The organism is Bacillus sp. 17RED48, assembly GCF_019837545.1.
Taxonomy (GTDB): Bacteria; Bacillota; Bacilli; order Bacillales; family Bacillaceae_G; genus Bacillus_A; species Bacillus_A wiedmannii.
Window position 1 is genome coordinate 288,358 of sequence record NZ_JADAXG010000006.1, and the last position, 57,361, is coordinate 345,718.

Here is a 57,361-nt window from a genome sequence, read left to right on the forward strand (position 1 = left end):
ATCTACAGGTAAAAATATTCATACGACGCGTGAGTGGATTATTCGTAACGCGCCTGTACCAGTTGGGACTGTACCGATCTATCAAGCGCTTGAAAAGGTAAACGGAATTGCAGAAGATTTAACGTGGGAAGTGTATCGTGATACGTTAATTGAGCAAGCTGAGCAAGGTGTTGATTACTTTACGATTCACGCGGGCGTATTACTTCGTTACATTCCGATTACTGCAAAGCGTACGACAGGTATCGTTTCACGTGGTGGTTCAATTATGGCACAGTGGTGTTTATTCCATCATAAAGAAAACTTCTTATACACTCATTTTGAAGAGATATGTGAAATTATGAAGCAGTACGACGTTTCGTTCTCTCTTGGAGATGGATTACGTCCAGGTTCGATTGCAGATGCAAATGACGAAGCACAGTTTTCTGAGCTTGAAACACTTGGTGAATTAACGAAGATTGCTTGGAAACATGATGTGCAAGTGATGATTGAAGGACCTGGGCATGTACCGATGCATTTAATTAAAGAGAATATGGAGAAAGAGCTTGATATTTGTCAGGGCGCGCCGTTCTATACACTTGGGCCGTTAACGACAGATATTGCACCAGGTTATGACCATATTACATCGGCAATTGGAGCGGCGATGATTGGCTGGTTTGGAACGGCGATGCTTTGTTATGTAACGCCGAAAGAACATTTAGGTTTACCGAATAAAGATGATGTTCGCACGGGGGTTATTACGTACAAAATCGCTGCACATGCAGCTGATCTTGCGAAAGGGCACAAAACGGCTCATCAGCGTGATGATGCACTTTCAAAAGCTCGATTTGAATTCCGTTGGCGCGATCAATTTAATTTATCTTTAGACCCTGAACGTGCGATGGAATATCACGATGAAACATTGCCAGCAGAAGGCGCGAAAACGGCTCATTTCTGTTCAATGTGTGGACCGAAGTTTTGTAGTATGAGAATTTCACATGATATTCGTGAATATGCAAAAGACAATGATTTAGAAACGACAGAAGCAATTGAAAAAGGGATGAAAGAGAAAGCGAAAGAATTTAAAGACACTGGTAGTCATTTATACCAATAATACGTTACACCTCTTTACTTGATTGATCACACTGTAGTACCTAACTTAAATATAGAAGAAGCCCCCTTTGCTAAGACGGTAGCAAAGGGGGCTTCTGTTGTTTATCCCGCTTTAATGGGCAGTAAGACCCCCAACTCAAAATTCAGCGAAAGCAAAGAAGTTAGGTGGGGGATCAACTGCCCATAAAAGTCCGATTGGTTCAACTAATAATCAGTGGGGGATGAAGAAAACCCCCACTGATTAAAGTTTCACTTTATAAGGCGAAGAAAAGGTGTACCCAGTAGTATAAGAGGAATAATGTGACGACTGTTGTGAGAGGAATAACGATAAGGGATACACTTAAATAGTCTTTCCATTTTACTTTAATTTTGTTTTGTTTCAGGATATACATCCAAATGAGGGAAGCTAACGTACCGATTGGTAATAATAGTGAACCGATGTCACTACCAATAATGTTTGCCAGGTAGATAGTTTTTAATGTGACTGGGTCTAGTCCCATTTCTGTTAATGTGATTGTACCAATCATAAGTGCAGGATGGTTATTGAAGACGTTAGAGAGGAGAGAAACGAGTCCTCCCATTGCAAAGCTAGCATAGAGTAGATGTTGACTTACAACTGGTTCAAGCCAATTTACAAGCACCGTTGTTAACCCTGCGTTGTGAAGCCCGTAAATAATTACATACATAGAGAATGCGAAAATTAAAATGTGCCACGGTGTCTTTTTTAAAATGTCGACAGGGTTTGTTCGTAAGTAGTACCATCTCCAGATGAGAAGAACGAGTGAACCGAGTACGGCAACAATTTCGATTGGGATGGATAAGAAGGATGCAACGAAAAGTAGACAGCGCATAAGGAAGACGAAACCTAATACTTTTAGCATGAATTTTGTCCGTTTTTGTTTCGTATCAACAGAATTTTTTCCTTTTAACGGATGGAAGTTTTTCGTGAAGAACATTTCTTCGATATCATATGAAGAAACAGGTAATTTCTCTGGTAGTTTTTTCTTTAAAACTGTGTACATAAGCCATGACATAAATAATAATCCTAATGTTGCAGGTACAAACATCATAGCAGTATGCATATAAAGAGTCATATTCACAATATTTAATGCGATTAAGTTTACGATATTACTTACACCAATGGGGGCACTAGAGGCAGTGGCGATTAAAGCACCACTTAATAAATAAGGGATTTGTTGATGAGGTTTTAATTTAAGGTTTCTCAGTAGTAAAATTAGGATTGGAGTTGTAATTAAAATACTACCGTCGTTATTAAATAAAAGAGTCATAAGAAAACATAATAATTGAATATACCAGTATAAACGGCGACCGGAGCCTTTTGCTAAGTTTGCAAGTTTTGCTGCGGACCAGTGGAAGAAGCCGAAGCTTTCTAATATAACCGCCATAACGATGGTCGCTAATATTGTTATGGAGGCACCGCCAATTTTACTGATAATGTCCATGACGTCTGGCTTTGATACAAGTCCAGTAATCAGGATAATGCCAGCACCAATTGCTGCTGGCCACGCCTCATTTAAGCCACGAGGCCGCCAAAAGACAACAATCATTGTTAAGAAGAATACAATAATAGTAATCCATATTTCAATGCTCATATTTTGCCTACCTTTCTATTTTCCCTTGAACAAATGTAGCTTGTCTCAAGTTTGTATTGATAGTATATTCAGCAAAAAATAAGAAGAACTAGACATATAATGGAATAAAGCCAATATGTGTTTTTCAAGCTAAAGGACAAGTGTCACGAATAGTGAAATAACTATTGTGAGAGGAGTCTATAAATTGTTGGGGGCAGTAAGATAGTAAATGAAATTTTCATCAGTGATTTTTGAAATATATCAACTTATCGACAAAACATGAAAAAAGGAGTCCATCCCAAAATGCCTTTTGGAACAGACTCCCCCGAATATATTATTTTTCCTTCAAAAAAGTTCGATCCTTCAAGAATAAATTCCAGAAGAAAATAAATCCTGGTAGTAAAATTGCGATTCCAATTGCGTATAGGATAAGCAATGCATAGAATGTTTCTGGCGTTGTAAAACTTGTAAATACAGTTACATCAGGATAAATAATATAAGGTAAATGCGCGACACCGTAAGCGTAACTTGCAAATGCATATTGAGCGACGACTGCTAAAACGGCAATGCGAGGGTATCCTAGTGTGCTATACTTCTTGTTTGTCCACCAAAGAGAAGAGTATCCGATAACGAATAAAACGATAGAAACTGTAAACCATGGGAATTGCTTTATGAGTCCTTGCATAAGCCAGTGTGTTTCCGGATCCATTACAACGAGGGCGATAATTGCCGTAACGAGTGTTGCAGGACCGAGGATGATGGCGTTTCTTCTATAAACTCTATACGAATCTTCTGAACCTTGCTCTCTCGCAAAATCTGCGAGAAAGAGAGAGGAGAGAAATAGTTCCGAAGTTAGCCCAAAGAGCATATAGCAGTAGATAACTGGGCTAGAAAGAAGTTTTCCATACAGGAGTACTTCTTTTCCTTCAGTCATTGTAATATAAGCCCCCTCTGTAACGGGTAACACGGTAATTAATAAGGCTGGAATTAAGAGCCCAGTAATACCTGAAATAACCCGAAGGAGGAATTGATACTTTGGCAGAGAGTAAGCAAATACCATGAATGTACTGCGAATTGCAATGAGTATTAAAATTAACATAACTGGCACGAACATCACTGTCGCAAGGGTGAAAGCAGCTTTCGGAAAGAAACCGAGAAAAGCGACAACGACAAAGACGAGAAATGTATTTGTTACTTCCCAAGTGGGTGATAAGTATCGATTGGCAAGCTTGGCAGCAAGCGTTGGATGTTTTGCGTATACCATGCCCCAAAAACCTGCTCCAAAATCAATGGACCCTAATATACTATATACGAAAATAAGAGCCCATAAGATGATGATTGCAATACTTTCCTCATGCACGAGAATCGCCTCCTTCGTGATGTAAATCATTTGTAAGCGGATGTTTCTTAAAGAATGTCCGTAGTACAAAAACTGTTAAAATGCCGAGTCCAATATATAAAATGATGAATAGAATAAATAAAGGACCGACAAAATCAGCGCGTGTAGAAGCGTCGACTGTCCGTTGCATACCATAAATGGTCCACGGTTGACGACCACTACAGCTGAAAATCCATCCGAATTCAATACCGAGCATCATAATTGGTCCACATGCGGCAGCTCCCCAAAGAAGCCACTTCGGTAATTCTGCACCTTTTTTTCGGTAAACAAAGTACCAATATAAGAGGGCGATTGCTGCAACTGCAAAAGTAAAGGCAGCAGTGCCGACCATTAAGTTGAATAGTGTATGTGTGTAAAATGGTGGCCATGTTTCTTGTGGGAATTCCTTTAGTCCTTTTACGACGGTGCTAGGGTCGAGTCCCACTAATAGGCTAAGCATGTTCGGAATTTCTAGTGCATAGTTTAGTTCAAGTGTGTTAGGATCTACAACTCCGCCAATTGATAACGGTGCATGTGATGTCGTTTCAAATAAAGCTTCAGCAGATGCAAGTTTTTCAGGGGAATGCTTATGTAAGGCAATCGCCGATTCGTGTCCCGAAAGCCACATCGTAGCACCTGTAATAAATGTCACGACGAGTCCTAACAGTAGTCCTTTTTTATGATACGCTACTTCACGTTCACTTAAATTCTTCTTTAATAATTTAAATCCAGCGATAGAGGCAATGACGGCAGCTCCAGTTGCGTAGGCTGTAATCACAACATGGAATGCGCTTGTGCCAAAACTCGGATTAAAGAAAGCTTTCCATGGATCAACGTTAAAAACTGATCCATCTGGTCCCATTGAAAAGCCTGCGGGTGTATTCATCCATGTATTTGCTGATGTAATAAGCACGGCAGATGCCGTGGCACCAATCATGACGAAGAATAGCGAGATTAATCTCATGAATGGAGGTAGTTTGTCAGCTGCATATACATAAATAGACATGAACAAAGCCTCTAAAAAGAAGGCGAAAATCTCAATTTGAAAGGGAACAGAAATAACCTGTCCAACAATTTTGGCAAAACCAGGCCAAAGAAGTGAGATTTGCACACCAACAATTGTTCCAGTTGGAATTGCTACACCGAGAAGGATGGCAAAAGCCTTCGTCCATCTTTTCGCCATAATGGCGTAATCGGAATCTTTCTTCCAGTGATAGAGTATTTCACTTATAAAAATCATTAATGAAAGTCCGACACCAAGTGTTGCAAAGATAATGTGGAATGCTAATGAAGAACCAAAAAATGCTCTTGCTAATGTTACCGTATCCATATGTAAACTCCTCTTCTTTTTGCCATTATTTTCTGATTGAATTGGAAGATTTATTCAAAAAAACTACCAAAAATATATATGTATTTAAAAAGTGGATATGGTAATATAATGTTTGAATATTCCAAATAGAAAGAAGTTAATTTTTAATAATATTTTGTTTGTTTTTTAGTAAGGAATATTTTATAATCTTTTATGCGAACATAAGTTCTGTTTTTAGAGGTGAAGAAGTTTATGTGAAATGGAGAGGATGTTTTATGTATCCTGAAGTCATTAAAAAGATGGCATTTTCAAAAGAGCATAGAGATTTATTATTGAAGCTGTATAATAAAGAGATTACGCGTCGTGAATATGATCGACTTGTGGCATCGCTATATAGACCTTCTAAAGAGGCTTGTGAGGGATAGAGGCACGGGAGACAATCTAATAGATTGTCTTTTTTAATTTTACGTATGTTCTGGTAAAATTAAGGCTAGCCTTATTAGGGAGGTGAAAAGATTGCGGAAACGTTTATATATAGGGATTGGAGTTATTCTCTTAATCGCTTTAGGTGGCATTGTATTTTGGTCAGCTATACAAGGAAACCGTACAGAACATTTTATTTTAAGACATATGGTGAATGAAAATGGGACGCTTGCCACATATCGTTTAGCGGATACAAAGGCAGGTACGGGTGAAGCGAAAGGCCGTGAAGCTTTATCGGAATCAGCAGGACTATGGCTACAATATACATTGGATAAAGACGATCAAGCGTTATTCGATGAACAAGTTAAGGTTATTCAAAATAGCTTTGTACATAAGGATCATATTGTTATATGGAAAATCTCTGAAAAGGGAGAAATGCAGTCAGCTACAAATGCACTTATAGATGATCTTCGTATTATAGAACAATTATATCGTGCTTATGATATGTACAAGGAAGAGCGTTATAAAAATTTGGCAGATCAATTGAGTGACGCTGTAATTCGTTATAATAGGAAAGATAATTATTACGTTGATTATTATGATGCAGATGCAGGTAAACAAAATAATTTTGCAACTACATCATACATAAATCCACACGCATTCTCGTATATGAAAAAGTACGGCAAAGTTTCTGCTCAGCAATATCAGGAAGTCGTTCAATTTTTAGCGGATTATCCAAGGCATGGCTGGGCATTCCCAAAAGAGTATAAAGAAGATGGTACATTTACGTACGATAAAGAAGTAAATCTTATTGACCAATCATACGTTGCATATCATCGAAGTTTAGGTGGCCTTTCATCAGATGCTTATTTGGAATTTATCAAGAAGAAGTTCCAGAAGGATGGAAAGCTATACGGTCGTTACAATTTAGAAACGGGAAAACAAACTGTGAATTATGAATCGCCAGCCGCATACGGACTAACGATCTTGTACGTACTACAAACAGGTGATACAAAGTTTGCAAAGGAATTATATGATCATATGGCCACATTCCGAAATGACAATATATTTAGTAGATATTACGGTGGATATGTAACAGGTGAAAATAATAATACGCATATTTTCGATAACGTATTGCCGCTTTTAGCGGAAATGGAATTGGAGAAGAGTAAGAAATAAAAGGTGTCACCCTTTGGGGGTGGCACCTTTTATTTTTTACTAAGTCAATATAATTTTACGTTCTAATATTGGAGAAGTAGTCAATTACGAATTTACGGAATTGTTGAGCGGTTTTTGATAAGTAGCGTTTCTTCGACCAACTTAATCCGATAGTTCTCTCGCAATGCGGTTCAATAATACGTAACTTATTTAATGCTAAAGTAGAGTTTTTTAATAAAGTTAAACTTGGGACAAAGGCGATGCCGAGACCTTGCTTAATAAGGTCGCTAATCACGGTCGGTTCATCTACTTCAAAAGCAATATGTGGAGTGAAGCCAGCTTCTTTACAAAATTCATCCGTTAAGTGCCGAAATCCGTAACCAGTGTTCATACTAATAAATGGTTCGTCTTTTACTTCATGCAGATGGATACTTTCGCGTCCTGATAAACGATGACCTGAAGGGACAACTAAGAAAATTTCTTCTGTAATAAGTGGTTCCCACATAATTTCCTCGGCTTCAATTGGCACAGAAGAAATGCAAAAGTCAATTTCTATATTATCTAGTTGTCGCTTCATAGAAGGAGTAGATGCGAGAAATTGTTGGAATCGAACGTTAGGATGTTCTAGTAAAAAAGAACCGAGTAGTTCTGGTAATATTCTCGGAATAGAAACGGCCAGTGTAATAGAGCATTGTTGTAATTCAGCTAAATCTTTAATTTCTCGTTCGCCTTCACTTAATTCATGAAAAATGCGCTCTACTCGTTTTAAAAATACTTTCCCAAAAGAGTTTAATGTAATCTGTCGACCTTGGCGATCAAATAGCGGGACGCCTAAGTCCTTTTCTAATCTAGCGATTGTTTTGCTAAGTGAAGGTTGTGCGATATGCAGTTCTTCAGCGGCTTTTGTCATATGTTCTAATCGTGCGACTGTCTGAAAGTATTTTAATTGAAGAAGTTCCATTTTGACTCTCCTTTCTATAGACCAAAAGGAATTAATTGATAATTAAAGATGTATTATACAGTATGAAAATGGGCGTGTATAGTAAATCTGTTAAACCATTCTAATGGTGTTAAATTAGGAGAAGGAGTATGTTTCATGAAGGGAATTCAACTTATATTTAAAGATTGGAAAGCGATGTGGCATCATAAACATGGACGTATCGCTTTAATTTTTTTATTAATCGTTCCTTTAATTTATTCAGGATTCTTTTTAGCTGGATATTGGGATCCATACGGACGATTAGATAAATTACCTGTTGCAATTGTAAATTTAGATAAAGGTGCTGCGATGGATGAAAAAACAATTCATGCAGGAGACGATTTTGTCAAAAATTTAAAAGAGAATAAGGAACTAGCTTTTCATTTCGTGTCAGAAAAAAATGCTGATGAAGGGTTAAAAGAAGATAAGTATTATATGGTCGTTACGATTCCAGAGGATTTCTCTAAGAAGGTAAGTACACTTATGGATGAGAAACCAGAGCCAGCGCAGCTTCAGTACAAAGTAAATCCGGGTAAAAACTTTGTAGCAGCTCAAATTGGAACGACAGCTGTTGAAAATATGAAAACAAAAATTTCAAATAGTATTACGAAATCTTATACAGAAGGTGTCTTTTCAAAGTTTCAAGATTTGGCACAAGGATTGAGTGATGCAAGTAATGGTGCTGAGAAGCTGCATGAAGGAACGACAGATGCAAAAAATGGGGCGAATCAGCTTGCAGATGGTATTCATCGTTTAAGTGACGGGGCATCAAAAGTGAAAGAGGGAAGTGAAAAACTTGCTTCTAGCCAATCTGCCTTAAGTGGCGGCGCAAATGAGCTGAGTGAAGGGGCAACCTCACTTCATAGTGGTATGGCGTTATTAGCTCAAGGTGAAAAAACTTTACAATCAGGGGTTAGTGAATTAAGTGCTGGTACAAATGAATGGGTGAACGGAAGTGAGAAACTTGCTGAAGGGCAAGTGAAAGCGGACAATGCAGCAAATAGTGTAAAACAACAATTAGAAGAGTACGTGAAAAGTCATCCGGAAGTGCAGCAAGATCCTGCTTTTCAAAAGATGATTGCTACTTCTAACGGATTAGCTAAAGCAGTAAACACTTTAAATAATAGCCAACAACAATTGACACAAGGAGCGAAGAAGCTCGCTGAAGGTCAGAATAAGATTGAAGAAGGTATGAATACATTCGGAGTTAAGTTAAGCGAAGCTACTGCTGGAACGAAAAAGATAGCAGATGGTGCAGCAAATGTAGCAGATGGATTTACGAAGTGGGGAAATGGATTTACATCCCTGCAAGAAGGTGTAAATCATCTTGCAAGTGGCGGAACAGAGCTGAATCACGGGGCTGATCAGTTAACGAACGGACTTGTTAAACTTGACGATGGTGCGAAAGAACTTTCTACAAAATTAGGAGAGGGCGCAGAGAAGATAGCGGATGTTCGCAATGATGATGCCCGTAATACGATGTTCTCAGAGCCGGTTCAGTTAGTGAAGTCGACAGTTTCTGATGTGCCTAACTACGGTTCAGGCATTGCACCATACTTTTTATCACTGGCATTTTATGTTGGTGGAATTATGGCATCGAATATTTTACCTCTTGGCCGTAGACAAAATATGAAGGTAAGCGGAACAGTACATTTTATTAATAAACTAGGATTGGTATATTTAATTGGACTTATTCAAGCATTACTTGTGGATGTGGCTGTGCTAGGAGTTATGAAATTAGAAGTTGCAAGTGTGCCACTCTTTGTTTTATCAAGTATCGTTATTTCCTTTACGTTCATGACATTTATTCTTATGTTAGTAACGGTATTTGGTCTCGTTGGAAAGTTCTTAGCAGTAACACTTCTCGTCCTGCAATTAGCGACGAGCGGAGGGACTTTCCCAGGAGAATTAAATATAGCTGTTCTTAGCAAAATTGGACAGTTTCTCCCAATGTCCCATTCTCTTAGAGGATTACAAGATGTTATCTCTTTAGGAGATTGGTCACAATTACAAATGCAAATTTTAATATTGTTATGCTATCTCGTTGTTGCTGGCGGAATTGCTTGGATCACGAGTCATATACAACATAGGGAAACGAATGCAGAACAAGTTTCTTAAAATGAAAGAAGCTATCCGTTTTTTTAGGATAGCTCCTTTTTTATTTACGTTCCATTACCGCAAAGTAATTATTTTCATTATCAGCAAAGTTGAATGCTCTACCTGTAGGTAAATCTACAACTTGTCCAACTATAACGTTTTTCTCAGAAAGATCTTTATACAGTTGATCTAAGTTATTAGAGAAGAACATAAGTGAAGGCGTATGTAAGTTTAATTCAGGTTGCATCTTCGCAATTAACGCTTTATCGTGAAGGACGATGCTTGTGCCTGCTTCCTTCGTTGGTGCAATTTCAATCCAGCGAAACCCTTGTCCGTTATTTTCTTCTGCAATCATTTGGAATCCTACTGTCTCAGTCCAAAATTGTACTGCTTCATTTTGATTATTTACATATAACATAATTTGTCCAATTTGATTAATCATAGGTGTGTGTCCTACTTTCTTTTCTTGTATGGAATTCTATTATATCAAAGATATGGTTTGAATACTTTTTCTTGATTTTTCCGAAGTACAATCTTAGCCCATTTCATATTTGTCGTAGGGGAAGGCCCTGTAATCCATGTGTGAAATGGTAGTGTACTGCAAATGACCATTGCTGAAATCGAGATTGTGGCCGTTATTGTAAATAATAATAGGCTATATAATATTGTGTTTTCTTGCAGTGTAAATAAAGAAAGAAATTTTGTACATAGTTGTAAGAAGAAAAAGTGAGCTAAATAAGCACCATATGTGTAATTCCCGATAAATCGTAAAGCTTTATACAAGAAACCGCGTCGCTGTACGATTGTAATAGACAGAACGTAAAGTATGATAATTTCGCATACAATATATAAAAACATAGACGGTTTTAAATAAGTCGAAACGGTTAAATGAATAGAGTTTGCTCCGTAAAAACTAAATAACTCATAATTGATGAATAGAAATAAGACGAAAAATAACATTGTTATAAGCGGGATATGTTTCATGACAAATAAACGCCAAGTTTTTAGTGCGACAGCAGCGATTCCTCCCATGACGAAATAGAATGAGTAGAAGAAGAAGGAACGATCTGTATAATGTAAAATGGTTGAGCTAGTCAATTTCTCTCCATTAAAAATGTAGTGAGAAGAATACCACATTAAGAGGAAATATAGAGAAGCAAAGATGGTCATATATTTATATATGTCTTTTTTATTTTCTGTTCGTTTTTGAAACCAATAAAATAGTGTGCACAGCAAAGGGAACAATAAATGAATTTGGAACATCATAATCACGTACCAAAGATGGGGCGCGGCTGTTCCGAGTAATAAACTTTTTATTCCGCTTTGTAGTGTAATCATATCGTTTGTTGTTAATAAGTAAAGAATAGACCAGAAGAAATAAGGAATGAGTAAATGTGCGGCTTTTTCATAAATATATTCTGTATAGGCTAGTTGCTTTGTATATTGCCGAATTAAGTGAAAGCCAACGATAAATATGAATGCAGGTGCTGAAAATTTTGCAAGGTTGAATAGCATGCCCATAATGAGGGATTGCTCAAGTAAGACATTTCCTTGATGCATTGTGTATAATAAGGAACTTTGCAAAACGACAGCAAGGAATGCAATGCTTTGCAAAATTTTAAATTCTGGTGCGCTTTGAGTCATTATGTCCATCTCCTTTTCCATACATGATTATAGTACGGAGAATGGATAATAGGTGTGGAATATTTGTGAAGATTATAACAAATTTGTGGCGGAATGGATTATTTCGATATATTTATCACAACAAAAAAGAGGATGCTCGTTTGGAGCATCCTCTTTCCATTTTATTAAGCAAATTTATTTTTGATCCAGTTTTTACCTTCTACAAGGCGAGCTGTCATTACGGCACAAGCGTTATCTGCTGTTACGTTTAACATCGTTGCAGGAGGATCAATGATTGTACTAATTGCTGCGATAATTGGCAATGCTTCTGGCGGGAAGCCGTATAGAGAAACGATTAACATTTCACCAATCATACCACCACCTGGAATGGCGCCCATTACTGTTCCTACTAATAGAGAAACAACAAGTGCAATTGCTAATGTTTTCGGTCCTTCGAATTCCATGTTGAAAATACCGAATAAGAAAGCAATTTTTAATACGCCACCTAAAACAGATCCGTCTTTATGAAGTGTAGATCCAAGAAGGACAACTGTTTCACGAACGTCAGAAGAGATACCCATTTTCTTCGTTGCTTCTAAGTTCGCTGGAATACTTGCGGCACTACTACAAGTTGCAAGAGATGTAACTGTAGGAGAGACCATGTTCTTCCAAAATAATTGTACACCTTGTTTGCGACCCGCAAGGTATGCATAGAACGTGAAGAATACAAAGAAGTAAATGAGAGACGCTGGATAGTATACCATTGCTGCTCGGAAATAAGTTCCAAGAAGTTGTGGTCCGAATTCACCAACTAATGCCGCGAAGTAAGCAGCAAGTCCGATTGGAGCGTAGTACATAATGAAAGATACAACTTTCATTGAAATTTCTGCACCAGCTTGTAAGAATGTAGCGAATGGTTTTCCTTTTTCACCAACTGCTGAAGTTGCAACCCCCATTAAAATAGAGAAGAAAATAAGAGCTAACATATTTTCACGAGATAGTAACTTCGAGAAATCAGATACTGTTATAATACCAACAATTTGATCCGCAACACTAACAGCTTTTTCAGCTTTATCGGGCTGCGTTAGTTCTAATACAACACCTTGTGCTGGCGGAAATACTTTCACGACAATAATCATAAAAATAGCAGCTAAAATACTTGTAAATAAGAAAGTTCCAGCCATACTAGACATAATTTTACCGAAACGTTTTAATCCATCCATATTAGCAATAGATGACGCGATGCTAAAGAACACTAAAGGTACAACAATCGTAAACATTAAGTTTAAGAAAATGTCACCAAGCGGCTTTAAAGCAACGGCATCGGCACCCATGAAATAACCAATGAAACCACCAATTAGGATAGAAGATAATAAAATAAGCGGAAAGCGATATGCCTTCATAAATATATCCTCCTATCAATTAAAAAAATCATACTGAATTATTATAGCGAGTTAGAGCCCTCTTTACTAGGAAAATACCGATAGGTGGAATAGCGTGAAAAACGAGAAATTTTTGTTTTTGAGCTCGGCATACAGCAGGAAATCTAGACATATATATTTGTAACCTAGTGGTGGCAAAGGATGCACCGTAACTTAGGTTTGGAAAAAGGGGGGAGGGAAAAGGGATGAATATTTTACTTTGCTGTGCAGCGGGAATGTCTTCCAGTTTGATTGTTACTAAAATGGAGAAAGCAGCAGAGGCAAAAGGGATAGAGGTAAAGATTTGGGCAGTATCAGGTTCTGAAGTAAATAGTCACATAGATGAAGCTGACGTACTTTTACTTGGACCACAAGTACGTTATTTATTACCGAAAATGAAAGAGTTATGTAAGGAGAAGGGAGTACCTGTTGATGTCATTCAATCTGTCCATTACGGGCTTTGTAATGGAGAAGCTATCTTACAAGCAGCTTTGTCAATGAAACCATGAGGAGAGTGGGATAGATGATACGGTTTTTAGAGAAATATGTAATGCCAGTAGCGGGAAAGGTTGCAGAACAGAGGCATTTGCTAGCAATTCGTGATGGACTTGTATTGACGATGCCTTTCTTAATTATAGGATCATTTTTCCTCATCATTAGTGCTTTACCAATACCAGGTTATAATGATTTTATGGCAGGTTTGTTTGGGGAGAATTGGCAGAGGGCTTTGGGGTATCCAGTTAGTGCAACTTTTAATATAATGGCTTTAATAGCTGTTTTTGGAATCGCTTACAGACTTGGAGAATATTATAAAGTGGACGCTTTAGCATCCGGGGCATTGTCGCTTGTGACGTTTTTACTTGCGACGCCATTTCAAGTTGCATATATTATACCAAGTACAAAAGAGAGTGTACTTGTAGAAGGTGCTATCCCAGCTGCGTTAATGGGAAGCCAAGGGTTATTTGTAGCAATGATTATTGCACTTATATCTACTGAACTTTATCGGTTTATTGTACAAAAAAAGATAATTATAAAGATGCCAGAGACAGTTCCGCCAGCTGTGACACGTTCATTTGCCGCGCTTGTTCCAGGATTTATTGTTGTAACGGTTATTTGGATTTTACGCTTAATTATAGAAAATACTTCTTTTGGCAGTATCCATAATATTGTGGGGCAAATTTTACAGGAACCACTTAGTGTACTTGGTGCTAGTCTTTGGGGCGCAATAATAGCTGTTATTCTCGTTCATGTTCTTTGGTCATGTGGAATTCATGGAGCTACTATTGTTGGTGGTGTAATGAGTCCGGTTTGGTTGTCGTTAATGGATCAAAACCGAGTTGCTTACCAAGCAGGGCAAGATATACCAAATACGATTACTGCACAGTTTTTTGATTTATGGATTTATATGGGCGGATCTGGTGCGACACTTGCTTTAGTTATTGGAATGTTATTGTTTGCACGAAGTCAGCAATTAAAAAGTTTAGGTAGATTGTCAATTGCACCTGGTATATTTAACATTAATGAGATGGTAACTTTTGGTATGCCGATTGTCATGAACCCAATTTTACTAATTCCATTTATATTGGTTCCAGTTGTGTTAACAATTGTTTCTTACTTTGCAATGGAATGGGGATTAGTTGCTCGTCCGAGCGGGGCTGCTGTTCCTTGGACGACACCGATTCTGTTTAGCGGATATTTAGGATCGGGTGGGAAAATTTCAGGTGTTGTGTTACAACTTGTTAATTTTGCGCTTGCATTCTTCATTTATTTACCGTTCTTAAAAATATGGGATAAACAAAAAGTAGCGGAAGAAAAGGGGGAGTAAAGAAGTAAAATGGATACGATAGAGACGAAAGCTTTTCATTTAATTTTGCATGGGGGAAATGCGAGAAGTTGTTCAATGGAAGCAATTGATTGCGCAAAGCGTGGGGAATTTACAGAAGCAGAAGCTAAATTACAAGAAGCGTTAGATGAATTAAAAGAGGCACACCGTGTACAAACGGATCTCATACAGAAAGAAGCTGGTGGTGAAAAGACCGAAGTTACCCTTCTGATGGTGCACGCGCAAGATCATTTAATGAATGCAATTACGGTGAAGGAATTAGCGAGTGAATTTGTAGAATTATATAGGAAGATGTCGATGTCTGAATGAACCTTGCGTATGCAAGGTTTTTTTATGTTGTATTAAGAGACAGTTATGACGAAACAAAAACCACTTACGCAGGATTATATTTATTATTTCCAGGTTTATGTAAAAATGAATAGGAACATTTTTGCCTACAGCCATTTGGATTGGATGGGTTTCAAATCGTTTCGGTCCGATTCTTGTTTGTATAGGAAGTTTTATTGTTATTTACTTCATTATATGGTTTATGATGATGTTATACTGGAAGCGAAAAATCGAGAGATTAAACCATCAATTAAGGTGAAAAAATATGTATGTTTCTGTACCATCAGTGGAATGGTCGTTCCACTGATGGTATTTACAATCCTCCTTTTTCACAAATGAGTAAGAGTGATAATTAATCGGTTGTAACAATCTCTCCTATACCACGAATTAGTTTTTTTATATTCATCTCATTTGGTTTTAATATACTTACGATATAATCAATCGCTATTTGCGGTTCAACGGTCGTACCACACGTATAACAGTCAACGGCTGCAAAGTTTTTTTCTGGATAAGTGTGAATAGAAAGGTGGCTTTCTGATAGTAAAACTAAGACAGTAACACCGTACGGTTCGAATTCTTTTGCACTTACGTTTAAAACATGGGCACCTGAGTGATCAGCAGCGGTAACTAAATGATATTCTAAAAAGTGAACATCATCTAATAGGGAAAAGTCCACTCCCCATAAATCTACTATTATATGCTTACCGAAAGTAGAGTATTCCATAAGATAGCACTCCTCACTATAATATCGTTAAAACTCCATTTCTTTTTTATAACACTGATGTAGGATAAGGTTTGATTCTGAATTTAAAAGGGCAAGGTTACGCTGTTCGAGATGTTCTTCTTTAAATTGAAATAAGGGAGAAAGAAGAGAAGGTAATGTTTGAGGAGTTGGTACAACATATAATTGCTCAATTTGATCAAGTACATATTCAGAATTAGCCGCAATATGAAATCCCCAGTCAGTTCCAAAAGAAGGAACGATTGTATGATAACTTTTCACAGTTAATCCAGCATGTTCAATTGTGTTACCGATACTCCAATATACAAGGGGTGCATCAGCAGGTGAATTAGATTGACAGACGAACGCGCCATCTTCTGTTAAAAACGTAGCGATACGAGCAAAAAGTTCACTTGTATATAAAGTACTTAACAACTCTGTCGCTGGGTCTGGAAAATCAATAATGATTACATCGTATAAAGAGGAAGGAGAATTCAGAAATTTCTTTGCATCGCATACGTGTGCATTCACACGATTATCAAAAAATGCGCTTTTGTTCAAAGAAACTAATTCAGGAACATTACGAGCCATATCAATCATCGATCCATCTAAGTCAACAAGGTCTACATGTAGCACAGTTTCATACTTCAAAACTTCTCGTAAGGCAAGGCCATCGCCACCACCTAATATGAGAACACGTTTTGGATCAATTACTTTTGACATAATCGGATGCACAAGGGCTTCATGATAAATTTGTTCGTCAACGGAACTGAATTGTAGTTGTTTGTCTAAATATAAACGGACATCGCTTACTTGTAACAAAGTAATATTTTGATAATTACTTTGTTCTGCAAATAAACTCGTATGCTCGCCATTTTGTATCTGTTGTAGAGAAATTGCATCCCATACATCTAAGTTGTGTGAACTTGTTTCTATTATAGGTTCCAATTGTTCTTGTTTGTCCTGTTTATCTTGTTTATTTTGCTTGTCCTGCTTGTCTTGTTTATTTTGCTTGTCCTGTTTGTCCTGTTTATTTTGCTTGTCCTGTTTGTCCTGCTTGTCTTGTTTATTTTGCTTGTCCTGTTTGTCTTGTTTGTTTTGCTTGTCTTGTTTGTCCTGTTTGTTTTGCTTGTCCTGTTTGTTTTGCTTATCCTGCTTATTTTCTATTTCCTGTTGTTCTAGTTCAAATTTGTCAGAGTCTAATTCAGAACGCTTGTCTTTTTTATAGCTTGTTATTCTATAAATCTTTATTTTGTTCTGTTTTCTATGTTTTGGCATAGGAATCCCCTTTCGAATTTTGTTATTTTATTCTATTCTATGTAATTTAGTAGAGGTGGCTTGGACAATAGATAGAAGAATGTGTTTAAGAGAGGTTTATTTTTTCAATAGATTTTCACGCTAAAAAAATTTTAGTGTTTTTTTGTTTTGAATACAACTAGACAACTAAACACTAATCTATTTTCATACAGTTATGTGTTAAAAGCGTGTTGTTTTATAACACACTGTGTGTTTTTTTGGTGACACACTAATTGAAAGCGTTAACACACAAAGAAAACAGTCGGAAAAGTGCTGATTTTAGTGGTTTTAAAAAGTTGGCACGCTAATTGCATTAATAAATAGCGTAAAGAAAAATAAATAAACATAAATTTTTTATACTACACAAGGGGGATTTTTAAATGAATATTTTATTATGTTGCTCAGCAGGGATGTCTACAAGTTTACTAGTTACAAAAATGGAAGCGGCTGCAAAAGCTCGCGGTCTAGAAGGAAAGATTTGGGCTGTATCTGGGGATGCAGTAAAAACAAATATCGATCAAGCAGATGTATTATTACTAGGACCACAAGTTCGTTACATGCTTTCTTCAATGAAAACGCTTGCTGATGAGAGAAACGTTGGAATCGACGTTATTAATCCAATGCACTACGGCATGATGAATGGAGAAGCAGTTTTAGATCACGCATTAACACTTAAAAAATAATTAGGGGGGAAGCGAAATGCAAAAGTTTATTGCATTCATGGAGAAATATATTGTTCCTGTAGCTGGTAAAATCGGATCGCAACGTCACTTAGCTGCGATCCGTGATGGATTTATTGCAGTTATGCCACTTATTTTAGTTGGTGCACTGGCATCACTAATTAATGGTTTTCCGTCTGAAGCTTTCCAAGAGTTCATGAAAGATTTGTTTGGTGAAACGTGGAAACAAGTTGGCGGTGGAATGTGGACTGGTTCTTTCGCAATTTTAGCACTAATCATAGCATTTACAACAAGTTATAACTTAGCAAAATCTTACGGCGTTGATGGTTTGTCAGCAGGTATTATTTCATTTGGTGCGTTAATTATTCTTACGCCAACAACACCGAAAGAAGGCGGATTGAACTTAGCTTGGACAGGGGCACAAGGGCTATTCGTAGCAATTATCGTGGCACTCCTTGTTACTGAAGTATTCCGTTTCTTTGTACAAAGAAACATTACTTTTAAAATGCCTGATGGAGTACCGCCAGCAGTTTTAAGATCTTTCGCAGCTATAGTTCCAGCATTTGTTATCTTAACAGTAGTTGCAGGTATTCAATTAGCAGTGAAATTAGCTGGTACAAGTGTTCATGAATTTATCTTTAATACGATTCAATCACCACTGCAAAGTTTAGCAGGGACATTACCAAGTGCAATTATCATTGTACTCCTTGTTCATCTTCTTTGGTTCTTCGGTTTACATGGGCCAAATATCGTTGGTGGTATTATTGAGCCATTATACTTACCGGCATTAGAGAAAAATATGAAGTTATTCCAAGGTGGTACATCTGCATTTGATGTTCCAAACATTATTACAAAACCATTCTTTGATACTTTCGTATATCTTGGTGGTTCTGGTGCAACATTAGCGTTCTTAGTGGTCGTATTAATTGTAGCAAAAAGTGCACAATTACGCGGTGTATCTCGCTTATCAATTGGACCAGGTGCATTCAATATTAACGAACCAGTAATCTTTGGTACACCAATTATTTTAAATCCAATTTTATTCTTACCGTTTATCCTAACACCAATTGTATTAGTAATTACTTCTTATACAGCAATATCTATTGGTTGGGTACCAAAAACAGTTGTGATGATTCCATGGGCAACACCACCAATTATTAGTGGTTATCTTGTAACAGGTGGACATCTTTCAGGTGCAATTCTACAGTTATTCAACTTTGTAATTGCGATGGTAATCTACTATCCATTCGTTGTATTATCTGACCGTTCTGTTGTTCGTACTGAAAAAGCAGCAGCACAAGGAAATAACAACTCTGTACCTATGTAACATAGTAATTGTTCTCACGGGTAACATTATCTGTGAGAACAATCACCTTTATATCATGTTCAGAAAGATGAGACCCATCTACAAGAACACCAAACTATCATTCATAAAATAATAATTTAATAGAAATGTTCAAACTGAAGGGGTATTTCAATCGGTTGAACCATAATAGAGAGGGCGGTAATTATGATGACTACAGCAGAACAAATTCCATTCCAATTAATTTTAAATAGTGGTAATGCACGAAGCTTTGCGATGGAGGCACTTCAATTTGCCAAACAGGGGAAAATGGCAGAGGCTGATGAAGCGATGGTAAAGGCGAAAGAAGCGATTAATGAAGCGCATCATTTCCAAACAGAGCTCATACAATCAGAAGCAAGAGGAGAAAAAACAGAGATTAGTGTTCTTTTAATTCATGCACAGGATCATTTAATGAATGCGATTACAGTAAAAGAATTAGCAGCTGAATTTATTGACCTTTATAAAAAGTTAGAAGCGAAAGGGGAATAAAGCATGACTGGAATTAAAATTGCTACAATCGGCGGTGGATCTAGTTATACACCAGAGTTAATTGAAGGATTTATTAAGCGTTATGATGAGCTTCCTGTTCGTGAAATTTGGTTAGTAGATATTGAGGCAGGAAAAGAAAAGTTAGAAATCGTTGGTAACTTAGCGAAACGTATGGTGAAAAAATCTGGTTTACCAATCGAGGTACATTTAACACTTGATCGCCGTGAAGCATTAAAAGATGCTGACTTCGTAACAACGCAGCTTCGCGTAGGTTTATTAGAAGCTCGTGCAAAAGATGAAGCAATCCCATTAAAATATGATGTAATCGGTCAGGAAACGAATGGTCCTGGTGGTTTATTCAAAGCACTGAGAACGATTCCTGTTATTTTAGATATTTGTAAGGATATGGAGGAGCTTTGTCCGAATGCATGGTTAATTAACTTCGCGAACCCAGCTGGTATGGTAACGGAAGCTGTGCTTCGTTATACAAATATTCAAAGAGTAGTTGGTCTATGTAACGTTCCAATCGGAATCCGTATGGGTCTTGCAAGATTACTTGAAGTAGATGCAAGTCGTGTCCACGTTGATTTCGCAGGTTTAAATCATATGGTATACGGACTAGATGTATATTTAGATGGCGTAAGTGTAATGGATCGTGTGTTAGAGCTTGTAACAGATCCAGAAAAGCAAATTACGATGGAAAATATTGCAGCGCTTAACTGGGAGCCAGACTTTATTCGCGGCCTTCGTGCAATTCCATGCCCATACCACCGTTATTACTACAAAACACGTGAAATGTTAGAAGAAGAGAAAGAAGCTTCTGTTGAAAAAGGTACACGTGCAGAAGTAGTAAAACAATTAGAAGATGATTTATTCGAGTTATATAAAGACCCGAACTTAGATATTAAACCACCACAATTAGAAAAACGTGGCGGCGCTTATTATAGTGACGCAGCATGTAGCTTAATTACGTCAATTTACAATAATAAAGGTGATATTCAGCCTGTTAATACACGAAACAACGGAACAATTGCAAGCTTACCACATGATTCGGCTGTTGAAGTGAACTGTATTATTACGAAAGAAGGTCCAAAACCAATTGCAGTTGGAGATCTTCCCGTACCAGTTCGCGGTTTAGTACAACAAATTAAATCATTTGAGCGCACAACAATTGAAGCTGCTGTTACAGGGGATTATCATAAAGCGCTGCTTGCTATGACAATTAATCCACTTGTACCATCAGATAAAGTTGCAAAACAAATTTTAGATGAAATGTTGGAAGCACATAAAGAATATCTTCCACAGTTCTTCAAAAAGGTAGAGAAATAAAGCGGCGCTATTTAGCCCGCTTTTTTTATTCTATTAGGAGGTATTATGATGATTAAGTTAATTGTAAATGCAGATGATTTCGGTCTTACAGAAGGTACAAATTACGGCATTATTGATGGACATATAAATGGACTTGTAAATTCAACGACAATGATGATGAATATGCCAGGAACAGAGCATGCGGTACGCTTAGCAAAAGAGTATAACCTACTCGGAGTAGGCGTACATCTCGTATTAACAGCAGGGAAACCACTTCTTAGAGACGTACCATCACTTGTAAGTAGTGATGGATTGTTTCATAAACAAAGCGTCGTATGGAAAGGGAATGTAAATCCAGAAGAAGTAGAGAGAGAGTGGACTGCTCAAATTGAGAAATTCCTATCTTACGGATTATCGCCAACTCATTTAGATAGTCATCATCATGTGCATGGATTACCAATCTTGCACGATGTTCTTGAGAGGTTAGCGGCTACATATAATGTTCCAATTCGTCGTTGTGAGGAAGAGCGAGCAGTACGCCCGTTTTCTGACGTGTTTTACAGTGATTTTTACGCGGATGGTGTGACGGAAGATTACTTTGTGAAGTTAAAAGAAAGAGTACAAGGTGAACAAACGGTAGAAATTATGGTTCATCCAGCTTATATTGATCCAGAGCTTGTGAAGCGTTCTTCTTACGTAATGGATCGTGTGAAAGAATTGCGTATTTTAACAGAGAGCGAGTTGCCTGAAGGAATAGAACTTGTGAAGTTTTAATAGAAAAACGACGGCTATATAATGCCGTCGTTTTTTGCTTACAAGATGGATAGAACATACCCGCCAAAGGCTCCGAGTATAACGATAACCCAAGGTGGTGTTTTCCAAAAAGCGAGCAGGCAAAATAGAAGAGACGCAAAAACAAAATCTACAGCGTTTATAATTGTGCTTGTCCAAATAGGATCATAAAAAGCTGCTAATAAAATACCGACAACGGCTGCATTGACTCCAAGTAGTGCACCTTGTATGTAAGAGATTTTTCTCACACTGTCCCAAAATGGTAAAACACCAATAACGAGCAAGAAAGCAGGAAGAAAGATCGCAATTGTTGCGAGTATGGCTCCAAGCGTCCCGTTTAAAACTGCTCCTATATAAGAGGCGAATGTAAATAGTGGACCTGGTACCGCTTGTGTTAATCCGTATCCAGCTAGGAACTGTTCTTTCGTCATCATTCCGTTTTGTACGAACTCACCTTCAAGAAGGGGTAGCACGACGTGTCCGCCTCCAAATACAAGTGCACCAGAGCGATAGAAACTATCAAATAAAGCGATGTAATAAGAGAACGGTCTTACTATTGGTAGCAGTATTAATAGTCCGAAGAATAAGATGAGACAAGAAACTGCTATCTTTTTTGAAATAGGTACTTTTATATTTTGAGATTGGCTAATTGGTTGGTTGCGATATAAAAACCAGCCTATAAAGCCCGATATTATAATAAGGGTGACTTGTGTCCAGCTGCTTGGCCATAATAAGGCGATTGCGGCAGTTACAATCGCAATCGTCGCACGATTTCGGTCTGGCGTTAATTTTTGTGCCATTCCCCATATGGCATGAGCAACAATGGCGACTGCTACAAGTTTTAGTCCGTGAATCCAGCCAGCACTTCCAAGATCGAACTGATTAAGGAATGAGGCGAAGAAAACTAAAACAAGCACAGACGGTAAAGTGAATCCAATCCATGAAATAATAGCTCCTAATACCCCGCCTCTTAATAATCCAACCCCCATACCGACTTGGCTGCTAGCAGGACCAGGGAGGAATTGGCATAGTGCTACTAAATCACCATAGCTTCGTTCATCCATCCATTTTCTTTTTTGTACATATTCGTGGTGGAAATAGCCGAGATGGGCGACGGGGCCACCAAATGAAGTAATTCCTAATTTAAATGAAACGAGAAAAATCTCTAATAATGTGTGAAAAGTGTATTTGTTATTTTTCAAAACGACCTCCGAGAATGTTTTTCTATGTGCATTATACAAAAGATAGTGAAGCAAAAGGAACGATTCTAATGTAAAGATTGTGTGAATCTTTTCTTCGTAATTAAAATTTGAAAAAGTCATAAATGATTATGTATAAACCATAAAGTAGTAGAAGTAGTGCTGGGAAATTTATATGAGGAGAATGCCCGTATGACAACACATTTCTTTGCGAGGTTAACAGGAAAGAGGGAAATACCTCCTGTAAATACAGAAGCTTATGGTGTAACAGAGTTTATATTTAGTGATGATTTAAAGAAATTACAATATCGGATCATATTGAAAAACATCGAAAAAGTTACATCATGCCAAATTCATTTAGGAAAAGCGGATCAAATAGGTCCAGTGATTTTAAATTTGTTTGGTCCAATAAAGCAAGGTATTAGTGTAAATGAAGGAGTCGTGACCGGTGTAGTCAATGTGGAAGATTTTGAAGGCCCTTTACAGGGAAGAGCGTTTGATAGCCTACTTCAAGAAATCATTCAGACAAATGTATATGTAAATGTTTATACAAAGTCCAATAAGAAGGGCGAAATCAGGGGGAGAATCAGAAAAGTAAAGAAGTAGAAAAAAGGCTGTCCATATTTTGGAACAGCCTTTTTTTCTATAAGGTGCAAATTTTAGCGTTTATTATCGTTAAATCGATATATTTAAAAAACTGCTTCGATTAATTTTTTACAGGCTGATTTTTAATGAAGAAGTCCATGATATAAAACACTTCATCATCAGGTATTTGTATTTCAAATGTATTTTCAATTGGTTGTAATGCTTTTTTCACTTTCATATACATCCAGTACTCATCTTGTCTTCGTTTCTCTTTATCTGGATGAGGGAGGAGGCTTTCTCCTTTTTGAAGACGGTCAACCATACAGCTCATATGCAGAATCACACCCATTAAGCTGTCAGGAGTTAGCTGTAAGGAAATTAATTCTTGAATTGTATTTAATGCGTAACGAATTGTTTTAATAAGTAATGCTCCGTCGTTCCGCTGCATTTGTTGTTCCAGAATATCAGCCATTTTTGCATATGTTTCTTCATACGTAATTAATTCTTGAATTGGCTGAATCGCTGTGTAGTTTACAATGTCTTGGAAATGGTATGTTAAGCATGGCACCTGCACATCGAAATTTGTGACGATACAAATGATATTCCGTTCTTTTTTTATATTCTCAATCATTTTCGTTAAATCTTTTTCATGGACGATACTAATCGGAATAACTTCAATTAAGTCTTTGTCAAATCGCAAATAGTTCTCTAACATTTTTTGAATAGCTAAAGCACTGCCTTCCCCAGTTAAACAAGCTGTTAAAATAACAGACTTCATTGGTGATAGTGGCTTTTTCTTTTCTTCTTGTACGTTTAAGTAAAACGGTGTTAAGTTCTTCACTGTTTCATATAATGCATCTAACGAGTAGCCAAGTTGAGCTTTTCGAGCTGCTTCTAGTGCATGTGGAGTGCTTGTCATGGAAAGAACACGTACCGGAATTTTGAACTCAGTTTCTAATATATCACCAATATAAGCGAGCGAGCCCATATCGACGAGTAAGAGAAGTCCATTTACATTTTGGAGTGTTTTCATATACACTTTCACACGCTCTAAGAAATCTTTCGGCGATTCATGTAACGGCATATCGATACCGGTTACTTCCTCAATGCCGAGCAGTTCGTTTGCGACGTTTGCCATTTCTGTTGCGATGCCGTTGCCGTGCGCTAATATTAATACCTTTACTTCTGTTTGTGAGGCAGGAATTGGATCAACAACGAAGAACATTGTTAAAAAGCCTGCTTCATCAATAGGCATTGTTATGTGTAATTCGTCCTCCAGTAGTTGAATACATTGCATGGCTACGGAAAAAGCGTCTTTATATTTCGTACGAATTTGATTTAATTGTGGGTGATGAATTTGTTTCCCAGCTTGTAAACGTTGTAGAGTTGTCTGTACATGTAAGCTTAAAGCGAGAAATACTTTTTCATCAAACGTCTTAGATAAATGCTTTTCAGCAAGTTCCGCAATTCTTTCACATACGGAAACGATATTACGATCCACAATTTTAAAAACATTTTCATGACTTGTTTTTTTGGAAATTTGGTTAAAATATTGTACGAAAAAGCTTTGAATATCATTTTCTATTAGTAATTCTAATTCGTCTTCTTCAATACCGCGAGCTTGAAGTTCTTCGTATTTATAATCAATATAATCGTAAATAGAAGACCGTTTTTCATTCTCTATTTTATGATTACTCCAACCTTCATCACCTGTAAATATAAATGTTTCATTTGGTATTTGGTATAGATGACGGCTCTTTCTTTCAATGAATAGTCCTTCTTTCATATACCAAGGTAAATCTGTACTTGAAACATAGACAGAATCACGTTTCTTTGTCACAAATTCAGAGTAGGCTTTCGCACAGGCAATTTGTACATCCGTTTTTAATTGCCCGATGTTATTGGGGCAATTGTAAAAGACGAAAGCGCGCATTGCATTCGGACTAACGTGAATTTCTTTTCGCAGACGGATTGCTTCATTTGTGAAAAATAGTTGCAGTAAAGCAAATCGTTCTTTATGTGTACGCTCACGAAGTGGTGGTAGCGTAACAGTCATTGGTATACGTCTTGTAAATGTTTTTAATAAAAATGAATTTGGTTCTTCTGTTGTTGCAGTAATGATTAATACTTGTGCTGTACGCTCATTTTCTGTTTCTCCAAGGCGGCGGTATACCCCGCGGTCAATAAAGGTGAAAAGCATTTCTTGTCCCTCGGGAGGAAGGCGATGTACTTCATCTAAGAAAAGGATCCCTTCATGTGCTTTTTCAATTAACCCTTTTTGATCACTTGCCCCTGTATAAGCTCCTTTTTTAATCCCAAATAATTGCCCCAGTAGTAGCTGTGGATTATTTGCGTAATCGGCACAGTTAAAGACGATAAATGGTGCATTTTTAGGAAGCTGTTCAACTTCAATTGCATATTCGTGCATTAAAGAAGCGAACATAGATTTTCCGACCCCTGTTTCTCCTAGCAGTAAAGTATGCATACCGTTTGGAGGATAGAGAATAGAAGCTTTCGCTTTTTCGATTGCGATTTTAAGGCTTGTATTTTCAATTGCAAATGTATCTAATGAAGTCATTTCCTTTGAATGCGTTTCCAACGAAGCGTTCGTTTCTATATAAAAACGAACAGGACGCGTATTTGTTTTTAATAAACGTTTATCTTTTACAAGTTTGTTTAAGTCGCTACTTACATTGGCGCGATCTAGTTGTAGAAGGCTAGCGAGTTCTGATGCGGTTACACCTTCTATATAATTACCTTCTTGTATTGCGTTAAAAATGAGATCTATTCGTTTCATTTCTATTCACCTCGAAAATTCATCGCTATTTAAAATTTTACACAAAAATGGGAAGGGTGGGAAGAGAAAAATAAAACAGCTTTAGCACATAGGCACTAAAGCTGTTACAATCTTGTGTCTTTCCAAAAGTTCACTTCGAGGTGAGAAGATGGATTATAGGGAAGAAGTTTGTATCCTTGTGACTGTAAGTAATCAATTACTTTGGGCAGTATTTGTACGGTTACACTCGAGTCATGCATTAAAATCACTTCGACTTGTTCATCGCTCTGATTACGTACTCTTTCTAGTATGGCAGAAGGATTGTCATAGCTTTTCCAGTCATATGTATCGATTGTCCAATCCCACATTTTATACTGGGCGGATACAAGTGCATCACGGTAATTCTTTTTTAAGTAAGGCATGCTACCGTACGGGACACGAACGAGATGTGTATTTAATTTTGTAACTTGCTGAACAATATTTTGTGTTTGTTCCATTTCTGTAATTAAAGCGGATGGATCACCAGTGTAAAGGCGTTTTACATCGTGTGACATACTGTGAAGTCCGATATAATGCCCCTCTTTAATTAATCGTTGCATTGTTTTTTTATAATGTGGCACTTTTCCACCAATAACAAAGAAAGTTGCTTTTCCGTTCTTTTCTTTTAAGATGTTTAAAATTTGCGTAGTATATTTGTTTGGTCCGTCATCAAATGTTAAGTACGCGATTTTTTGGATAGGAGAGGTAGTTTCAGTATTTGGATGATGTTCAGCAGGGGGCATTGTAGTTGCTCCTGCATGAGATGACGCGTACATAGTAATCGTTAAAAATAAAATAATGTATTGAGATACTCGCTTGATCATAACATTCACCCTCAGTTTGACAATCAAGATGTAAAAAAGAAAATATAATCCTTTTCTTATTATGTATATCTTTCTCCAATAGTGGGACTCTCAAACAAACTATATTTTGGAAATATGAAATGAGGAGTAAAAAATAAAAAATAGCACCCTCTTATAAGAAAGAGGGTGCTATTTGAATATTTCATAATTGTAAAGGCTATACTACAATTAGTCTTCGCGTTTTTTCACTTTTTTATAGAAGGAAATAAGTGGTTTGTAACGTTCATGTACAAGCCCAATTACTTCAGCAATGATTTCTGTAAAGAAGATTAAAACGAAAAGAAGAATAATGGATAACCATAATGTCGCACTAGAGAAAATGATTGCATTTACACTAAAGAAAATACCGAATGCGTATATAATTAGTACCGTTTTACGATGAGAGAAGCCCATTGCAAGTAAACGGTGATGTAAATGCGATTTATCTGGTGCTGAAATAGGTTTTTTATTTACGATACGGCGGATAATTGCAAATGTCGTATCAAATACAGGTACGCCTAAAATGATAACTGGAACGATAAAGCTGAATAACGTTACACTTTTGTATAATCCAAGTAACGATATAACAGAAATACAGTATCCTAAAAATAGTGCGCCTGTATCTCCCATGAAAATTTTTGCTGGATGGAAGTTGTAGAATAAAAATCCAATTGTACTTGCTAATGTAATTAATGCTAGCGGTAAGATAATAGCGGCTCCAGTGCCCGATGGGCTAGTGAAGGCCATATATGCTAGCGTTGCAAGTACGATAGATGAAATACCAGCAGATAACCCATCTAAGCCATCAATTAAGTTGATTGCATTTGTAATACCTACAATCCAAAATACTGTAATTGGATAAGCAAGCCATCCGAGTTCAGTATCCCCGAGGATTGGAATATATAATACTTGCACTAATAATCCACTTTTTACAATCATTATGGCAACTAATAGTTGTCCACCGAATTTTACCTTCGCAGATAACTCGTACATATCATCTAAAATACCGATGATTACAATGATAATCGCACCTAGCGTTATCGATAACATTCTTTGTTCATATAAGCCGCCGACAACAAATCCTACAGCTACACCAATAAATATCGCTAATCCGCCAAGACGAGGCATAATCTTTTGGTGTACTTTACGAGCGTTTGGCTTATCTGTTGCTCCTATTTTAAAAGCTAACTTAATAACTAAAGGAGTAACGACGAGTACAGTGATGAAAGATGCCAAAATGGCATAAATCACTTGTGAGTCCATTAATACCCCACCCTTTTATAGTCTAACGTAAATTTTTTAATACATTTATCTGAAAATTATGATGTTTATTTACAGGCTCATAACATATGGTATCACAAAAAGATTAGAATTCAATCTTTTTTTCTGTTTACGGTAAATGGAAGCAGATAGAATATATGACAATTGTATACAGAATGTTGAATCATTTGAGAAGGTTAATCGTATTGGGCTTTGGAATATGACATTTTCTCTTTTTCTTCGATAGTGAATACTTTTATTTCAGTATTATAAGTGTTACACGTAGAAATGAGTAAGTTCCGTGTTAAAATGTGGGAATTTATCTGCATGAACGGGCAGTAAGGTTCGCACCTCAAAATTCAGTTGGAGAAAAGAAGTTAGGTGGCGATCTTAATTCCTGTAAAAGGCCGATTGGTTTAACTAATAATTAGTCGATGATGGATGCCCCTCACTGAATAAAGTTTCATTTTATATTCTTACATGTAATTTTACAAAAACTTAAAAAAGAATGGAAAAAGTAATTCATATAATAAAGAAGTAAAAGAGTTTTCTCATTTTTAATGTGAGAGGGGGAAGCACAGGGAGAATTCTATGTATTCGTATATTTCCTATTGTATATTCCTGTGCGAAAAGGAAATGAAAATTACGATAATAGGTACCGGATACGTTGGATTAATTACAGGAGTAGGATTGGCAATGTTAGGCCATTCAGTCACATGTTTTGATATAAATGATGAGAAAATGGAACGGATAAAGCAAGGAGATTTGCCTATTTATGAAGCGGGTTTATATGAATTAATAAATGATGCATGTGAGAATGATTGTTTAACTTTTACAACAAGTAGAGTAAAAGCATTTTACGATGCAGAATTTATATTTATTGCAGTTGGAACGCCATCTTTATTAGATGGGACAGCGGATTTAACATATATTCGAAGTGCTTGTGACGATATTGGAACATATGCGACGAACGACATTATTGTCGTTACGAAAAGTACGGTTCCTGTAGGTACAAATGATGTTATGAGGGGATGGATTGAGGAGAAATTACAAAATAGATATGAATTACATATCGTATCGAATCCGGAATTTTTACGGGAAGGTTCAGGGATTTACGATTTTTTTCAGGGAGATCGTATTGTAATTGGAGCAGATAATGAGGAAGCGGCACGAAAAGTGGAGAATTTGTATAGTGAATTACGCTTAAAAACGTATGTTACAGATATAAAAAGTGCAGAGATGATTAAATATGCATCGAATGCTTTTTTAGCGACAAAAATTAGTTTTATCAATGAAATCTCAAATATATGTGAGAAGGTAGGAGCCAATGTATTAGACGTTGCACAAGGGATGGGAATGGATAAGAGAATTGGGGCGTCTTTTTTAAATGCTGGCATTGGTTATGGGGGTTCGTGTTTTCCGAAAGATACGAAAGCCCTTGTGCAAATTGCAGGGAATGTGGCGCATGATTTTCGCTTGTTAAAAGCAGTCATTGAAGTGAATAATAAACAACAGTTGTTATTGATTGAGAAAGCGAAGAAAGTATTAAATATGAACAAGAAGCGGATTGCGGTGCTGGGAGCGGCATTTAAACCGAATACTGATGATATAAGAGACGCACCGTCCCTTATTATGATACAAGAATTAATTCATATAGGTGCGGATGTAGTTCTATATGACCCAAAAGCGATTCCAAATATGAAAAATATCTTTGGAGAGACTATACAATATAGCGAATGTATAGATGAATCGATTAGAGGAGCGAGTGCGGCTTTTATCATGACAGAATGGGAGGCTATCCGAGCTTATCCGTTAGAAAAGTACGCACAACTTATGAGAGAGCCTATTTTATTAGATGGAAGAAATTGTTATACTATTGAGGATGTCAAGAAGCAAGAAATAGATTATTATTCGGTTGGAAGAGAAAGTATTTGTAAAAGGGACTTTTCCGTTATTCGTTAAAAAGGCATGTATTCATGTATATTCTTATATGTCATAATAGAATTTGTAACTAGTGAAAGAAAAGAGGCAATGAAATGACTGAACGTTTAAAAGTAATGACAATTTTCGGGACACGTCCAGAAGCAATTAAAATGGCACCTCTTGTGTTAGAGTTGCAAAAGCATCCAGACAAAATTGAATCGATTGTGACTGTAACAGCACAACATCGTCAAATGTTAGACCAAGTATTAAGTATCTTTGGAATTACGCCAGATTTCGATTTGAATATTATGAAAGACCGCCAAACTTTAATTGATATTACAACGCGTGGTTTAGAAGGTTTGGATAAAGTAATGAAAGAAGCAAAGCCGGATATTGTACTTGTACATGGTGATACAACGACAACATTTATTGCAAGTTTAGCTGCTTTCTACAATCAAATTCCAGTAGGGCATGTTGAAGCAGGACTTCGTACATGGGATAAATATTCTCCATACCCAGAAGAGATGAATCGCCAATTAACAGGCGTCATGGCAGATCTTCATTTCTCACCTACAACAAAATCAGCAACGAACTTACAGAAAGAAAATAAAGACGAGTCACGCATTTTCATAACAGGAAATACAGCGATTGACGCACTAAAAACGACTGTAAAAGAAACATATAGTCATCCTGTACTAGAGAAACTTGGAAACGATCGTCTTGTACTTATGACAGCTCACCGTCGTGAAAATTTAGGAGAGCCAATGCGTAACATGTTCCGTGCAATTAAACGTCTTGTTGATAAGCATGAAGACGTACAAGTTGTGTATCCTGTTCATATGAACCCTGTTGTTCGTGAAACAGCGAATGATATTTTAGGCGATCATAGCCGCATTCATTTAATTGAGCCGCTAGATGTAATTGATTTCCACAATGTTGCAGCTCGTTCATACTTAATGTTAACTGATTCTGGTGGTGTACAAGAAGAAGCGCCGTCATTAGGTGTACCGGTTCTTGTTCTTCGTGATACAACAGAACGCCCAGAAGGTATTGACGCAGGTACATTGAAATTAGCAGGAACAGACGAAGAGACAATCTTTGGTCTTGCTGATGAGTTGTTATCAGATAAAGCAGCTCATGATAAGATGTCAAAAGCATCTAATCCTTACGGTGATGGCCGTGCATCAGAGCGTATTGTAGAAGCAATTTTGCAACACTTTAATAAGTAAATAAAAAAGAGCCAAATCATATGCGATTTGGCTCTTTTTGTTATTGCTGATTTCTCATAATCCACTCTGCATGAGCATTTGTGGATGGAGGAGGTTCAGTTGGTGTTTGGTTCTGATTCTGATTCGTTTCTTTCTTCGCTTTTTCGTTAGAGTTAGCATTTGAAGAAGGATTTGATTGGGTTTTTGTAGTTGGATTTTCTTGAGTGTTTGCTGTTTCTCCTAATTCTTTTTTAATTTCGTTACGTACTGTCTCTACACCGATTGGGTCTGGAAGGAAGTAATAAATCCCACCTATTTTTTTGTCTTCTCCTTCAAGTTTGAACGTTTGTATTGTAGAAGGATCAAACCCAGATAGTTTATTGTAAAGTGCAAGTCCGTCAGAAATAGGAATGTCAGTTTTTATATATTTTCCAACGACGGCCGTTAAATCTTTAATTTTAAATACGGTAGAGGCTGAATTTAGTTTTTGAGCAACAGCGGCTAGTAATTGTCTTTGTCTAGCGGCCCGACCATAATCGCCGTTTGGATCCTGCTTTCGCATACGTACATATGCGAGTGCTTCTTCCCCATTTAAGTCTTGTTGTCCTTGCTTAAATTCGATTTTTTTGTAGTAATCCACGTCCGAACGCTCCCAAAAATCGAATGGGACATCAACAGTAACACCGCCAACAGCATCAACAATACCTTTAAAGCCTTGGAAATCAATTTTAAGATAATGGTCTACAGGCACTTTTAGAAAACCTTCGACAGTTTTGATTGCCATTTCTTCTCCACCGTAAGCGTGCGCAGCGTTAATTTTGTCCTCTTTGTTCTTACCAACAATTGGAACGCGACTATCACGAGGGATACTCATAAGCGAAATCTTTTTAGTTTTAGGGTTGACGGTCGCAAACATTAATGAATCTGTACGACCGTTTTGACCGTCCGTTGCGTAATCTTCTATACCCATAATGAGGAGTGTAAAAGGCTCCTTTGTAATTTCTACATCTTCGGTTCTCAAGTCCGATTTTTCACGAGTAAAACCACTATACATCCCCATGAGAGAAGAGTAGGAATTTAATATATAAAGTCCTACACCACCAAATAAAAATACGAAAATAAGGAAGTAGAAAAACTTTCTTCTTCGTTTCTTTTTTATTCTGCTATTTTGGAGATGATAATAACGTTCTTCCATATATAATCTCCTTAGTTCATTTGTAGGAAAGTAATTCACTACATTAATCTTTAAAGGTGAGGATGTAGTTATTCTTAGATAACATCTTGTTCTAAGTACAACATATCTCCTTCTGTAATTGTACATTTCCCATTTGTTAACTCAATCATCCAATCTGTGAATGCTTGTTTTCCGTCTTCTTCTACATACGTATCAAATGTGACATTTTCGAGATAATGTATATCTTTAATGGCATATTTCGAATTACGTAATTCATTTTCAATTTTGCCAAGTAATGTGTAATCAATTTCGGTCTGCATAACACGCATTAGTTTTCGCTGAACAACACCGACATGATTAATGCCTTCGCTTGTACATTTTCCATATGCGCGAATTAATCCACCTGCGCCAAGTTTGATGCCACCAAAATAGCGTGTAACGACAACGACGGTATCTTTTAAACCGCGTTTTTTTAGTACCTCTAACATAGGTACGCCAGCTGTGCCGCTAGGTTCTCCATCATCATTTGCTTTTTGGATTTGATCTTGTTCGCCAATCAAATACGCAGAACAATTATGTGTGGCATTCCAATTTTGTTTTTTTATTTTTTGTATAAATTCTTGAGCTTCTGCTTCGGTTGTAGCTCTGCTAACGTAACAAATAAATCTTGATTTTTGAATGACAATTTCGTGCTCACCGTAGTCTTTGATTGTTAAATATTGTAATAACACTCGTATACGCCCCTATCTACCAAAATGACTAGTACTTTACATTTTAAAAGCGAGCGTTTTTATATTCAAACATTTTTTATAAATAAGTTGAAATTTTTGGTGAGTATTTCACCTTCTTGTTGTAATTTGTCGAGATGGTAAGTATGATTTCAAATCGGCATTTTCATGTATGGATGCACCATTTTTAGTTTTCGTGTAAACTTAGGGAATAAAAACTTTTTTATAAGGCAGGTACGCAAATGAAAACAGCTATTGTTACTGATAGTACAGCATATATACCGAAGCATATTCGTGATGAACTCAATATATATATGATTCCATTAAACGTTGTGTTTGGAACGGAATCTTATCAAGAAGAAGCTGAAATTTCAGTAGATGATTTCTATGTAAAAGTACGTGAGCAAGAAGAACTTCCGAAAACTTCTCAGCCAGCAATCGGAAAGTTTGTTGAGTTATTTGAAGAACTATCTAAGGATTATGATGCGGTTATTAGCATTCATCTTTCAAGTGGGATTAGTGGTACATATCAAACGGCAACGACAGCCGGGCAAATGGTAGAGGGTATTGATGTATATACGTACGACTCTGAAATTAGTTGTGAAGTACAAGGATTCTATGTACGTGAAGGTGCAAAGCTAGCAAGCGAAGGAAAGGATCCGAAAGAGATCGTTGCCCGTTTTGATGAAATGAAGAAAACGATGGACGCTTATTTTGTAGTGGATGATTTACATCATTTACAACGTGGAGGACGATTAAATAGTGCACAAGCTTTCATTGGTAGTTTGTTACAAGTGAAGCCTGTTTTATATTTTAGAGATAAAATCATTATTCCATTTGAAAAGATTCGTACACGTAAAAAAGCGTTAAAACGAATTGTTGAAATTTTTGATGAGCAAGCAAGTCAAGGTGTACCTATGGAAGCAGTTATCATTCATGCACAACGTGAAGAGGAAGCGAATGAATGGAAGGCAGAATTAGAAGCAAAATATCCTCATGTTACAATCCGCACAGGCTATTTCGGTGCTGTAATTGGTACGCATTTAGGTGAAGGTGCACTAGGTCTTGGATGGTATACGAAGTAATAAGATATAAAAAGCTCTCTTTTTGAAGAGGGTTTTTTTACGGATATTTTACGTGTAGTTGACAAGTTAATATTTGGAAATGGTAAAATGTACGTAAAATAAAATAATGAGGAAAGTTTTATAACTTACTTTTTACAAGAAACTATATTATAATGGAAGAGAGGTGAAACATATGGAGCATAATTCTTGTTTATGTCCAAAGTTTGAGTCAGCTTTTACTTTGCTTAGTAAAAAATGGACTGGCTTAATTATTAAATCTTTGCTTGAAGAGTCAAAACGTTTTAGAGAAATCGCAGATATTATACCGAATATGAGCGATCGTATGTTATCAGAGCGTTTAAAGGAATTGGAAAGCGAAGGCATTGTAGTGCGTAATGTTTATCCAGAAGTACCAGTTCGAATCGAGTACGGCTTAACTGAAAAAGGGAAAGCATTAGAAAGTGTTATGGATGAAGTCCAAAATTGGGCTGAGAAATGGATGAAATAACGTTTTGATTTCATTCGTATTAGTGTATGTAACAAAACGTAAGGGAAACCTTGCGTTTTTTCTTTGCTTATAAAAAGCTTTTAGAATTCTACACATATATACAAAAATATGCATATTTTGCGATAGAGTTACATATAATATTACATTTGTTTTACAATAGCGTAACATTAGCAAAAAAAATCCCGAATTATGGTATAAATTTTATAGGTTATATACGGAAAAAGACAAAAGAAAGCGGTGTAAAAAATAAAATGAAAAAGCTAAAAATGGCATCTTGCGCATTAGTTGCAGGGTTAATGTTTTCAGGACTAACACCAAATGTATTTGCAGAAGATAAAATTTCTGACGTGAAATCACAAATTAATACACAAAATGACACTTTACATAAACAACAACAAGAACGTGATGAATTACAAAAACAAATGAATGACTTAAACAAAACAATTCAAGGTTTGGATAAATCTGTTCAAGCGAATGCTTCTAAACTTGATGAAACAACGAAAAAAGTTGCGGATACTGAGCAATTAATCGAAAATAAAAATAAAGATATTGCAGAACTACAAACGAAAATTGCAAAACGTGAAGAGTTATTAAGAAAACGTTTAGTTGCACTTCAAGAACAACCAAATACGAACGTTGTAACAGAAGTTCTTGTAAACTCTAAAAACGTTGCAGATTTAGTTGATCGTTTAACTTCTGTTTCTAAAATTCTTGAGTCTGATGAAGATATCATGAAAACACAACAAGAAGATCAAGCGAACGTGAAAAAAGATGTTGAAACGGTAAAAACAAAGCAAAAAGAATTAAAAGAAGCACAAGCTCAAATTGAAACTGCTAAGAAAGAACTTGACGCTGAAAAAGCGAAAAAATCAACAGCAGTAAATGATTTAAGCGGTAAAATGGATACAGTTGTAACTTCAATGACAAGTACGGAAAGTCAATTGAAAGATCTTGAAAAACAAGCACTACAATTACAACGTATTGCTGAACAAGAAGCACAAGAAAAAGCTGCACAAGAAGCTGCTGCTCAAAAACAAGCAGAACAAGCTGCTAAAGCTGTGGAAGCTCAGCCAGCACCTGCAGAGCAAGCTGCACCAGCAAATAATGGTGGACAAGCTCAAAAAGAAGAGCCTAAAAAGGAAGAACCTAAAAAAGAAGAACCTAAAAAAGAAGAGAAAAAACCAGCACCAACACCAGGCCCAGCTCCAGCTCCTGGCGTAATTGGTAAAGCACAACAATATTTAGGCATGCCATATGTTTGGGGAAGTGCATCTCCATCAAACGGTGGTTTTGACTGTAGTGGATTTATTTCTTACATCTATGGTGTAGGACGTCAAGACGTTGCAGGTTACTGGAATTCAGTTTCTAAAGTAAGTAGCCCACAACCTGGAGATTTAGTATTCTTCCAAGGTACTTATAAACCAGGTCCATCTCACATCGGTATTTACGTTGGGAATGGCCAAATGATTCATGCTGGTGATAAAGGGATTGCTTACGCTAGCTTAAGCAGTAGTTATAACCAAAAACACTTCTTAGGTTACGGAAGATTATAGGATTACAATTCAATAAAAAAATGTATATAAAGTCGATAGCTTACTATTTTATAAGTAGGTTATCGGCTTTTTTGAGTTTTTACGAGGTTATGAGAAGGGTTTATAGTAGTGCTGGAGGTGCTTGCTGATGTTGGCAGGGAAACAGTTACTATTAGAGGAACTCTCTTCAGATTTACGGGATACATTACATGATTTGAAAAAGAAGGGGGAGGTCGTATGTGTACAAGGTGTAATAAAGAAGGCTTCTAAATATATATGTCAGCGCTGCGGAAATATAGAGCAGCGACTATTTGCATCATTTTTATGTAAAAGGTGCAGTAAAGTATGTACGTATTGCGGGAAGTGTATAACGATGGGGAGGGTAAGTGAATGTGCTGTACTTGTTCGTGGGATTGCTGAAAGAAAAGGAGAAAAAGGTGTAAATTCGTTACAGTGGAACGGGGCCTTGTCTACTGGTCAGGAGTTGGCGGCGCAAGGTGTTATAGAAGCTATTAAGAAGAAAGACTCTTTTTTTATTTGGGCTGTGTGCGGGGCTGGAAAGACAGAAATGTTATTTTACGGTATGGAAGAGGCATTGCGAAAAGGAGAAAGGGTTTGTATCGCAACGCCAAGAACAGACGTTGTACTAGAATTAGCGCCGAGATTACAAAAAGTGTTTCCAAATGTAAATGTAGCGTCCTTATACGGAGGAAGTGAAGATAGGGACAAAGATGCAGCTTTAGTCGTTGCAACTACGCATCAACTGTTACGTTACTATAGAACGTTTCATGTCATGATTGTAGATGAGATAGATGCCTTCCCGTATCATGCAGATCAAATGCTACAGTATGCAGTAGAACAAGCGATGAAAGAGAAAGCGGCGCGTATTTATTTAACGGCAACTCCCGATGAAAAGTGGAAGCGCAATTTCAGAAGGGGTAAACAAAAAGGTGTCATTGTCTCTGGGCGATATCACCGGCACCCGTTACCAGTTCCTCTATTTTGCTGGTGCGGAAATTGGAAGAAAAGTCTCCACCATAAAAGAATTCCTCGAGTGTTACTACAATGGTTAAAAATGTACGTAAGCAAAAAGTATCCCATTTTTTTATTTGTTCCCCATGTGCGATATATAGAAGAATTGAGCCTGATATTGAAAACGTTGTATCCTAGAATCGATGGTGTACATGCAGAAGATCCGATGAGAAAAGAAAAAGTAGCAGCTTTCAGAAAGGGAGAAATTCCGTTATTAGTTACAACGACAATTTTAGAGAGAGGAGTAACTGTGAAGAATTTACAAGTTGCGGTGTTAGGGGCAGAAGAAGCAATCTTTTCAGAAAGTGCGCTCGTACAAATTGCAGGCCGAGCAGGTCGTAGTTTTGAAGAACCTTATGGTGAGGTCGTTTATTTTCATTATGGTAAGACAGAGGCGATGGTACGCGCGAAAAGGCATATTCAAAGTATGAACAAAAAGGCGAAAGAACAAGGGTTAATCGATTAATGTATTGTCTACTTTGCGATGAGTATATGTTGGAAACAGTTAGTTGGTACACCTTCTTTGTAAAGCCTCTTAAAAAATATATATGTGATAGGTGTGAGCGGAAACTTTCCTATATTATAGGAGAGATTTGCATAGAGTGTGGGCGACCTTTAGAGGACTTGCCTTCCGAATATAAAGAAAATGATATTTGTATGGATTGCGTAAGGTGGATAAATGTGGAGAAGTATCGTCCTTTTAAAAATCGTTCTTTGCACGTGTACGATGATGAGATGAAAGAAATATTAGCACAGTTTAAGTTCCGGGGGGATGCGGAGTTGGTTCGTATTTTTCATCGATCCTTTCGGGAACTATTTCAAAAGTATTTTACGGATGTTTCAAGTGTTATTGCTGTTCCGCTTAGTAGGGAACGGGAATATGAACGTGGTTTTAATCAGGCAGAGTTATTAGCAGCTTGTTTGCCTGTCAAAATTTCTTATCCCTCATTAAGAAGAAGGGAAACAGAAAAGCAAAGTAAGAAGACACGTAAAGAAAGGCTTTCGGGAAGTAATCCTTTTTATTTTCAGGGAGAAGAGATGTTTCAGGGCCAACATATCTTACTCGTTGATGATGTATATACGACAGGAATTACAGTTAGACAAATTGGAAGTCTTTTATACGATAGAGGAGCAAGGGAAGTTTCTAGTTTGACGCTCTGTAGAAGTTGATCTGTAACTGTCGAAAGGGATAATAAAAAGACGATAAGTCTTCTTTGACTTCGTAAGTTGTCATTCGTTATAGTCAAAGTATGGGGCGAATGCCCTGATTTTAAGAGTGAAGGGAATGGAATGAACATGCAAGGAAGAGTGAAATGGTTCAATGCAGAAAAGGGATTTGGGTTTATTGAGCGTGAAGATGGTGATGATGTGTTTGTTCATTTTTCTGCGATTCAACAAGATGGATATAAGTCATTAGAAGAAGGGCAACAAGTTGAGTTTGACATTGTAGATGGAGCACGTGGACCACAAGCAGCTAATGTTGTAAAACTGTAGGAATATTGTTTTTGGGAAGAGAAAGCTGCGTTTGTGGCAACGTTATATATATGGTAGAACCTCTTGTTTTTGCAAGGGGTTTTTGTTACGAATCAAGTTGTCAAAAAGTTGTTTCTTTTCTGTAACGAATTGTCCACAGTTATATTCGTTATTCACGATGTTAATAGGATAAAATAAAGATAGAAACGATGCATCTTTTCATTTCAACAAAAAACGATAAAAAAATCGCAATTCCACTAATTTTTTTAAAAAAGTTAGAAGGAGTTTTTAAGCCAATGTCGAAATTATAGTACATAGGCTTGAAAGGAGGAATTCATCTATGAAATTCAACATTCGTGGTGAAAATATTGAAGTAACTCCAGCATTAAAGGAATATGTAGAGAAAAAACTAAGTAAGTTAGAGCGTTATTTTGATACATTCCCAGAGATTAAAGTTAATTTAAAAGTATACTCTGACAAGCAACGTGTCGAGGTAACAATTCCATTTACTGATTTATTACTTCGTGCAGAAGAAACTAATAGCGATATGTACGCTGCTATCGATTTAGTAGTTGATAAACTTGAGCGACAAATTCGTAAACATAAAACAAAGGTAAATCGTAAGTTACGTGAGAAAGGTTCTGTGAAAACGAACTTTATCCTTCCAGAAGCAGTAGCTGTTCTGGATGCGGTAGAAGAGGATGAATTAGAACTTGTACGTACAAAGCGATTTGATTTAAAACCGATGGACGTTGAAGAAGCGATCCTACAAATGGATATGCTAGGACATAATTTCTTCGTCTTCACAAATGCTGATACAAATGAAACTAATGTTGTATATGGCCGTAAAGACGGGAAATATGGTTTAATCGAAACTAAATAATAATTCAAAAGCGCAGCCGAAATGGCTGCGCTTTTTTTGCTGAAAATAGATTTTTTTAAAAAGTTTCCTTAATTTAGAACGAGACATTCGGCCGATTGTTGTCATAGTTATAAGACAAGTGTTACAATTATCATTAGGTATATACATTTTAGTTTTTTTAATTAGGAGAAAAATTGGCATAACATACATTTGATTTTTACAACGACTGATTGTAATAGAGAAAAAGAAAAACAATCGGAAGTTTTATTTTAATAAAAAAGAGGAGCGTATTTCCTATGATCGGTATTTTAAAAAAGGTATTTGATGTAAATCAACGCCAAATTAAACGTATGCAGAAGACAGTTGAGCAAATTGATGCATTAGAATCATCTATTAAGCCACTAACAGATGAACAATTAAAAGGAAAGACGCTTGAATTTAAAGAACGTCTAACAAAAGGTGAGACAGTAGATGATCTACTTCCTGAAGCTTTTGCAGTTGTTCGCGAAGCTGCGACTCGTGTTCTTGGAATGCGTCCGTATGGTGTGCAGTTAATGGGTGGTATTGCCTTACATGAAGGGAATATCTCTGAGATGAAAACGGGTGAAGGTAAAACGTTAACATCTACATTACCTGTATATTTAAATGCTTTAACAGGAAAAGGTGTTCACGTTGTTACGGTCAATGAATACTTAGCACAACGTGATGCGAGCGAAATGGGACAACTTCATGAGTTCCTTGGCTTAACAGTAGGAATTAACTTAAACAGTATGTCACGCGAAGAGAAACAAGAGGCTTATGCTGCTGATATTACGTATAGCACAAATAATGAGCTTGGATTCGATTACTTACGTGACAACATGGTTTTATATAGAGAACAGTGCGTTCAGCGTCCACTTCATTTTGCTATTATCGATGAAGTCGATTCTATTTTAGTCGATGAAGCACGTACGCCGCTTATTATTTCGGGACAAGCTCAAAAATCAACAGAGCTATACATGTTTGCAAATGCATTCGTTCGTACATTAGAAAATGAAAAAGAATATTCATTTGATGTGAAAACGAAAAATGTAATGTTAACTGAAGATGGTATTACGAAAGCAGAGAAAGCTTTCCATATTGAAAACTTATTCGATTTAAAACATGTCGCACTTCTTCACCATATTAATCAGGCGCTTCGTGCACACGTTGTCATGCACCTTGATACAGATTATGTTGTACAAGAAGGCGAAATCGTAATTGTAGACCAATTTACTGGTCGTCTTATGAAAGGTCGTCGTTATAGCGAAGGTTTGCACCAAGCTATTGAAGCAAAAGAAGGCGTAGAAATTCAAAATGAAAGTATGACACTCGCAACAATTACGTTCCAGAACTATTTCCGTATGTATGAAAAGTTATCTGGTATGACTGGTACAGCGAAAACGGAAGAAGAAGAATTCCGTAGTATTTACAATATGAATGTTATCGTAATTCCAACGAACAAAGATATTATTCGTGATGACCGTGCTGATTTAATCTTCAAATCAATGGAAGGCAAATTCAATGCAGTTGTTGAGGATATTGTAAATCGTCATAAACAAGGGCAACCTATTCTTGTTGGTACAGTTGCAATTGAAACGTCAGAGCTTATTTCAAAAATGTTAACACGTAAAGGTGTACGCCATAACATTTTAAATGCGAAAAACCATGCGCGAGAAGCAGATATCATTGCAGAAGCTGGTATGAAAGGTGCTGTAACGATTGCGACGAATATGGCTGGTCGTGGTACGGATATTAAGCTTGGAGACGATATTAAAAACGTTGGTCTAGCAGTTATCGGTACAGAGCGTCACGAAAGCCGTCGTATTGATAATCAGTTACGTGGTCGTGCTGGTCGTCAAGGGGACCCTGGTGTAACGCAGTTCTACTTGTCTATGGAAGATGAACTAATGCGCCGCTTCGGTTCTGACAATATGAAAGCGATGATGGATCGTCTTGGTATGGATGATTCACAGCCGATTGAAAGTAAAATGGTTTCTCGTGCGGTAGAATCTGCGCAAAAACGTGTAGAAGGAAATAACTATGATGCACGTAAGCAGTTACTGCAGTACGATGATGTACTTCGTCAGCAACGTGAAGTTATTTACAAACAGCGTCAAGAAGTAATGGATTCTGAGAACTTACGCAGTATTATTGAAGGTATGATGAAATCTACAGTAGAACGTGCTGTTGCGCTTCATACACAAGAGGAAATTGAAGAAGATTGGAACATTAAAGGTCTTGTTGACTACTTAAATACAAACCTTCTGCAAGAAGGCGATATAAAAGAAGAAGAGTTACGTCGTCTTGCTCCAGAGGAAATGAGCGAGCCAATTATCGCGAAATTAATAGAGCGTTACAACGACAAAGAAAAGCTTCTGCCAGAAGAGCAAATGCGTGAGTTTGAAAAAGTTGTTGTATTCCGTGTAGTAGATACGAAATGGACAGAGCATATTGATGCGATGGATCACCTTCGTGAAGGTATTCATTTACGTGCTTACGGTCAAATTGATCCACTTCGTGAGTATCAAATGGAAGGATTCGCAATGTTCGAGTCGATGATTGCTTCTATTGAAGAGGAAATCTCTCGTTACATTATGAAAGCTGAAATTGAACAAAACTTAGAGCGTCAAGAAGTTGTTCAAGGTGAAGCTGTTCATCCATCTAGTGATGGCGAAGAAGCGAAGAAAAAACCAGTTGTAAAAGGTGACCAAGTAGGCCGCAACGATTTATGTAAATGTGGTAGCGGCAAAAAATATAAAAACTGCTGTGGTATCGGGAAGTAATACAGGGCGATAGCCCAGATTGCTTTGCAAAATTTCACATCAAAAATGTATAATTAAGAAAGATTAAACTCTCTCCGTCATAAGTGGAGAGAGTTTCCCTTGTTTTCATAAGAAAGTAACAGCAATTACATAGAGGTGAAGGAAATGGAATTAGTAGAAATTAGACAAGAATTAGAGAAAATGGCTAAGAGATTAGCGGCTTTTAGGGGGTCTCTTTGACCTTCCTACTAAGGAGAAACAAATTGCAGAGTTAGAAGAGACAATGATGGGTGCAGGATTTTGGGATGACCAACAAGGCGCACAAGCTGTAATTAACGAAGCTAATGCACTGAAAGAGATGGTTGGAAAGTTCCGTCAGTTAGATGAGACATTCGAAAATTTAGAAATCACACATGAGCTTTTAAAAGAAGAGTATGATGAAGATTTACATGAGGAACTTGAATCTGAAGTGAAAGGCTTAATTCAAGAAATGAATGAGTATGAGCTTCAGTTACTACTAAGCGATCCTTATGATAAAAATAACGCTATTTTAGAATTACACCCAGGTGCTGGTGGAACAGAGTCACAAGACTGGGGTTCTATGTTATTACGTATGTACACACGTTGGGCTGAAAAACGTGGGTTTAAAGTAGAAACGGTTGACTACTTACCAGGTGATGAAGCTGGTATTAAGAGTGTTACTTTATTAATTAAAGGTCATAACGCTTACGGTTATTTAAAGGCAGAGAAAGGTGTACATCGTCTTGTACGTATTTCGCCATTCGATTCTTCAGGCCGTCGTCATACATCGTTCGTATCTTGTGAAGTTGTACCTGAGTTCAATGATGAAGTTGAAATCGAAATACGTTCAGAAGACTTAAAAGTTGATACGTACCGTGCAAGTGGTGCAGGTGGACAGCATATTAATACGACAGACTCAGCAGTTCGTATTACACATACACCAACAAACACAGTTGTAACATGTCAGTCAGAGCGTTCACAAATTAAAAACCGTGAGCACGCGATGAAAATGTTAAAAGCGAAATTGTACCAAAAGAAATTAGAAGAGCAACAAGCGGAGTTAGATGAAATTCGCGGTGAACAAAAAGAAATCGGATGGGGTAGCCAAATTCGTTCTTACGTATTCCACCCGTATTCTCTTGTGAAAGACCACCGTACAAATACAGAGGTTGGTAACGTACAAGCGGTTATGGATGGAGAAATTGATCCATTTATTGATGCTTACTTACGTTCTCGCATCTAATAAGCGAAAAAAAGCCAACAAAGTTGTTGGCGTATGCTGAGGATAGTCGAGGAGATAAAGAATTTGATTTTATTTCTATAGATGAAGTAAAGAGGAAGAGAAGTTGGAAACGACAACTTCTCTTTTTGATGGGATTATATGTAGCATACAATGTTGTATATTGTATTGTAAAAAGTAGAGAATAGTAAAACAGAGCGGCAATAGAGTAAGACTTGAACAGAACTTTTCTGATTTTCTGTTCAACAAGAATTCTTTATAGAAGTTTTTATGTTGTTCACAGAATTGAAACAACTTATGAAAGCTTTATATTATCAGGGTTCTTACTGTATTTTTGAAAAATATGAAATATACCTTAGTTTTTCTATATAAAGATAATGCTTATAATGAAAATGAGTGTGTTAGGAATGAAAAGAATATCAACAATGGGGAGCGATAGAAGTGAAAAAGAAATTGTTGGCTATTGCGTTAGGAACATCAGTCGTTTTTGCTTTAGGAGCATGTGGAAATAAAGAAGAGAGTAAGCCTTCGAAACAATCTGCAAGCACAGATAGCGCAGAGCAAATTTACCAAAAAAGTTGTATAGGCTGTCACGCGAAAGATTTATCGGGAGCAACTGGACCGGATTTACGAAAAGTGGGACAGAAATATGATGCAGCAGAGATTGAAAAGATTATTGAAAAAGGTCGCGGTTCTATGTCACCAGGAATCATTCAAGGTGAAGATGCGAAAAAAGTAGCTGATTGGTTAGCTGAACATAAATAAAAAAGGATAAAATGGACGAGTTGGTTATATAATCTTATCCCAAAATGATTTTGGGTAAGAACTATGACGACTCGTTTCCTTTTTCTGGAGTGTAACATAACTGTAACAAAAATGTATCCGAACTGGAAACCGTTTGATGTTACAATGGGGTTTGTAGAATTTTGCTGAAATATATTACATAGAGTAGCGCTGCTAATAAAAAGCATGAATGGAAGCTACCTTCAACAAGAGTGGTTAAGTGAGAATAAAGTTTTTATTTTCAGATGTACAGAAAAGTATTTCGAAAAAAATCATTAAGTATTGGGTGATAAATAATGATAAAAATGACGAATGTTTATAAGGAGTACCCGAATGGTATGAAAGCCATTGCTGGTCTCACAGTTAACATTAAACAAGGTGAGTTTGTATACGTAGTTGGACCGAGTGGAGCCGGGAAATCTACATTTATTAAAATGATGTATCGTGAAGAGAAGCCATCTACAGGGTCAATTAATGTAAATGGACTTGTTATTGAAACATTAGCAGAAAGAGATGTTCCATATTTCCGTCGTCAATTAGGCGTAATTTTCCAAGATTTTAAATTACTACCTAAGTTAACGGTATATGAGAATGTTGCGTTTGCCTTAGAAGTAATTGAAGAAGAAAAAGAAGCCATTCGTGAGCGTGTAACAGAAGTTTTAGGTCTTGTAGGTCTTGAGGATCGTGCAGACGCACTACCAAGTGAACTTTCGGGCGGAGAGCAGCAACGTGTTGCGATTGCGAGAGCAATTGTTAATAGACCAAAGGTTGTAATTGCCGATGAGCCAACAGGTAACTTAGATATTGAAACAGCTCTTGATATTATGAAGATTTTTACGCGTATTAACGAGCGTGGTACAACGATTGTTATGGCGACACATAACTCAGATATCGTAAATACAATTCGTCATCGTGTAATCGCGATTGAAGGCGGAAAAATTGTTCGAGATGAGATTGAGGGAGGATACGGATATGAAGGCTAAGACCCTTAGTCGACATTTGCGAGAAGGTGTAAAGAATCTATCACGTAACGGATGGATGACATTTGCTTCTGTTAGTGCAGTAACAGTTACATTATTACTTGTAGGTGTCTTTTTAACAGCGATAATGAATATGAACCATTTTGCGACGAAAGTAGAGCAAGATGTAGAAATTCGTGTACACATTGATCCAGCAGCAAAAGAAGCTGATCAAAAGAAATTAGAAGATGATATGAGTAAGATTGCGAAAGTAGAATCTATTAAATATTCTTCTAAAGAAGAAGAGCTAAAACGCTTAATTAAAAGCTTAGGTGATAGCGGAAAAACGTTTGAGTTATTTGAACAAGATAACCCACTTAAAAACGTATTCATTGTAAAAGCAAAAGAACCAACAGATACAGCGACAATCGCGAAAAAGATTGAGAAAATGCAGTTTGTAAGTAATGTTCAATACGGTAAAGGCCAAGTTGAAAAATTATTTGATACTGTAAAAACAGGACGTAATATCGGGATTGCGTTAATTGCTGGTCTTTTATTCACAGCAATGTTCTTAATCTCTAATACAATTAAAATTACAATTTATGCTCGTAGTACAGAAATCGAAATTATGAAACTGGTAGGTGCAACAAACTGGTTTATTCGTTGGCCGTTCTTATTAGAGGGATTATTCCTAGGAGTATTAGGATCAATTATTCCAATTGGCTTAATTCTAGTTACGTATAATTCACTACAAAGTGTGTTTAACGAAAAACTTGGCGGAACAATTTTCGAACTTCTACCATACAGTCCTTTCGTATTCCAATTAGCTGGTTTACTAGTGTTAATCGGGGCTTTAATCGGTATGTGGGGAAGTGTAATGTCAATTCGTCGCTTCTTAAAAGTATAAAAAGTTGCAAACATAATTCGTACAAGCTTATCATATAGTAGAAATAGGTAAAGGCATCACACACTGTGTGATGCCTTTTGCTACACCACCTGTGTGTTTTGGAAAGGGGAATTCCGCATTGAAACGTAGAGTTGCAATTATTGGAATGGTTGTTGCATTTTTAATTGGTGCTGGCGGAATGTTTGCAGGTATGTCTTTATTTGGGGTTAACCCAGCAGAAGTAACGCAAACAATTTCGAGTGGAAACGCTAGCACCGCGCAAGGGAATTTGGCAAAAATTAATGAGGCGTATGCACTAATTGATTCACGTTATGTGGAAGACGTGAAGGATGACAAGTTAGTCGAAGGTGCAATACAAGGCATGTTGTCTACGCTGAAGGACCCTTATTCCACGTATATGGATAAAGAAACGGCTAAACAGTTTAGTGAATCACTTGATCCTGAGTTAGAGGGGATCGGGGCTGAGGTGAACAAAACGGACGGTAAGCTTATTATCGTATCTCCAATTAAAGGCTCACCGGCAGAAAAGATTGGAATTAAACCGAATGACCAAATTTTATCTGTAGATGGAAATAGTGTGAAAGATTTATCACGTGAAGAAGCAGTATTAAAGATTCGTGGTAAAAAAGGAACGACTGTCGCGATTGAAATTAAGCGTGCAGGAGTAGCTGATCCGATTGTATTTAAAATTAAGCGTGAAAAAATTCCAATCTTCACAGTGTTTAGTTCTGTGAAACAAGAGAGTGGAAAAGATATCGGTTATATGCAAATTACTTCTTTTGCTGAAAATACGGCGAAAGAATTTAAGGATCAGTTAAAAGAGTTAGAGAAGAAAAATATAAAAGGCTTAGTTATTGATGTGCGTGGTAATCCTGGTGGCTACTTAAATAGTGTAGAAGAGATACTAGGGGAAATTATGACGGATAAAAAGCCGATGCTACAAGTAGAGCAACGAAATGGTGAGAAAAAGAAATTCTCTACGGAACTGAAAGAGAAAAAGCCATATCCAATTTCAGTATTAATTGATAACGGAAGTGCTTCTGCTTCAGAGATTTTAGCGGGTGCGCTAAAAGAGGGAGAAGGATACGATTTAATTGGTGAAAAAACGTTTGGTAAAGGTACTGTTCAGCAAGCCGTTCCATTTAAAGATGGTAGCAATATTAAATTAACGATGTTTAAATGGTTAACACCGGATGGAAACTGGATTCATAAAAAAGGAATCGCGCCAACAGTAGAAGTGAAGCAACCAGATTATTATCATGCGACACCAATTCAAATTGAAAAAACACTTTCATACAATTCAAATGATGTGCAAGTAAAACACGCGCAAGAAATGCTTAAGAGTTTAGGATATGTACCGGGGCGTGAAGATGGATACTTTAGTAAAGAGACAGAATCAGCGCTGAAAGCATTCCAAAATGCGAATGAGATGGAAGCGACGGGACAGCTGGATAAAAAGACAGCTGAGGCGATTCAAACTAAAATTATTGAAAAAATCCGTTCTGGAGAAAATGATTTACAATTACAGTCCGCATTAAAATTAATAGCGAAATAAAGTGAAACTTTAATCAGTGGGGGTTTTCTTCATCCCCCACTGGTTATTAGTTGAACCAATCGGACTTTAATGGGCAGTTGATCCCCCACCTAAATTCTTTGCTTTCGCTGAATTTTGAGGTGGGGGTCTTACTGCCCATTAAAGCGGGATAAAAAGAAATACAGGCAGTTTGCTGCCTGTATTTTTTTGTGTTAAACAAACGTTTGTCCAGTTATGATAATATAAAAAGAAAGAATGATATAAATGGTGGTGAATGGGTTCGTGGAGGCATGGATTTTTGAAATAATGCGGGCAGTTGGACGTTTTTTCTTACACCCTGCTGTCTATGTATTTTTAATAAGTAGTATCTTCGTTGGATACTTACGTATGTTACGAGAACGAAAGGATTTTTCCTTTAAAGTTTATGATATTTGGTTTGAACTGCGAACATCTCTATTTGCGGGAGTTGGATACGGATTAATCGTATCTATTATTACAATTGGACTTGGCCTTGTCGTTTCCAAAGCGAGCTTATGGGTCATCTTACTTTGGACGTTATTATTTGGATTAACTGCTATGTATCGATATTTATCAGCAGCTTATACATTTAGTATCGCAATTGTATGCGTTCTATTATCTTCTAAGCTACCAGTTTCCTTCTTACAGCTTGGAGAAGGTGAAGAGAGTACGATTGTATCTCTTGCTATTTTACTAGGCGTCATGCTTATTGTAGAGGGCTTGTTGATTTCTAAAAATGCAGTAGGATATTCTACGCCGAAGATTAAGAAGGGTAAGCGTGGGCTAAAGATTGGTTTACACGAATCAAAGCGTTTATGGATCGTGCCTATTTTTATTCTTGTACCAGGTGATGCAGTAACGCAGTTTATTTCATGGTGGCCTGTCATTTCAATCGGTTCTGATACCTATTCTTTATTCCTCGTTCCATTTTTAATTGGATTTATGAGAAAGATTAGAAGTTATGAGCCAACGGAAGCTTTATTATTTACAGGAAGACGGGTCTACGGATTAGCAGGAATTGTACTTGTTTTAGGAATCGCAAGTTATTGGTGGCACGTACTTGCCATTATCGCAATGGGAGTCGCAATGCTTGGGCGTTTCACAATTTCCATGCAAGAAAAAATTGCGGATGAGACAAGACCGGCTTACTTCGCTGCACGTAATGATGGGCTTGTTGTATTAGATACAATCCCGAATACAATTGGGGCAGAGCTGAATTTACTGCCTGGAGAAGTAATTACGAAAGTAAATGGAGTCATTCCAGGAAGCGCTGAGGAATTTTATGATGCGCTTCAAACGAAGACGACAGGAGCATTTTGTAAGTTAGAAGTATTAGATACAAATGGAGAGCTTCGTCTTGCTCAAACGGCATTATACGCCGGAGGACATCACGAATTAGGAATTGTGTTTGTTCAGCAGGAGCATGAGTGGGATTCGGAAGCGATGTAATAGTGTGATTTTTCATAATTATTCGGAATAGTTTCAAGAACTCCTAAACTAGATTTCAAAATCAGCTAGAAAGTAAAACAGCTAAGAAAATTATATTTTCTTAGCTGTTTTATTTTGAAATAATAAAAAAATAAATGAAGGAGAGGTATGGCTTATTGGAAAGGTTATTGCTAACTCCAAAACCTTTAGAAGATGAATCTTTAGCAGGATATATATTAAGAATAACTGATTATAATGGTTATGAAAATTCTAGTTGGATATATACTATGGCTCAGATAAAAAAAAAGAAAATTGTTAGAGGTGATGCGGGTAAGATAAGTTTAGAGTTACTGAGCAACATTACTGGTATTACTGAAAGAGAATTATGGAGTATGACTTTTAATGATAAAATTATGGATACCACTAATCTTGGATTTATAAGGACGGGCTTTAAGTTAGGTATTAATTTATATGCTGATAAAATTTGCCCAGCTTGTTTTAATGAGAATTTTTATCAGAAGAAAATTTGGAACTATACAGTTAATGTTATTTGTCCCATACATAATTTGTATTTGGTTAATGAATGCCCAAGATGTAACAGTAAGATATCTCCGATAAGAAAAACATTAAAAAAATGTAACTGTGGATTTGAACTGAAATTGTTAGATCATGTAAAGGTAGAAGAGGATTGTATTAGTTTTGTTCATTTTTTTTATAATTTATATTATGAAATTAAAACCTTTGATACTCAAATAGATGCGATATGGAACCTTAAATTTGTAGAATTACTTAATTTAATGATTACAATTTGGTTAAGGATAGGAGGGTATAATAAAGAGAAGAGGCCAATTGTTGATTTTTCAATGCAAAATGAAGTAGAAAAAAAGATTATTCTTCAGATTTATGAGATATTTACAAATTGGCCACATAAATTTTATGCTTTCTTAGATAAAATTTATATTAGAGGAGAAGGATTAAGTAAGGCATTTGGTAGGTTTTATAAGGAGTTAATAAAAAAGTATGAATGTGACTCTTTTGAATTTTTGCGCTATGAATTCAAGAACTTTATAAATGATAATTGGCATAAACCAGTAGAACTTGGAAAAAAAGATTTATATAATAATGAATTTGTGTCTGGAGAACAGGCAATGAAGGTTTTAAAAATTGATCGAAGAGTGTTAAATCATTTAATAAGCAAGGGCATATTGGAATCTAAAACTTCTAAAAGAGGTTATGTCCATACTTCAATTAAAACGGCTACATTGTCTAAGTATCTGATAAGAAAGAAAGATTATCTATTTACAACTCAAGTAATAGAATTATTAGGGACTGAACTGCCAATTTTAGAAATATTAGATGAGCAAGGATATATTAGAAGAATACACGATTTGGAAGGGTTAAGGAAAAGAAAAATATATTCTGCAATAAGTATAAAAGAGTTTCTATTAAAGATGGAAATATATTTACAAGAGACAGATCAGATTACGGACGATTTAATAGTATTTAATCAAGCTTTAAGAAACATCAAGTTTAGCAAAGTTGAGCTGAATTATTTTTTTAGGGCTATATTTGAGGGGACGGTACGGCCTAAGAGAAGAGTGAAGGATAGAGGTTTAAGAACATTGCTATTTTTAAAAAGTGATATTGAAATGGTTATAGAAAATTATCGTAAGGATAATCCTAAAAAAATTATATTATCAATTAAAGATGCAGCCAAAATTATAGGGTTAAGACAATCAGTAATTTCAAGTTGGATAAAAAGAGGATTTTTAATAGGAAATGGTGATTCAGGAGGGAAAAGGTTTGCATTAGAAGATATACAGATGTTTCAAAAAAAATATATTACTCTAAAAGAAATTGCGGAAAAGAATAATACCATCTCTGTGTATATGATGAAAAAATTAAGTGGGATGGGAATTGAGCCGATTTCAGGTATTGAGATTGATGGGAGCGAAGGATATCTTTATAAAAGTGAAGATGTAAAGGTGATATTATAACCTACCAGTTACGTATTTTGGTAAACATGTAATAGGTAGGTGTTTTACGTTTGTAATTGAATTTTAAAAGTGGTATTTGTGGACTTGAAGGTCTTTTAATACATTAATGGGAAAAAGTATTTTATTTCCATCATTGAACTTTGGACCAGAAATAGAATGGATTTTTCCAGTATAATTTTTCTTAATTATTTGTGAAATGCTCAGGCCGGTTATATGTGATAACTGATAAGTTGTGAGATACTGCTTTTTGAATAAATGAAAATTCTCAAATGTAACAGCATTTAAGCTTTTATTTTCTCCAAATCTTTTAGTTTTAATCCAATGTTCAATATCGGATTTTTTAACACCTAATAGAAATGTAAGATTGGATATAGGTAACTCTCCAGCTATTTCAGCATTTTTTAACATAATATTACGTATTACAGTATAAATATCGTGAACTGGAAGTACCGAATTTCCTAAATTCTTTTCATTAAAAATATACTTAATCTTTCCTTCTAACATAGCACGTATTAGATGATGAGAATTTGTATAGCCTATCCATTCAAAAGCTTTATTTAAAGTACGAATTTCTTTTTGTTCGAGAGTTCTTACTGATTGTTTTTTTAGTTCTTTTATGAAGTTTGCTAATGCATGTATAGGGATAATCCAACTTGTCATGGAACCGTTTTTTTTATGAGCAATATCTTGAATAAGATTATTAGATAAAATTTGATACGTTACTTTGGCACTAGTTCCTAATATACTACGTGCTTCTTCTTTCGTGATGCTTTCATTATAAAAATTACACCAATTTTCAATTTCTTTTTGTTTATACACAGTTAAGTTTATATCTTTTAAATTTACTGGTAAAGGATGAAAATAATTACTTTCCACTATATCTTTATTGAAATGTTTAATTAATTGTGGGATTTCTTCTAAAGAAATAAGAGAATCTTTTGTTTGTAGTTTATATATACCTAGATAGTTAATGAATTCTTTAAAAATAGGATAGAGTTCTGTTTGTAATAAATTTGGTAGGGCAGTTTTGATAAATATCGAAAAATTATTATCTTCTACATTGTTTTCAGCGGTTCTTATTAAATTATGATAGGAGTTTGGCCAATCATATAGAAGTTTATATGCATATGTGTATAGTATGAGAGCTTGTTGATCACTTTTTTCTTTTTTTAATCTAGTTCTAGCAATAACATTTTCAGAAAAAGCAATATTTTGTATTGAGGGAATCTCATGTTTTGGCAATATTTGAGGAATCCATGTTGCGAAAAATTCTAATGATTTAAAAAGCATTCTATGATTTGTAATCCATTTATTTAAATGGAATGACCCTTTCTTGATGAATAAATTATTAATTATTTTTTGGTATTCTATTAATGATAAATCTTCTACGTAATTTACGGGAAATGTACTTAAAGTTGCTCCACATCCACATTGATCTAAAATAATTCTCCTAGGTGTAATGTGTTTGTTGCATTTTACGCATTTTTCAATTAAAAACACGTTATGTTTTGGGCAACAATGAGAATATGTCAAGCTCCAAGCAATACGATGGTATTGCTTTTCTACAATACAAAAAGGACAAAATTTTGTTGTGTGATACATAATCCATGGACATTTAACTTTATTTTTTAAGGGGAGATGTAACTGCTTTAATAAATTAGGAAATGTCATTCGTTCTGCATCTTGGATATTCATTTTTAATATTTCGCAAATTTCTGATAGTGGTATATCGTCTAGCCAATTTAGTGAGGATTCACAGAGTTTATGCTTATATCTTTCTGTAAATAATGATAAGAACCAAAGTGGTTCTTCCATAAAATTTTCTTTAGCAGTACGAAATATAAAGCTTGCTAGGCTTTCATTTTCATAAGGTTGGACATAAATAAGAAACAAAATTATCACTCCTTATAAGTCATTATTTACATTTGTTTTGATAGCTATACTTAACGATGTAAGAGGTGAAATCGGATGGGAAATTCAAGAAAAGTTATGCCCAGTAAAGGGAAGAATTTTAGAGGAAAGATATTTAGTCAACGTTTAGGTAAATCTATTTTTTATGAGAGTTTGTTAGAAAGAGACTTCATTAAACTTTTAGAATTTGATTGTAATGTTGTTTTTTATGAATCGCAGCCCTTATGTATTCAATATAGGTATGAGGGGAGAGCTTATAGGTATTTTCCTGATTTTAAAGTGATCACAAGAGATTTGCATACATATTTATATGAAATAAAACCCAAAGAACGTATTAAGGATTCAGATAATCTTGTTAAGTTTGAGGTAGGAAAGATGTACTGTGAACAACAAGATTGGATATATTCAATTATGACTGAGGATGATATAAGAAAGGGATATTTAATTGAAAATCTTGATAAATTAATGGTGATTAAAGAAGCACAAACTAATAATAGTATTATGAAATATGTAAGTGATTATATGGAGAAACATAAAAATACATGTACGATTAAGGAATTAAGGCCAATGCTCTCTGAATTTAGTGAGGCTGAAATTATTGGAAATGTTTATTTTATGATATGCAAAAACTTAATAAAAGTGGACTTGACTAGTGAAGTTATTAATGAGTCTAGTATACTCCGCTTATAGTTAGGAGGATTAAGGTGGGAGCATACCAATTTAAATGTGGTCTACGCTTTATGATTCGCGACAATGAGTATATAGTTAGAAAAGAGATGGAAAAGGACTTAGAGATAGAAAATATTGATTATAAGAGGATAGAAATCTGGAGTAAAGAGGAGTTATTAGATTTATGGGCAAAGGAGCAATTAATTTTTCGAATAAATGAGGAAAGTGAATATATTAATCAAATTCCAGAATTTGAAGCACTTCCTAATCATGTTCAAATAGAGGCCAAAAGAAGATATAAGATATTAGAACCGGTTATTAAAGGAGAAATTTTACCTGAAGAAATATCTGAATATTTAATTAAAATAGAGCCGAAAATTAGTAAATCAACATTTTATGAATGGAAAAAACGTTGGAATATTACTAATGATATAAGAAGTCTAGTGCCGGCGCGTAGCGGACCCAAAGGGCCTAGTACAAATGAGAAAGTGTTAAATTTATTAGATGAAGTTCTAAAAGATTATTTATATAGGGGAGAAAAAAGGACATTAGAACAATTATACTCGGAATTTCTTCTAAGAATTGATGAATATAATGAATTTCGAGATTTGGGAGAAGAGATTAAATCAATTTCTAAGTCAACCTTTTATAGAAGGGTAAAGCAAGTTGTAGATAAACATAAGCTAAATACATTGAAATACGGTAAAGTTCAAGCGGATTTGATTCAAAAGGGTTCTACGAAGGAAGTGGTTGTTACAAGGCCTTTACAAAGAGTTGAAATCGATTGGACACCACTAGATATTATGTTATTAGATTTAGAGACCTTAAAGCCAAGAAGACCATGGTTAGTTTATGCAATAGATAAATTTACAGGATACCCATTAGGTTTCTTTGTAACGTTTGGAAATATTAATACACAAGCAGTTAAGCAATGCTTGTTGCATACAATTATGCCTAAGACATATGTGAAACGATTGTATCCTATGGTAGAAAATAAATGGGAGGGCTTTGGAATTCCTGAATTAATAGTACTAGATAATGCAAAGGTGAATGAATCGTTGGATTTAGATGATGCATGTCTACAGGTAGGAATTCGAGAAATTCAATACTGTGCAGTAGGAGCAGGTAATCAAAAAGGAACAATAGAAAGAGCATTCAGGACGTTAAATACAAAGTTTGTTCATAGCTTAAAAGGAACGACTTTTTCAAATCCTCTTGAACGGGGACAATATGATTCAGAAGGAAAAGCGTGTATTACTATGCAAGGGTTTATATATATGCTACATATAGCACTTGTAGATTTAATTGCAAATTCTTACGATTCTAGAAGAGGGGCTACGCCTAGAGAATTATGGGAAAGAGGAATGAAAGAAAATCCACAATTATCTTTGCCGATGCCTAGGAGTAAAGAAGAGCTTAAATTTATTTTAATGGGAGGATTAGAAAAACGTACTATTACTAATAAAGGGATAGTGATTAAAAATGAATACTATACTAGCGCGGATCTTATGAATTATAAAAACTATCTTGAAATAAACGGGAAAGAAGAGGGAGGAAAAGTTAGGGTAAGGTATGATTTAGATGATATGCGAAGTATTTATGTGTATAACTCTTATGAAAGAAAGTATATTAAGGCTTATAATACTGGATTGGAGAGAAAAGGTATCAATGCTGAATATCCAGTACATTATTCCACTTTGGAACTGAATTCTAAAGCTAGGATTGAAAAGAAAAACAAGGTGGATCAAAGAAGTATAGGAAGGGCAAATCGAAAGATAGAGGAAATACAGAGAGAAGAGCAAAAAAAGGCAAGAAGATTAAAAAAACCAATTTTAAATGAGGGTGAAAAAAATAATGAACAACCACAAATAGCATTAGATGTATCGTCTATGGGTATTTCGCATGTTCAATTAGAAACTCCAAAGGCTTTAGAAACACTCATACTACCTCAAGGGAATGTGAATAAAGAACACAAAAAATCAACTAATAGAATGAGTTATGAAATTGATCTTAAGGATCTACCTGAATGGGATGTTACTTTTAGGGGTGGCGATAATGAGTAATAAAATTAAATTCGGAGAATTGAACGGACGGAATCCTAGTTTTGAGGAAATTAGAACAAGAAAGGAACATGTAAAAAAAATAGTCATTCAGCATCCAGGATATAAAAGGGTGATAGAGCGGATTGAAGAATATCATTTGTTATCAGAGGGATCTATTCAACCAGATGGGATATTTCTTTCTGGAGAAACAGGAGTAGGAAAGTCAACTTTATTAAAAGAATATCAGAATAAATACCCGAGGAAGATGATAGATGGATGCACCAAAATTCCAATTTTATATACTAAGGTTCCTGTTGGAGCTACTCCAAAATCTGTAGCTTCTAAAATTTTATTAGATTTGGGGGATCCTGTATATGATAAAGGTACAGAGAATAATCAGACTGCGAGGTTATTAAAATTTATTGAAAAATGTGAAGTTCAAATGGTAGTAATTGATGAATTTCAACATTTAATTGATAGGGAGACACAACATGTCTTTAATCGAGCGTCTGATTGGGTGAAGTCATTTACTGATGATGTAGGAGTTCCTGTTTTAATTTGTGGCATGCCAGAGTCACAGAAAATTTTCCAGCATAATGCACAGTTAGATCGGCGCTTTTGCACAAGATTAGATTTGAAATCATTTGAGTATGAAAGTAAAGAAGAACAAATAGTATTTAGAGCATTTTTAAATAACCTGGATCATCAACTTCCGTTTGTGTGCAAATCATATTTAGCTAATCCTAATTTATCTGAGAAATTATATTACGCTTCTAAAGGGATTCCTTTTTATGTTAAGAAAATATTAGAAGAAGCGACAGTACATGCAGTGAGGCAAGGGAGAGACTGTTTAGAGGAAAATGATTTGTTTTTGGCATATCAGCTAATAAGTATATCTCATCGGCCATATGCAATTAATCCTTTTGGGAAACCGAATTTTAATTTGATCGAAGAAATAAAAAAAGAAAAATATCAAAAAAAGTAATTATTTAAA

49 protein-coding genes and 1 pseudogene (1 of these 50 cut by a window edge) are annotated in these 57,361 nt (G+C 36.1%); 34 read left to right on the forward strand and 16 right to left on the reverse strand.

Going from position 1 to position 57,361, the window contains the following annotated elements; all coding sequences use genetic code 11:
• Positions 1-1,090, forward strand: the 3' portion of a protein-coding gene (gene thiC, locus ILT06_RS22845) for a phosphomethylpyrimidine synthase ThiC (protein WP_222655569.1). The gene continues 671 nt to the left of window position 1, outside the view; the window shows 1,090 of its 1,761 coding nt (coding positions 672-1,761); its start codon lies off the left edge, out of view; its stop codon occupies positions 1,088-1,090.
• Between the two features lie 253 nt (positions 1,091-1,343).
• On the opposite strand, the gene ILT06_RS22850 is transcribed toward thiC, so the two are convergent.
• From ILT06_RS22850 to cydA, 3 genes are all read right to left on the reverse strand, one after another.
• Positions 1,344-2,702: an arsenic transporter gene (locus ILT06_RS22850; RefSeq protein ID WP_048560350.1), complete on the reverse strand. Its 1,359-nt coding sequence runs from the start codon at positions 2,700-2,702 to the stop codon at positions 1,344-1,346.
• 313 nt (positions 2,703-3,015) lie between these two features.
• Positions 3,016-4,041, reverse strand: coding sequence for a cytochrome d ubiquinol oxidase subunit II (locus tag ILT06_RS22855; protein WP_222655570.1), 1,026 nt, complete (start codon positions 4,039-4,041; stop codon positions 3,016-3,018).
• The gene (gene cydA, locus ILT06_RS22860; RefSeq protein ID WP_064476174.1) at positions 4,034-5,389 is read right to left on the reverse strand and encodes a cytochrome ubiquinol oxidase subunit I; all 1,356 of its coding nucleotides are present in this window, start codon (positions 5,387-5,389) and stop codon (positions 4,034-4,036) included. The genes ILT06_RS22855 and cydA overlap by 8 nt, the downstream gene beginning before the upstream one ends.
• Before the next feature lie 254 nt (positions 5,390-5,643).
• Here cydA and ILT06_RS22865 point away from each other — a divergent pair, with 254 nt between their 5' ends.
• Both ILT06_RS22865 and ILT06_RS22870 read left to right on the forward strand, forming a co-directional pair.
• Positions 5,644-5,793 carry a hypothetical protein gene (locus tag ILT06_RS22865; RefSeq protein WP_000283173.1) on the forward strand — a complete coding sequence of 50 codons (150 nt, stop codon included), beginning with the start codon at positions 5,644-5,646 and terminating at the stop codon, positions 5,791-5,793.
• Positions 5,794-5,884: 91 nt separating this feature from the next.
• Positions 5,885-6,970, forward strand: a complete 1,086-nt coding sequence (locus ILT06_RS22870) for a transcriptional regulator (protein WP_142289377.1) — start codon at positions 5,885-5,887, stop codon at positions 6,968-6,970.
• Positions 6,971-7,025: 55 nt separating this feature from the next.
• On the opposite strand, the gene ILT06_RS22875 is transcribed toward ILT06_RS22870, so the two are convergent.
• Positions 7,026-7,910 (reverse strand): LysR family transcriptional regulator, encoded by an 885-nt coding sequence (locus ILT06_RS22875; protein ID WP_064476176.1) that lies wholly within the window; start codon positions 7,908-7,910, stop codon positions 7,026-7,028.
• 135 nt (positions 7,911-8,045) lie between these two features.
• Between ILT06_RS22875 and ILT06_RS22880 the strand changes: the two genes are divergently transcribed.
• Entirely contained in the window at positions 8,046-10,046 is a 2,001-nt protein-coding gene (locus ILT06_RS22880; protein WP_088047789.1) for a YhgE/Pip domain-containing protein, read from the forward strand.
• Between the two features lie 40 nt (positions 10,047-10,086).
• Here the strand turns inward: ILT06_RS22880 and ILT06_RS22885 are convergent, their stop codons facing one another.
• The 3 genes from ILT06_RS22885 to ILT06_RS22895 form a co-directional block, all read right to left on the reverse strand.
• Positions 10,087-10,467: a VOC family protein gene (locus tag ILT06_RS22885; protein ID WP_222655571.1), complete on the reverse strand. Its 381-nt coding sequence runs from the start codon at positions 10,465-10,467 to the stop codon at positions 10,087-10,089.
• Between the two features lie 44 nt (positions 10,468-10,511).
• Positions 10,512-11,669: an acyltransferase gene (locus ILT06_RS22890; protein WP_098103010.1), complete on the reverse strand. Its 1,158-nt coding sequence runs from the start codon at positions 11,667-11,669 to the stop codon at positions 10,512-10,514.
• Positions 11,670-11,833: 164 nt separating this feature from the next.
• Positions 11,834-13,051: a dicarboxylate/amino acid:cation symporter gene (locus tag ILT06_RS22895; protein ID WP_000649365.1), complete on the reverse strand. Its 1,218-nt coding sequence runs from the start codon at positions 13,049-13,051 to the stop codon at positions 11,834-11,836.
• Positions 13,052-13,275: 224 nt separating this feature from the next.
• Here ILT06_RS22895 and ILT06_RS22900 point away from each other — a divergent pair, with 224 nt between their 5' ends.
• The 4 genes and pseudogenes from ILT06_RS22900 to ILT06_RS22915 form a co-directional block, all read left to right on the forward strand.
• Entirely contained in the window at positions 13,276-13,578 is a 303-nt protein-coding gene (locus tag ILT06_RS22900; protein ID WP_048563423.1) for a PTS sugar transporter subunit IIB, read from the forward strand.
• Positions 13,579-13,592: 14 nt separating this feature from the next.
• Positions 13,593-14,894, forward strand: a complete 1,302-nt coding sequence (celB, locus tag ILT06_RS22905) for a PTS cellobiose transporter subunit IIC (RefSeq protein WP_064476180.1) — start codon at positions 13,593-13,595, stop codon at positions 14,892-14,894.
• Between the two features lie 9 nt (positions 14,895-14,903).
• On the forward strand, positions 14,904-15,221 hold the full coding sequence (locus ILT06_RS22910) for a PTS lactose/cellobiose transporter subunit IIA (protein ID WP_064476181.1): 318 nt from the start codon (positions 14,904-14,906) through the stop codon (positions 15,219-15,221).
• A gap of 109 nt (positions 15,222-15,330) precedes the next feature.
• A pseudogene (locus tag ILT06_RS22915) lies at positions 15,331-15,498 on the forward strand (DUF3021 family protein); the annotation flags it as partial.
• 93 nt (positions 15,499-15,591) lie between these two features.
• On the opposite strand, the gene speD reads toward ILT06_RS22915, so the two are convergent.
• The gene (gene speD / locus ILT06_RS22920; RefSeq protein ID WP_064476183.1) at positions 15,592-15,963 is read right to left on the reverse strand and encodes an adenosylmethionine decarboxylase; all 372 of its coding nucleotides are present in this window, start codon (positions 15,961-15,963) and stop codon (positions 15,592-15,594) included.
• 27 nt (positions 15,964-15,990) lie between these two features.
• Positions 15,991-17,238 (reverse strand): polyamine aminopropyltransferase, encoded by a 1,248-nt coding sequence (locus ILT06_RS22925; RefSeq protein ID WP_064476184.1) that lies wholly within the window; start codon positions 17,236-17,238, stop codon positions 15,991-15,993.
• A gap of 398 nt (positions 17,239-17,636) precedes the next feature.
• Here ILT06_RS22925 and ILT06_RS22930 point away from each other — a divergent pair, with 398 nt between their 5' ends.
• From ILT06_RS22930 to chbG, 5 genes are all read left to right on the forward strand, one after another.
• On the forward strand, positions 17,637-17,939 hold the full coding sequence (locus ILT06_RS22930) for a PTS sugar transporter subunit IIB (RefSeq protein WP_001023569.1): 303 nt from the start codon (positions 17,637-17,639) through the stop codon (positions 17,937-17,939).
• Positions 17,940-17,955: 16 nt separating this feature from the next.
• On the forward strand, positions 17,956-19,263 hold the full coding sequence (celB, locus tag ILT06_RS22935) for a PTS cellobiose transporter subunit IIC (RefSeq protein ID WP_222655572.1): 1,308 nt from the start codon (positions 17,956-17,958) through the stop codon (positions 19,261-19,263).
• 183 nt (positions 19,264-19,446) lie between these two features.
• Positions 19,447-19,770 (forward strand): PTS lactose/cellobiose transporter subunit IIA, encoded by a 324-nt coding sequence (locus tag ILT06_RS22940; protein WP_000989050.1) that lies wholly within the window; start codon positions 19,447-19,449, stop codon positions 19,768-19,770.
• A 3-nt stretch (positions 19,771-19,773) separates the two neighbouring features.
• Complete coding sequence (celF, locus tag ILT06_RS22945) at positions 19,774-21,099, forward strand: 6-phospho-beta-glucosidase (RefSeq protein ID WP_000145757.1); 1,326 nt, start codon at positions 19,774-19,776, stop codon at positions 21,097-21,099.
• Between the two features lie 48 nt (positions 21,100-21,147).
• A complete protein-coding gene (chbG, locus tag ILT06_RS22950; RefSeq protein ID WP_088047794.1) occupies positions 21,148-21,852 on the forward strand; it encodes a chitin disaccharide deacetylase in 705 nt (234 codons plus the stop codon).
• A 38-nt stretch (positions 21,853-21,890) separates the two neighbouring features.
• Here chbG and ILT06_RS22955 read toward each other — a convergent pair whose 3' ends face one another.
• The gene (locus ILT06_RS22955) at positions 21,891-23,072 is read right to left on the reverse strand and encodes a chromate transporter (RefSeq protein WP_088047795.1); all 1,182 of its coding nucleotides are present in this window, start codon (positions 23,070-23,072) and stop codon (positions 21,891-21,893) included.
• A gap of 189 nt (positions 23,073-23,261) precedes the next feature.
• Here ILT06_RS22955 and exsM point away from each other — a divergent pair, with 189 nt between their 5' ends.
• Entirely contained in the window at positions 23,262-23,675 is a 414-nt protein-coding gene (gene exsM, locus ILT06_RS22960; protein ID WP_064476189.1) for an exosporium regulatory protein ExsM, read from the forward strand.
• Between the two features lie 100 nt (positions 23,676-23,775).
• Here exsM and ILT06_RS22965 read toward each other — a convergent pair whose 3' ends face one another.
• The 3 genes from ILT06_RS22965 to ILT06_RS22975 all read right to left on the reverse strand — a co-directional run bounded on the left by ILT06_RS22965 (position 23,776) and on the right by ILT06_RS22975 (position 28,574).
• Entirely contained in the window at positions 23,776-26,451 is a 2,676-nt protein-coding gene (locus tag ILT06_RS22965) for a sigma-54-dependent transcriptional regulator (protein WP_103655674.1), read from the reverse strand.
• Positions 26,452-26,555: 104 nt separating this feature from the next.
• Positions 26,556-27,293 carry a polysaccharide deacetylase family protein gene (locus ILT06_RS22970; protein ID WP_064476191.1) on the reverse strand — a complete coding sequence of 246 codons (738 nt, stop codon included), beginning with the start codon at positions 27,291-27,293 and terminating at the stop codon, positions 26,556-26,558.
• Between the two features lie 207 nt (positions 27,294-27,500).
• Positions 27,501-28,574, reverse strand: coding sequence for a glycosyltransferase family 4 protein (locus ILT06_RS22975; protein WP_222655573.1), 1,074 nt, complete (start codon positions 28,572-28,574; stop codon positions 27,501-27,503).
• Between the two features lie 588 nt (positions 28,575-29,162).
• Here ILT06_RS22975 and ILT06_RS22980 point away from each other — a divergent pair.
• Complete coding sequence (locus tag ILT06_RS22980; RefSeq protein WP_149173763.1) at positions 29,163-30,533, forward strand: UDP-glucose dehydrogenase family protein; 1,371 nt, start codon at positions 29,163-29,165, stop codon at positions 30,531-30,533.
• A gap of 74 nt (positions 30,534-30,607) precedes the next feature.
• A complete protein-coding gene (gene wecB / locus ILT06_RS22985; RefSeq protein ID WP_088047796.1) occupies positions 30,608-31,723 on the forward strand; it encodes a non-hydrolyzing UDP-N-acetylglucosamine 2-epimerase in 1,116 nt (371 codons plus the stop codon).
• Between the two features lie 40 nt (positions 31,724-31,763).
• Here the strand turns inward: wecB and ILT06_RS22990 are convergent, their stop codons facing one another.
• Both ILT06_RS22990 and ILT06_RS22995 read right to left on the reverse strand, forming a co-directional pair.
• Complete coding sequence (locus ILT06_RS22990) at positions 31,764-32,897, reverse strand: LCP family protein (protein WP_064476193.1); 1,134 nt, start codon at positions 32,895-32,897, stop codon at positions 31,764-31,766.
• A gap of 74 nt (positions 32,898-32,971) precedes the next feature.
• Positions 32,972-33,607 (reverse strand): YigZ family protein, encoded by a 636-nt coding sequence (locus ILT06_RS22995; RefSeq protein ID WP_000926678.1) that lies wholly within the window; start codon positions 33,605-33,607, stop codon positions 32,972-32,974.
• 239 nt (positions 33,608-33,846) lie between these two features.
• Between ILT06_RS22995 and ILT06_RS23000 the strand changes: the two genes are divergently transcribed.
• The 15 genes from ILT06_RS23000 to ILT06_RS23070 all read left to right on the forward strand — a co-directional run bounded on the left by ILT06_RS23000 (position 33,847) and on the right by ILT06_RS23070 (position 51,745).
• Positions 33,847-34,689 (forward strand): DegV family protein, encoded by an 843-nt coding sequence (locus tag ILT06_RS23000; RefSeq protein WP_000844775.1) that lies wholly within the window; start codon positions 33,847-33,849, stop codon positions 34,687-34,689.
• Positions 34,690-34,861: 172 nt separating this feature from the next.
• Positions 34,862-35,176, forward strand: coding sequence for a winged helix-turn-helix transcriptional regulator (locus tag ILT06_RS23005; RefSeq protein WP_000400858.1), 315 nt, complete (start codon positions 34,862-34,864; stop codon positions 35,174-35,176).
• Between the two features lie 146 nt (positions 35,177-35,322).
• Positions 35,323-36,729, forward strand: coding sequence for a C40 family peptidase (locus ILT06_RS23010; protein ID WP_222655574.1), 1,407 nt, complete (start codon positions 35,323-35,325; stop codon positions 36,727-36,729).
• A 127-nt stretch (positions 36,730-36,856) separates the two neighbouring features.
• Positions 36,857-38,206, forward strand: a complete 1,350-nt coding sequence (gene comFA / locus ILT06_RS23015) for an ATP-dependent helicase ComFA (protein WP_222655575.1) — start codon at positions 36,857-36,859, stop codon at positions 38,204-38,206.
• The gene (locus ILT06_RS23020) at positions 38,206-38,910 is read left to right on the forward strand and encodes a ComF family protein (RefSeq protein WP_064476195.1); all 705 of its coding nucleotides are present in this window, start codon (positions 38,206-38,208) and stop codon (positions 38,908-38,910) included. The genes comFA and ILT06_RS23020 overlap by 1 nt, the downstream gene beginning before the upstream one ends.
• 126 nt (positions 38,911-39,036) lie before the next feature.
• Entirely contained in the window at positions 39,037-39,234 is a 198-nt protein-coding gene (gene cspC, locus ILT06_RS23025; protein ID WP_001990088.1) for a cold shock protein CspC, read from the forward strand.
• A 319-nt stretch (positions 39,235-39,553) separates the two neighbouring features.
• On the forward strand, positions 39,554-40,096 hold the full coding sequence (gene hpf / locus ILT06_RS23030; protein ID WP_000671193.1) for a ribosome hibernation-promoting factor, HPF/YfiA family: 543 nt from the start codon (positions 39,554-39,556) through the stop codon (positions 40,094-40,096).
• A gap of 275 nt (positions 40,097-40,371) precedes the next feature.
• Positions 40,372-42,879 (forward strand): preprotein translocase subunit SecA, encoded by a 2,508-nt coding sequence (gene secA / locus ILT06_RS23035; protein ID WP_000579393.1) that lies wholly within the window; start codon positions 40,372-40,374, stop codon positions 42,877-42,879.
• Between the two features lie 144 nt (positions 42,880-43,023).
• Positions 43,024-44,122, forward strand: a protein-coding gene (gene prfB, locus ILT06_RS23040) for a peptide chain release factor 2 (protein WP_096001656.1) whose coding sequence is annotated in 2 segments (ribosomal slippage) — positions 43,024-43,095 and positions 43,097-44,122 — 1,098 coding nt in all. Because the reading frame shifts where the segments join, the coding sequence is not laid out codon by codon here.
• A 438-nt stretch (positions 44,123-44,560) separates the two neighbouring features.
• Positions 44,561-44,884 (forward strand): cytochrome c551, encoded by a 324-nt coding sequence (gene cccB, locus ILT06_RS23045; RefSeq protein WP_064476196.1) that lies wholly within the window; start codon positions 44,561-44,563, stop codon positions 44,882-44,884.
• A 314-nt stretch (positions 44,885-45,198) separates the two neighbouring features.
• Positions 45,199-45,885, forward strand: coding sequence for a cell division ATP-binding protein FtsE (gene ftsE, locus ILT06_RS23050; RefSeq protein ID WP_000594325.1), 687 nt, complete (start codon positions 45,199-45,201; stop codon positions 45,883-45,885).
• Positions 45,875-46,768 (forward strand): permease-like cell division protein FtsX, encoded by an 894-nt coding sequence (ftsX, locus tag ILT06_RS23055; protein WP_000645020.1) that lies wholly within the window; start codon positions 45,875-45,877, stop codon positions 46,766-46,768. The genes ftsE and ftsX overlap by 11 nt, the downstream gene beginning before the upstream one ends.
• Before the next feature lie 118 nt (positions 46,769-46,886).
• Positions 46,887-48,323 (forward strand): S41 family peptidase, encoded by a 1,437-nt coding sequence (locus tag ILT06_RS23060; protein WP_080349976.1) that lies wholly within the window; start codon positions 46,887-46,889, stop codon positions 48,321-48,323.
• A 261-nt stretch (positions 48,324-48,584) separates the two neighbouring features.
• Positions 48,585-49,769, forward strand: coding sequence for a PDZ domain-containing protein (locus ILT06_RS23065; protein WP_142387439.1), 1,185 nt, complete (start codon positions 48,585-48,587; stop codon positions 49,767-49,769).
• Between the two features lie 155 nt (positions 49,770-49,924).
• On the forward strand, positions 49,925-51,745 hold the full coding sequence (locus tag ILT06_RS23070; RefSeq protein WP_180230578.1) for a TniQ family protein: 1,821 nt from the start codon (positions 49,925-49,927) through the stop codon (positions 51,743-51,745).
• Between the two features lie 63 nt (positions 51,746-51,808).
• Here ILT06_RS23070 and ILT06_RS23075 read toward each other — a convergent pair whose 3' ends face one another.
• Positions 51,809-53,638, reverse strand: coding sequence for a TniQ family protein (locus ILT06_RS23075; RefSeq protein WP_154131450.1), 1,830 nt, complete (start codon positions 53,636-53,638; stop codon positions 51,809-51,811).
• Positions 53,639-53,713: 75 nt separating this feature from the next.
• Between ILT06_RS23075 and ILT06_RS23080 the strand changes: the two genes are divergently transcribed.
• The 3 genes from ILT06_RS23080 to ILT06_RS23090 are packed head-to-tail and all read left to right on the forward strand — an operon-like array spanning position 53,714 to position 57,352.
• The gene (locus ILT06_RS23080) at positions 53,714-54,346 is read left to right on the forward strand and encodes a TnsA endonuclease N-terminal domain-containing protein (RefSeq protein WP_098675975.1); all 633 of its coding nucleotides are present in this window, start codon (positions 53,714-53,716) and stop codon (positions 54,344-54,346) included.
• 50 nt (positions 54,347-54,396) lie between these two features.
• Positions 54,397-56,388, forward strand: a complete 1,992-nt coding sequence (locus ILT06_RS23085) for a Mu transposase C-terminal domain-containing protein (protein ID WP_180230577.1) — start codon at positions 54,397-54,399, stop codon at positions 56,386-56,388.
• Positions 56,381-57,352, forward strand: coding sequence for a TniB family NTP-binding protein (locus ILT06_RS23090; RefSeq protein WP_098675973.1), 972 nt, complete (start codon positions 56,381-56,383; stop codon positions 57,350-57,352). Before ILT06_RS23085 ends, ILT06_RS23090 begins: the two co-directional genes overlap by 8 nt.
• Positions 57,353-57,361: the final 9 nt, after the last annotated feature.

Excerpts from the sequence above, each read along its gene's own strand:
- ILT06_RS22850 (WP_048560350.1), bottom strand. The coding sequence starts at position 2,702 with ATGAGCATTGAAATATGGATTACTATTATTGTATTCTTCTTAACAATG.
- cydA (WP_064476174.1), bottom strand. The coding sequence starts at position 5,389 with ATGGATACGGTAACATTAGCAAGAGCATTTTTTGGTTCTTCATTAGCA.
- ILT06_RS22865 (WP_000283173.1), top strand. The coding sequence starts at position 5,644 with ATGTATCCTGAAGTCATTAAAAAGATGGCATTTTCAAAAGAGCATAGA.
- ILT06_RS22875 (WP_064476176.1), bottom strand. The coding sequence starts at position 7,910 with ATGGAACTTCTTCAATTAAAATACTTTCAGACAGTCGCACGATTAGAA.
- ILT06_RS22880 (WP_088047789.1), top strand. The coding sequence starts at position 8,046 with ATGAAGGGAATTCAACTTATATTTAAAGATTGGAAAGCGATGTGGCAT.
- ILT06_RS22885 (WP_222655571.1), bottom strand. The coding sequence starts at position 10,467 with ATGATTAATCAAATTGGACAAATTATGTTATATGTAAATAATCAAAAT.
- ILT06_RS22890 (WP_098103010.1), bottom strand. The coding sequence starts at position 11,669 with ATGACTCAAAGCGCACCAGAATTTAAAATTTTGCAAAGCATTGCATTC.
- ILT06_RS22895 (WP_000649365.1), bottom strand. The coding sequence starts at position 13,051 with ATGAAGGCATATCGCTTTCCGCTTATTTTATTATCTTCTATCCTAATT.
- ILT06_RS22900 (WP_048563423.1), top strand. The coding sequence starts at position 13,276 with ATGAATATTTTACTTTGCTGTGCAGCGGGAATGTCTTCCAGTTTGATT.
- celB (WP_064476180.1), top strand. The coding sequence starts at position 13,593 with ATGATACGGTTTTTAGAGAAATATGTAATGCCAGTAGCGGGAAAGGTT.
- ILT06_RS22910 (WP_064476181.1), top strand. The coding sequence starts at position 14,904 with ATGGATACGATAGAGACGAAAGCTTTTCATTTAATTTTGCATGGGGGA.
- speD (WP_064476183.1), bottom strand. The coding sequence starts at position 15,963 with ATGGAATACTCTACTTTCGGTAAGCATATAATAGTAGATTTATGGGGA.
- ILT06_RS22925 (WP_064476184.1), bottom strand. The coding sequence starts at position 17,238 with ATGCCAAAACATAGAAAACAGAACAAAATAAAGATTTATAGAATAACA.
- ILT06_RS22930 (WP_001023569.1), top strand. The coding sequence starts at position 17,637 with ATGAATATTTTATTATGTTGCTCAGCAGGGATGTCTACAAGTTTACTA.
- celB (WP_222655572.1), top strand. The coding sequence starts at position 17,956 with ATGCAAAAGTTTATTGCATTCATGGAGAAATATATTGTTCCTGTAGCT.
- ILT06_RS22940 (WP_000989050.1), top strand. The coding sequence starts at position 19,447 with ATGATGACTACAGCAGAACAAATTCCATTCCAATTAATTTTAAATAGT.
- celF (WP_000145757.1), top strand. The coding sequence starts at position 19,774 with ATGACTGGAATTAAAATTGCTACAATCGGCGGTGGATCTAGTTATACA.
- chbG (WP_088047794.1), top strand. The coding sequence starts at position 21,148 with ATGATTAAGTTAATTGTAAATGCAGATGATTTCGGTCTTACAGAAGGT.
- exsM (WP_064476189.1), top strand. The coding sequence starts at position 23,262 with ATGACAACACATTTCTTTGCGAGGTTAACAGGAAAGAGGGAAATACCT.
- ILT06_RS22965 (WP_103655674.1), bottom strand. The coding sequence starts at position 26,451 with ATGAAACGAATAGATCTCATTTTTAACGCAATACAAGAAGGTAATTAT.
- ILT06_RS22970 (WP_064476191.1), bottom strand. The coding sequence starts at position 27,293 with ATGATCAAGCGAGTATCTCAATACATTATTTTATTTTTAACGATTACT.
- ILT06_RS22975 (WP_222655573.1), bottom strand. The coding sequence starts at position 28,574 with ATGGACTCACAAGTGATTTATGCCATTTTGGCATCTTTCATCACTGTA.
- ILT06_RS22980 (WP_149173763.1), top strand. The coding sequence starts at position 29,163 with ATGTATTCGTATATTTCCTATTGTATATTCCTGTGCGAAAAGGAAATG.
- wecB (WP_088047796.1), top strand. The coding sequence starts at position 30,608 with ATGACTGAACGTTTAAAAGTAATGACAATTTTCGGGACACGTCCAGAA.
- ILT06_RS22990 (WP_064476193.1), bottom strand. The coding sequence starts at position 32,897 with ATGGAAGAACGTTATTATCATCTCCAAAATAGCAGAATAAAAAAGAAA.
- ILT06_RS23000 (WP_000844775.1), top strand. The coding sequence starts at position 33,847 with ATGAAAACAGCTATTGTTACTGATAGTACAGCATATATACCGAAGCAT.
- ILT06_RS23005 (WP_000400858.1), top strand. The coding sequence starts at position 34,862 with ATGGAGCATAATTCTTGTTTATGTCCAAAGTTTGAGTCAGCTTTTACT.
- comFA (WP_222655575.1), top strand. The coding sequence starts at position 36,857 with ATGTTGGCAGGGAAACAGTTACTATTAGAGGAACTCTCTTCAGATTTA.
- ILT06_RS23020 (WP_064476195.1), top strand. The coding sequence starts at position 38,206 with ATGTATTGTCTACTTTGCGATGAGTATATGTTGGAAACAGTTAGTTGG.
- cspC (WP_001990088.1), top strand. The coding sequence starts at position 39,037 with ATGCAAGGAAGAGTGAAATGGTTCAATGCAGAAAAGGGATTTGGGTTT.
- hpf (WP_000671193.1), top strand. The coding sequence starts at position 39,554 with ATGAAATTCAACATTCGTGGTGAAAATATTGAAGTAACTCCAGCATTA.
- secA (WP_000579393.1), top strand. The coding sequence starts at position 40,372 with ATGATCGGTATTTTAAAAAAGGTATTTGATGTAAATCAACGCCAAATT.
- ftsE (WP_000594325.1), top strand. The coding sequence starts at position 45,199 with ATGATAAAAATGACGAATGTTTATAAGGAGTACCCGAATGGTATGAAA.
- ftsX (WP_000645020.1), top strand. The coding sequence starts at position 45,875 with ATGAAGGCTAAGACCCTTAGTCGACATTTGCGAGAAGGTGTAAAGAAT.
- ILT06_RS23080 (WP_098675975.1), top strand. The coding sequence starts at position 53,714 with ATGGGAAATTCAAGAAAAGTTATGCCCAGTAAAGGGAAGAATTTTAGA.
- ILT06_RS23085 (WP_180230577.1), top strand. The coding sequence starts at position 54,397 with ATGATTCGCGACAATGAGTATATAGTTAGAAAAGAGATGGAAAAGGAC.
- ILT06_RS23090 (WP_098675973.1), top strand. The coding sequence starts at position 56,381 with ATGAGTAATAAAATTAAATTCGGAGAATTGAACGGACGGAATCCTAGT.